This is a genomic window from Microbacterium sp. M1A1_1b, from assembly GCF_053345565.1.
Genome location: NZ_JBKFAJ010000003.1, coordinates 110,999 through 168,669, shown reverse-complemented (window position 1 = coordinate 168,669; position 57,671 = coordinate 110,999). Strand labels below are relative to the sequence as shown.

Sequence of the window (57,671 nt, the reverse complement as noted above, 5' to 3'; positions counted from 1 at the left end):
GAAGTGCGCGACGCCGAAGTCGGTGAGCTTGACGGTGCGGGCGAACCCGGACGAGCCCTCGTCGCTGATCAGGATGTTGGCGGGTTTGACGTCGCGGTGCACGATCCCACGGGAGTGCACGTACGCCAGGGCGTCGGCGAGTTGGGCACCCAGGTCTGCCGCCTCGTAGTTGTGCAGCGGCCCGTCGGCCAGTCGGCGCAGCAGGGTGGCGTCGGCGATGAGCTCCATCACGATGAACCGGTGCGGCCCGTCGGGGAACTCGTGGGTGCCGGCGTCGTAGAGCGGGATGAGCCCCGGGTGCGAGAGCATGCTGAGCAGCCGGATCTCGCGTTCCTGCCGGACCCGGTCGGCCGTGGTCATCATGTGCGGCGTCGCGAAGAGCTTCACCGCGACCAGCCGGTAGGTGTGCTCGTCGCGGGCTTCGTAGACGGATCCCATGCCGCCCGTGCCGATGAGCCGGGACAGCCGGTAGCGCGCCGCGAGCACCGTCTCGGTGCGGGTGTCGTCCACGAGGGTCATCAGGGTCGTCGATCCGTCAGGAGCCAGGACGGCGAACGGCGCTCGCGTGGTGACTCATGCTCAACGGTACGCGTCCCACCAAGCGAAGTCGCGCCGCGTTACGACATCGTGACCGGGGGTACATCCCTGAGTTCATGCGGATGTATGGGGGTCTAGCGTGTGCGCCACACACACGACGGAAGGACGGGTCCATGGCGCTGTCGAAGGGCGACGAGGTCCACTGGAACACCTCGCAGGGCACGACCACCGGAACGCTGGTGGAGCAGAAGACCAAGGACTTCACGTTCGACGGGCAGCACTTCAAGCCCACCGACGACGACCCCTACTGGATCGTGGAGTCCGAGAAGTCGGGCAAGCGGGCCGCGCACAAGGAGTCGGCACTCACCCCGGCCTGATCAGGTGCGGTCCGCCGCGCCTGTCCGCGAAACGCGCTCCGCCCGCGAGCGACGGACCCGCCGGACCACGAACACGGCGACCACCACGACGATCGCGGTGTACATCCCGTAGTCGATCCACTCGGTGTACTGCTCCACGCGCTCGTACTGCGTGCCGAGGGCGGCGCCGCCGAGCACGAGGACGCTGTTCCACAGTCCAGACCCCAGGATCGTGAAGAGCGAGAACGACACCAGGGGCATCCGGTCGGCACCGGCCGGCAGCGAGATCAGACTGCGGACGATCGGCACCAGACGGCCGAACAGCACCGCGCTGCGACCGTGCCGGTGGAACCACGCCGCGGCCTTGCGGAAGTCGTCCTCGTCGACCAGGGGCAGCTTGCCGAGCCACCGGACGGTCCGCTCGAAGCCGATCACCCGGCCGAGCCAGTAGAGCACCAGGGCGCCGACGTAGGACCCGAGCGTCGCCAGCACCAGCACGAGCACCAGGTTCATCCGCCCCGCACCGGCCAGGAAGCCCGCGAGCGGCAGGATCACCTCGGACGGGATCGGCGGGAACACCGTCTCGACGAACAGCAGGAGCGCGACGCCCCACTCGCCCAACCGGTCGATGAGCTGCAGGACCAGGCCCGACAGCCCGCCCATCTCCGAGGTCTCGGGCCCGCCGGAGGCAGCGACGGTGGACACGGTGGCGGCGGCGAGGGCAGTCGTCATGCGCCCATGTTCCCTGAGCGGCCTGACAGCTTGCGCAGAGCACGGCGACGGACGAGCATCATCGGATCGTGGACTTCGACGTGCTCATCCCCCGCCCGCAGCGTTCGACCGCCGGTGTCGGCGCGTTCGCGATCACCCCGTCGACCCGTGTCGCCGCCGACGCCGCCAGCGAGTCCGTCCGCCGGTTCCTGCAGCAGACCCTGCGCGCATCGACCGGCCTGCCGCTCCGCGATGCCGACGGCGACGGCGACGACCAGACCGACCAGACCGACTCGACCGACTCGACCGGCACGACCGGCACGACCGGCACGACCGGCGCGCCCGACACGATCCTCCTGCGCGTCGACACCACCGGCCTGCCCGAGGGCCCCGGCGGCACCGTCGACGAGTCCTTCCGCCTGGTCGTGACACCCGACCGGATCCAGGTCACCGGCGGTGCCGCGGCCGGGGTCTTCCACGGCGTCCAGGCCCTGCTCCAGCTGCTGCCCGCCGCCGTGTACCGGAAGGGCCGGGTCGGCACCGCGCCCTGGACCGTCCCAGCCGGCACGATCGAGGACGCCCCCGCCTTCGCCTGGCGCGGCGTGATGCTCGACGTCGCCCGGCACTTCCGCACCACGGCCGAGGTCCTGCGCGTCATCGACCAGCTCGCTGCCCACCGGCTCAACCGGCTGCACCTCCACCTGACCGACGACCAGGGCTGGCGCGTCGAGATCCGGAAGCACCCGCGCCTGACCGAGGTCGGCTCGTGGCGCCGCGAGTCCCAGGTCGGCGCGCACGTCCCCGGCGAGGACGGCGTGCTGCGGCCGGACGCATTCGACGGCCGACCCCATGGCGGGTACTACACGCAGGACGACCTGCGCGAGATCGTCGCCTACGCCGCCGACCGCTTCGTCACCGTCGTCCCCGAGATCGAGACGCCCGGGCACGTCCGGGCCGCCCTCGCGGCGTACCCCGAGCTCGGCGTCCACCCCGACGTCCCGGTCGAGGTCTGGACCGAGTGGGGCATCGCCGAGGACGTCCTCAACGCCGACGACAGCACGATCGACTTCTTCCGCGACGTCCTCGACGAGGTCATCGACCTGTTCCCGAGCCCGTACATCGGCCTGGGCGGCGACGAGTGCCCGAAGGTGCAGTGGGAGTCCGACCCGCGCACGCAGGAGCGCATCCGGTCCCTCGGGCTGGCCGACGAGGAGCAGCTGCAGGCCTGGATCATCGGGCAGCTCGCGGCGCACATCGAGTCGTCGGGCCGCCGCGCGTTCGGCTGGGACGAGATCCTCGAGGGTGGCACGCTCGCGCAGTCCGCGACGGTGGTGTCGTGGCGTGGGCTGCTCGGCGCGACGACCGCGGCACGGCGTGGGCACGACGTCATCTCGACGCCGGACGACCAGGTCTACCTGGACTACCGCCAGAGCGACCTGCCGAACGAGCCGATCCCGGTGGCGATCGTGCTGGGCGTCGACGAGGTCTTCGGCTTCGACCCGGTGCCCGCCGAGCTGACCGACACCGAGCGCGCCCACGTCATCGGCGGCCAGGGCAACATGTGGACCGAGCACGTCGACGACGTCCGGAAGCTCGACTACCAGCTCTTCCCCCGGGTCGCCGCACTCGCCGAGGCGCTGTGGTCCGCCGACGTCACGGGTCCCCGCGACCTGCCGGACTTCCGACGCCGGCTGACCGTGCACCTGGCCCGCCTCGACGCGATGGGCATCGAGTACCGGCACGAGACCGGACCGCTCCCGTGGCAGGAGCGTCCCGGTGTCCCCGGCCGCCCGTCGTCGCGCGAGGAACGCGCCGCCTACATCGACGCGGTGACGGCGAACATCGCCGACTGACCGCGCCGCCGTCTCGGACACCCCTCGCCCGCCCCTCGTCCGCCCGTCGCCCGCCGTCCCGGTCATCCCTCGTCCGCCCGTCGCCCGCCCCTCGTCCGCCCCGCTGCGCTCCTTCGACCGGTCACGACACCCCGCTCACGTTCGCTGACCGGTCAAGGATCGTCGGTTCGATGCTGGCGGAACGACGATCTGTGACCGGCCCGCGTCTGCCAGGCGGGGTGTCGGGACCGCTCGCCGTCGCGGGCGGCCGACCACCCGACCACCCGACACCGGACCGACGACGGACGGGAGGCCCGGTGCCAGCTGGCACCGGGCCTCCCGTCCGTCAGGTGGTCGCGCGGACGACGCGGGTCGCGCGGACTACGCCGCGACCGGCGTGCGCTGTCCGACCGTCTCGCCGGCCACGGCGGCCTGCTCAGCCGCTGCGGCGTCCGCAGCCGGAGCCCGACGCACCCACTTCTTCAGCGCCACCAGCACGAGTGCCGAGACGACGGTTCCGGCCAGGATCGCGACGATGAACATGCCCACGTCGCCGATCGCGAAGAACACGAAGATCCCACCGTGCGGGGCCCGCGACGTCACGCCGGCACCCATCGAGATCGCACCGGTGACGGCAGCGCCGATCATCGACGCCGGGATGACGCGCAACGGGTCGGCCGCGGCGAACGGGATCGCGCCCTCGGAGATGAACGAGGCACCGAGCAGCCACGCGGCCTTGCCGTTCTCGCGCTCGGGCTTCGTGAAGCCCTTGCGGTACAGCACCGTGGATGCGAGCGCCAGGGCCAGCGGCGGCACCATGCCGGCCGCCATGACCGCGGCCATGATCTCGAACGGCACCACGTTCGTCGCGGTGCCCGCACCCAGGCCGGCAACGGCGAACGCGTAGGCCACCTTGTTGACCGGGCCACCCAGGTCGAACGCCATCATCAGGCCGAGGATGATGCCGAGCAGGATCGCCGAGGCACCGGAGAGCGAGTTGAGGAAGCCGGTCAGCTGGGTCATGACCCAGGCGATCGGTCCGCCGAGCACCAGCAGCAGCAGACCCGAGGCGATGATCGACGCCAGCAGCGGGATGATCACGACCGGCATCAGGCCACGCAGCCAGCGCCAGACCGGGATGCGCCCGATCCAGTACGCGGCGGCACCGGCGATCAGGCCACCGACCAGGCCGCCCAGGAACCCGGCGTTCATGAAGACGGCGATCGACCCGGCGACGAACCCCGGCGCGATGCCCGGACGGTCGGCCATGGCGTAGGCGATGTAGCCGGCGAGCGCTGCGACCAGGAAGCCGAGCGAGACGCCACCGATCTGGAACGCGGCCGCACCGAGGTAGTACGCCAGGCCCTGCGGCGGCAGGTTGATGAGCGTGTAGTTCGTCAGCGTGTAGACGGCGTTGTTCTGGCCCGAGTTGCCGTGGGTCAGCGCGATGCCGTACCCGGCGAGCAGGAAGCCGAGCGCAATGAGCAGCCCGCCGCCCGCCACGAACGGGATCATGTACGACACACCGGTCAGCAGCCAGCGCTTCAGGGACTGCCCGAAGTGCTCGTCCTTGGCGGTGCTCGACCCGGTCTCCCCGACGGTGCCGGAGACGCGCGCGGCGTTCGGGTCGTCGCTGGCGCGCAGGGCCTCGGCGATCATCGCGTCGGGCTCGTCCACGCCGCGCTTGACCGGTCCGGAGACCAGCGGCTTGCCGGCGAAGCGCGAGCGGTCGCGCACGTCGACGTCGACCGCGAACACGACGGCGTCGGCGCGGGCGATGAGCGCGGGGTCGAGGGGCTCGACCTGCGAGGAGCCCTGCGTCTCGACGTGCATCTCGGCGCCGGCTCGCTTGGCAGCGGCGACCAGGGCGTCGGCGGCCATGTAGGTGTGCGCGATGCCGGTCGGGCAGGCGGTGACGCCGACGATGACCTTGCGGCCGGCGGCGGGTGCCTCGGTGGTGGCCGTGGTCGCACCGGAGGCCCGGGGTGCGCCCGTCACACCGGCGTCGGCGACCTCGCCGGTCACCTCACGGTCGACCAGGTCGACGATCTCCTGTGGCGTGGTCGCGGCGCGCAGGGCGGCGGTGAAGTCGTCGCGGATGAGCGCGCGGGCAAGCGTCGACAGGACCGTCAGGTGGTCCTTGTCGGCGCCCTCGGGCACGGCGATCATGAAGACCAGGTCGGCGTCGCCGTCGGGGGCGCCGAAGGGCACCGTCCGGGCCAGACGCGACATGGCCAGCGTGGGCTCGGTGACCGAGGCCGACCGGGCGTGCGGGATGGCGATGCCACCGGGGACGCCGGTGCCGACCGAGGCCTCGCGCTTGATGGCGTCGGCGGCCAGGGACTCGCCCGACGCCGCACGGCCACTCGCGGCGACGCGGTCGGCCAGCACGCGGATGACGTCGGCCGAGGTCGCGCCGAGGTCCTCGTCGAGGCCGACGAGGGGGACGCTGATCAGGCCCGGGCTCGTGTCTCGCGCAGCGGTCATGGTGTGCTCCTTTGCAGTGACGCAGTGGGGGTTCGGGGGGTGGTGTCGGTGGGCGTGGTGTCGGTGCGTGTCGTGTCGGCGGGGCCGAGCCGGGTGACCGTGACGGCGCCCGGGTCGGTGTGGTCGAGGGCCGGGACGTCGCTGCCGGGCAGTGCCGCGGCTGCTGCTCCGGTGGCGACGGCCTGGGCGAGCCGCTCGCCGGGTGGTGCTCCGGCGACCTCGGCCAGCAGGTAGCCGGCGAGCGAGGAGTCCCCCGCGCCGACGGTCGAGCGGGCCGTGATCCTGGGTGCCGCGGCGGCGAACACCCCGTCGGGACCGACCAGCACGGCGCCGGCGCTGCCCAGGGTGAGCAGGACGCTCTCGACCCCGCGGGCACGCAGCCGTTCGGCCGCCGCGGCAGCGAGCCCGAGGTCGCGCTCGTACGCGTCGGGGTCGCCGCCGACGACCTCGGCGAGTTCTTCGGCGTTCGGCTTGACCAGGTCGATCCGCTCGCCGGACGACAGCAGGGCCGTGAACGGGACGCCGGACGAGTCGACCGCGATCTTGACGTCGTCGCCGTGCCGGGCACGGACGGCGCGGACCAGGACGGCGAGGGCGTCGTCGGGGAGCCCCGGCGGCAGCGATCCGGCGAGCACGACCCAGCGGGCGCGGGGCCCGGTCGCGGTGGCCGAAGCGGTGTCGGCGAGCAGGTCGGCCAGGTCCTGCAGGCGTCCGGCGAGCGAGGGCCCGGGTTCGTTGAGCTTCGTCGTGGTGCCGGTCGGCTCGGTGACGGTGACGTTCGAGCGCAGCGGGGCGCCGATCGGCAGCGCGGCGGTCGGGATGCCGCGCACGGCCAGGCCGAGCAGCACCGGGTCGAGCTCGTCGCCGGGCAGCACGGCCACGGTGTCGCCGCCGCTGGCGACGACGACCCGCGAGACGTTGACGCCCTTGCCGCCGGGCTCGGCGGTGCTGCGGGTCGCGCGCTGCACGACGCCGCGCTGCAGTTCGCCGGCCAGTTCGATCGTGCGGTCGAGCGAGGGGTTCGGCGTCACGGTGACGATGCGGCCGCTCATGCGACGACCACCTCGACGTCGGCGTCGGCCAGGGCGACGGCCAGATCGGCCGGGGGCTGCTCGTCGGTCACGAGCGTGTCGATCTCGTCCAGGCGGGCGAAGCGCATCAGCGCCTCGACGCCGTGCTTGGCCGCGTCGGCGAGCACGACGCTGCGACGGGCGGCGAGCACGTACGCACCCTTGACCCCGGCCTCGTACTCGTCCGGGGTGCTCAGCCCGAAGCCGGCCGACAGGCCGTTCGTGCCGACGAAGGCGATGTCCGGGCGCAGGGCCCCGATCTGCTCGACGGTGGCGGTGCCGACGGCGGCGCTCGTGACCCCGCGGACCCGTCCGCCCAGCAGGTGCAGCTCGACGTGCGCGCTGTGCTGCAGCGTCGCGGCGATCGGGACGGAGTTCGTCACGACGGTGATCGTCGCCCCGGCCTCGGCGGGCTCCCACCGTGCGAGTTCCGACGCGACAGCGGCGCAGGTCGTCCCGGCGTCCAGGGCGATCGACCCGGTGAAGGTCGGCGGCAGCAGGCGCATCGCGGCCCGGGCGATCGCGGACTTGGCCGAGCCGTGCTGTCCCTCGCGCTCGGCGACGGTGAGCTCGACCACGCTGGAGCGCCCGACGGGCACCGCTCCCCCGTGCACGCGGCGCAGGACCCCGGCGGTCTCGAGCAGGTCCAGGTCGCGGCGGACGGTCTCGGTGGTGACGTCGAAGTGCTCGGCGAGGTCGGCGACGGAGACCCGGCCGGCGCTGTGCAGCTGCGCGGCGATCGCATCATGGCGCTCCGTTGCGTACATGCTCGAACTCCTTCGTTCCCGTTGGTTTCGAGCACCCTACGCCGCAAACCCACACGATCGCAACCATCGATCCCACATCGTCTGGCACCTGATATTGTTATTTCATGTCCCAGTCTCCCGAACCTGCGCGCCGACGCGACGTCCAGGGTCTCCGCGCGGTCGCCGTGCTCGGTGTGCTCGCCTTCCACGCGGGGGTTCCCGGCGTCACCGGGGGCTTCGTCGGTGTCGACGTGTTCTTCGTGATCTCCGGCTTCCTGATCACCGGGAACCTGCTGCGCGACCGGGCCACCCACGGGCGCGTCCGCCTGGGACACTTCTTCCGCAACCGTGTGGCGCGCCTGGCGCCGGCAGCGACCGCGACCGTGGCGGCGACCGTCCTCGTGGCGTTCCTGGTCGCGCCGCCCCTGGACCGCATCGGCATCCGGGTGCAGGCGATCGCGGCGCTGGTCGGGGCCGAGAACCTGCAGCTCGCACGGACCGGCACCGACTACCTCGCCGACCACGTCGCCGGTCCGTTCCAGCAGTTCTGGTCCCTCGGGGTCGAAGAGCAGTTCTACCTCGGATGGGCGCTCGCACTGGCGGGGATCCTGGCGGTGCCGGCCCTCCGCCGACGACTGCTCGTCCTGACCGCCGCCCTGTGCACCGTGAGCGTCGTCGCGATGGTCGCACAGACGTCGGCGAGCGGCCCGTGGGCGTTCTTCGCTCCCCACAGCCGCGCCTGGGAGCTCGGGGGCGGGGCCGTTGCCGCGGTCGTCCTCGCACGGGCCCGCCGTCGCGCAGCAGTCCCCGCGCACGTGCTGTGGCGGTGGTCCGGACTGCTCGGCATCGGGCTGGTCGCCGTGTCGTTCGTCGTGTTCGACGGGTCCACCCCGTTCCCCGGACCGCTCACGCTCGTGCCGGTGGTCGGCGCGCTCCTGCTCGTCGTCCCCGGCCCGGCTGACGACCCGGTGCGGCAGCTGCTGTCGACCCGGCCGATGCGGTGGATCGGGGACCGGTCGTACTCGCTGTACCTGTGGCACTGGCCCGCGCTCGTGCTCGCGGCCACCGCCGTGGGGCGACCACTCACGCCCCTCGAGACCGCCGCGGCGCTCGCAGCCGCCGTCGTGCTCGCCTGGGCCGGGCACGCGGTGTTCGAGGTGCGGGTCTCGGCCTGGGCACGTCGGACACGCACCAGGCCCGTCGTCCTGGTGGCCGTCGTCGCCGCGGTGGCCGTCGCCGTCGTACCCGCGACCGCGCTGCCGGTCCTGCACACCACGACGGTCGCACCCACTGCCAGTGCTGCCCGCGTCCTCGGCGGGCCGTGGGCTCCACCGGCGGTGCCACGGAACCTGACGCCGTCACTGGCATCCGCGACGGACGACGTGCCCAGCCTGTACGCGTCCGGATGTCACGCGGACTTCGACGCGGTCACGACCCGGGCATGCCGGACCGGCGCGGGCGCGCGGACGATGGTGCTGTTCGGCGACTCGCACGCGGCGCAGTGGGCGTCCCCCCTGACGACCGTGGCCGACCGGCAGCACGCAGCCCTGGTGACGATGACGAAGTCGTCGTGCCCGAGTGTCGACCTGACCGTGTCGTCCGTCGAACTCGGCCGGACCTACCGCGAGTGCGACCTGTGGCGACGGGACGCACTCCGCCGCATCACCGCGATGCGACCCGACGTCGTGGGGTGGGGACACGCACTCGAACACACGATCCACGACCTCCGGGCGTCCGGGGCCGCAGTGGTGCTCGTCGGCGACACCCCGTTCTGGGACGAGACGCCCGACCGGTGTCTGTCCGCCGCGCTGCACGACGTCGGGCGGTGCGCCGCGCCCCGCGACACGCTCGTCGACACGGCGCGGACGACGGCGCAGGCCGAGGTCGCCGCGCGCACCGGCGTGACCTGGATCGACCCCCTGCCCTGGATCTGCCGCGACGTCTGCGCTCCGGTGCTCTGGAACGTCCTGGTCTACCGCGACGCGAACCACCTGACGGACACCACGGCCCGTGCGCTCGAACCGCGGCTCGCCGACGCGCTGGCACCCGTGCTCGGACCCGCCCGTCCGGCCGGTCCCTGAGTCCCGCGCCCTGCGCCCTGCGCCCACGGACGGTCCGTCGACCCGCGACGGGTCGTCAGTGGATCCCGTCGAACGGCACCTCGCCGGCCGCGCTGACACCGGCACGCTGCCGGTAGGCCAGGTGTCCGCCCAGGTACCCGCCGACACCGACGACGGCCAGCCCGGCGAACCCGAGCACCTTGCCGGCGCCGTGGTTCCCGGCCCGCCGCTGCGCCCAGGACAGTCCGTACAACGAGATGCCGACCCAGTTGACCGCCTGGTGCACCCACCCGGTGCGCAGCTGTTTCGTCCCGAGCTCGGCCCAGTCGACGTAGCCGGCCACCGACGCGCTGCCCGCCGACGCCAGGCCGACGCCGACCAGGGTCGTCGCGGCCTTCGCGTTGCCCTTCCCGCCCAGCAGGTCGAGCACCGCGGCCGAGATCCACGTGCCCAGGGGCACCTGCACCATCAGCGGGTGGATCGGGTGCCCGAAGGGCACTCCGTGCAGCAGCTGCCGCAGGGCTCGCGGCCTGGCGGTCGCACGGACGACGGCCCGGTCGAAGGCCACGGCCTTGTCCAGGACGCTGGCGTCCTCGATGGCATCGGTCATGCGCCTCAGCGCTCGGATCTCCGGCATGCACCGGACGCTAGGCCCCCGGGCCCGGTGCGGTCCCAGGGACCGGCACCGGGCCTCCCGGCTGACCGCGTCGTGTCCTCAGACCGCGGCCAGCGCGCTCGTCGGGGGGATGCGCGCGGCGCGGGCCGCCGGCCAGAGCCCGGCGACCCCGCCGATCACGACGGTCGCGCCGAGGCCGCCGCCGACCGCCCACAGCGGGACCGCGACCGGCCACCCCTGTCCGACCGCGAAGGCGACCGTCACCCCGAGCCCGATCACCACGCCCGCGATGCCACCCACGAACGACAGCAGCAGCGACTCGACCAGGAACTGGTCACGGATGTTCCGGCGCCGCGCCCCCAGCGCCCGCCGCACCCCGATCTCGGCGCGACGTTCGAGCACGGTGATGACCATCGTGTTCGCCACCCCGATGCCACCCACCAGCAGCGCGACACCGCCGATCCCGACCAACAGCCCCGTGAAGGACTCGTCCGTGGCGTTCTTCGCGGCGAGCGCGTCCGACGGCCGGGTGACCCCGACGTCCTGTGCGTGTCCGGGGCTGATCGCATCGGCCAGGACCCCGCGTGCGTCGGCGACGCGGTCCGGGTCCACCCGCGTGTAGACCGCCGTCGGGTGACCGTCGAACCCGAGTGTGGCGGCCAGCCCGCGCGGGACGAACACCTGGTTGTCCAGGTCCGCGGCGAGCGCGATCGGATCGAGGACGCCCACGACCTGCACCCACCGTCCGTCGATCCAGACCCGCGCGTCGGCGTCCACGTGGTCGATCCCCAGGTTCTCGGCGGCGCTCGCCCCGAGGACGACCTGCGGCAGCGCGGTCGGGGCCGTGTCGAGCCACCGACCCGAGGCGACCGTGCCGCCGAGGACCGCGGGGACGTCGCCCCACGCCCCCGTCACGCCGATGCCCTTCGTCTCGGCGGTCGGGACGTGGTCGTTGCGGTACGCCGAGCCGCCCGGCACGGTGCCGACCCCGGCGGCTCCGAGGACGTCGTCCTGCCGGAGCGCCGAGGCCACGGCGGTGTCCGGCAACGGCGGTCGTTCCCCGAACCCCTGTGCCGGGGTGACGGTGAGCACGTTCGTGCCCAGCTGGTCCAGCACGCGGTCGAGTGCGGCCTTGCTCGACGACGAGATCCCGACGACCGCGATCATCGCCGCGATGCCGATCGCGATGCCGAGGGCGGACAGGACGACGCGGGTCGGCCGGGTGCGCAACCCGAACACGCCGAGCCGGAACAGGTCGCCGGCGTTCACCGTGCGCTCCCGAGCGGCTGCCGGGCGTCGTCGTGCTCCACCAGTCCGTCGCGCATGCGCACCCGGCGGGGCAGGGACGCCGCCAGCCCCAGGTCGTGGGTGATGACGAGCACGGTGGTGCCGCCGTCGTTGAGTTCGCGGAGCAGCGCCAGGACCGCGGCCCCCGACACCGAGTCGAGCGCACCGGTCGGCTCGTCGGCGAGCAGGATGCTCGGGTCGCCGACGATCGCCCGGGCGATGGCGACGCGTTGCTTCTCGCCACCCGAGAGCTGGTCCGGTCGGTGGTCGACGCGGTGCCCCAGGCCGACGCGCTCGAGCGCAGCGACCGCCCGGTGACGGCGCTGGCGACGCGGGACCCCCGCGTAGAGCAGCCCGTCGGCGACGTTCTCGGCCGCGGTGGCCCCGGCCTGCAGGTGGAAGTGCTGGAACACGAAGCCGACGTGGTCGGCACGCAACTGCGAGAGCGCGTCGTCCGTCATCGTGTCGACGTCGTTGCCGGCGATCGTCACGGTGCCCGCGGTCGGACGGTCGAGGGTGCCGACGATGTTGAGCATCGTCGACTTCCCCGAGCCGGACGGCCCGACGACGGCGACGAGCTCGCCGTGGTCGATCTCGAGCGAGACCCCGCGCAGGGCACCGACGTCGCCGTAGGTCTTCGTGACGTCGCGCACCGACAGCACGCTCACGACGGCACCACGACCCGGTCGCCCGCGTGCAGCGCCCCCGTGACGGCGACCTTGCCACTGGCGACGAAGCCCGCCTGCACCGGGACACGCTTCGTGGTCCCGTCGTGGCGCACCACCTCGACCGCGTACCCGCCGCCGGACCCGGCACCGGCGACGAGCGCCGCCACGGGGACGGTGAGCACGTCGGTCTCCCGCTGCCCCTGGGCCTCGACCTGAGCCGAGGCCGCGGCCGGCAGCGTGCGGTCCCCGGGGTCGAAGCCGACCGTGACGTCGACGGACGCGGTGCCGTCCTTGCCGGTCGTCGGGACCGCGTCGACGACGGTGCCGTCCATCGCCGCGCCCGTGCCGTTCACCCGGACCCGGACGGCCGTGCCCACCGCCAGGCGCTCGGCCTCGCGCTGGGCCACCGTCGCCCGGACGACGCGTGCCGTGCTCGTGACGCGCAGGACGTCGCCACCGGCCGGCTGCCCGAGCACTCCGGTCACGGCGTCGACCCGGACGTCGCCCGGGACGAAGGCGATGTCGTCCGCCGTCACCACCCCGGTCACCGGCATCCGGCGGTCGTGCTGCCAGCGCTTGACGGCCGCCGTGGTCCGGCGTCCGAAGACGTCGTCGACGGCGACGTCGTACCCCAGCGCAGCGAGGTCCTGGTTGAGCTGCTGCACGTCGGCCCCGCGGGCACCGGGTGCCAAGGTCCGCCACATCGGGGTGGTCCCGTGCATCGCGCGGACCGGGTGCTCGTCGACCGCGTACAGGGGTTCGTCCTGGTGGATCACCTGGCCCGGCGCCGGCAGCCACGTGAGCGTGCCCGTCGCGGCGCCCGGCACCGAGGACGGGGCTCCGTAGCCGAGCGACCCGGCGAAGGTCTTCGTGTCGACCAGGTCGCCCCGCTCCACCGCTGCGGTGGGGTGGTGGCGCGGGGCGCTCGTCGTGTCGGCGCGGGACGCCGCCGGGTCGAGCACGGCCCAGGTGCCGACACCGGCCCCGAGCACCACGACCAGACAGCCGCCTGCGATGGCGGTCCGGCGTGCGGCCATCCGCCTCACGACCCCGCTCCGGACGTGGTCGCCGGTGCGAAGTCGCGCCCGCAGGCCGTGCCGGCTTCGTCGAACGCGTCGGGGTCGCCGGGGACCTGGTAGGTGGCCTGCGCGTCGAGGGAGTCCGGGAAGTCCTCGTACCCGTGCTCACGCAGGCAGGCAGCGACCTTCTTCGCCCGGCGGACCAGGTCCTGGTCGGGGAACTCGGAGTCGTCGCCCGCCGCGGTGCCCGGTGCAGCGTGTCCGCCGGTCCCGGCGCACGCGGCGAAGTCGGCGTCCCACTGGGCCGGGTCGACGCCGTCCGGCCGGCCGACCGAGAACTTCCCCGCGGACGGGTCCGCCATGTCGTAGCCCTTGGCGCGCATGCACGCCGCCGTCTTCGATGCGGCACGGTCCGCGGATCCAGCGCCGGCGCTCGGCGCGCCGCTGGCGGAGCCGTCGGGTGACGAACTGCATCCGGCCAGGACGGCGGGCAGCAGCAGGGCAGCGGCGGTGAGCGCCACGATCTGGGCGCGGAGGGTCTTCGTTCGTGAACTGGTGTGCATGCATCCAGCACAGCGGAACCGCTGTTTCGTCCCGGGTACCCGTCAGGTCACATCGGCGAAACACCGACGCGCACGACGAGTCCGCCGCCGGGTCGCGGCGTGATCGCCAGCGTCCACCCGTGGGCGCGGACCACGGCCTGCACGATCGACAGGCCGAGCCCGCTGTGCCGACGCGTGCCGTCCACACCGTTCCGCCGGAAGGGCTCCGTCAGGGCGCCGACCGCGTCGTCCGACACGGTCGGTCCGGTGTTCTCGACGACGAGCCCGCTGCGCTCGACCGTCACCCGGACGATGCCGTCGGGCACGTTGTACTCGAGCGCGTTGTCGACCAGGTTGGTCACGACCTGGCGCACGAGCGTCGGTTCGCCGGTCAGACCGACGGGAGGCTCGCCCCGCGTCACGCAGACAACGCGCGCGCCACCGGCACGCTCGGCCTGCACCGCCGTGGTCACCTGGTCGACGATCGCGGGCAGGTCGAGCGCTTCGCGGGGCACCGAGATCCCGCGTTCGGCCTGTGCCAGCACCAGCAGGCTCTCCACCAGGTGCTCGGTGCGACGGTTGTGGTCGAGCAGCTGTCCACGTGCGACGGCGATCTCGTCGGGGGTCGCGTCGTCGGGCAGGCCGATCTGCAGTGCCGCGCGCTGGACGGCCAGCGGCGTCCGGAGTTCGTGCGATGCCTGGGCGACGAACCGTCGCTGGCTCTCGAACGCCGTCTCCAGCCGCGCGAGCAGGGCGTCGACGGTGCCCGAGAGCCGTCGGAGTTCGTCGTCGGGTCCGTCGAGGGCGATGCGCTCGTGCAGGTTCGACGCCGAGATGCGGGTCGCCGCCCGGGTGATCCGGTCGATCGGCCGCAGGACCCGCCGTGTGACGAGCCAGCCGACACCACCGGCGAGCGCCCCTGCGGCGACGACGCCGATCGCGGACCACTGCCACTGCAGGGTGGAGACCGTCGACACGATCGTCTCCTCGGCGGGCTGCGGGGCGGGTCCGCTCGTCATGGGCAGCGCGGTCGCCGCGGCCCACCCCGGAGCAGCGGGAGCAGCCGGCGGAGCAGGGTCCACCGATGCGGGAGCCGACGCCGTCCCCTCGCGTTGGAACACCCGCGTGAAGGACTGCTGCGACGCGACGTTGACGAACACCAGCACCGCCGTGGTCAGCGCCATCGAGGCCACGGCGAACAACAGCGCCGTCCGGACCCGGATGCTCCAGGAGCGCCTCACACCGCGTAGCCGGCGCCCGGCACGGTCCGGATCGGGTCGGGGTCGCCGAGCTTCCGGCGCAGCTTGGACATCGTCACCCGCACGGCGGCGGTGAACGGGTCGATGTTCATGTCCCAGACCTTCTCGAGCAGTTCCTCGCTCGACACGATCCGGCCGTCGGCGCGCAGCAGGGTCTCGAGCACGCCGAGCTCCTTCGCCGTCAGGTCGAGCGGTCGGCCGTCGCGCGTCACCATGCGGCGGTTGGTGTCGAGCACGATGCCGCCGCGTTCGAGCACGGGCGCGACGGGTGCGGTGCTGCGGCGCCCGAGGGCCCGCACGCGCGCGACGAGCTCCGGGTACTCGAAGGGCTTCGCCAGGTAGTCGTCGGCGCCGAGTTCCAGCCCGTGCACCCGGTCGGTCAGTGTCGCCGCGGCCGTGAGCATCAGGATGCGCGTCAGGCTGCCGTGTGCCGCCAGACGCCGCGCGATCTCGTCACCGTGCACACCGGGGACGTCACGGTCGAGCACCACGACGTCGTAGTCGTTGACCGCGAGCATCTCGTCGGCGGTGTCGCCGCGGTAGGCGACGTCGACCGCCATGTCCTGCCGTGACAGCCCCCGCGCGATGAGGTCGGCCAGGGTCGTCTCGTCGTCCACCACCAGAACTCGCATATCGGTAGTACACGACATGTCACTGTGCTGGGGCTGAGTCGAGGGTCACCGACCCCGATCGCTCGTCGACGCGGACGACGAACGCGGTGACGGCCCCGGTCGGGGCGGAGACGGTGGCCAGGGGAACGGTGTCGATCGTCAGGTGGTCCATGCGACGAGCCTTCCGGGTCCGGCGTTTCGTCGACGTTTCGCGCTCTGGGCGATGCACAGCAGGCCCGGTGCCGGTCCGTCGGACCAGCACCGGGCCTGCTGTGCGTGCTGCGCTACTCCTCGACGATCTCGGCCAGTTCGAACGGCTCGACCGTCAGGCCGTCACCGCCCTCGGCGACGTCCACCCGCACCGTGTCGCCGTCACGCACGTCTCCGGCCAGGATCGCCCGCGCCAGATGGTCGTCGATCTGCCGCTGCATGAGGCGACGCAAGGGGCGGGCGCCGTAGACCGGGTCGTAGCCGCGTTCCGCCAGCCACTGGCGTGCCTGCGGCGTGACCGCGAGCTCGAGCCGACGGTCGGACAGCCGGCGGGCCAGCCGGTCGACGTACAGCGAGACGATCTGGCCGAGGTCCTCGGCCGTCAGCGCCTGGAACACCACGATGTCGTCGAGCCGGTTGACGAACTCGGGACGGAAGACCTGCTGCACGAGGTCCCGCACCGCTTCCTCGCGCTGGTCGGCCGTGAGCGACATGTCGGTCATGAACTGCGACCCGAGGTTCGAGGTCAGCACCATGATCGTGTTCCGGAAGTCGACCGTGCGCCCCTGGCCGTCGGTCAGCCGCCCGTCGTCCAGCACCTGCAGCAGCACGTCGAAGACCTCGGGGTGTGCCTTCTCGACCTCGTCCAGCAGGATCACCGAGTACGGACGACGTCGGACCGCTTCGGTGAGCTGCCCGCCAGCCTCGTACCCGATGTACCCGGGCGGAGCACCGATCAGGCGTGCGACGGAGTGCTTCTCGCCGTACTCGCTCATGTCGATGCGGACCAGGGCCTTCTCGTCGTCGAACAGGAACTCGGCGAGCGCCTTGGCGAGCTCGGTCTTGCCGACACCGGTCGGGCCGAGGAACAGGAACGACCCGGTCGGTCGATCCGGGTCCGAGATGCCCGCGCGGGTGCGGCGGACGGCTTCGGAGACGGTGCTGACGGCGGTGCGCTGCCCGATGATCCGGCGGCCGAGCTCGGTCTCCAGGTGCAGGAGCTTCTCGGTCTCGCCCTGCAGCAGTCGCCCGAGCGGGATGCCCGTCCACTGCGCGATGACGGCGGCGATGTCCTCGTCGGTGACGCTGTCGTTCACCATCCGGTCGGCGCCCTCGGCCTGTTCGGCGGCGGCGAGCTCGGCCTCGATCCGGGGCTTCTCGCCGTACTCCAGCCGCGACACCGTGGCGTAGTCGGCCTCGCGCTGGGCCCGCTGCGAGCGCATGTTCAGGTCGTCGAGCTGTTGCTTGAGCTCACCGATCCGGTTGAGCGAGGCCCGTTCGGCCTGCCACCGTTCCTCGAGCACGCCCAGGCGTTCCTCGCGCGAGCGGAGTTCCCCGCGCAGGGTCTCGAGCCGGGCCTTGGACGCGTCGTCCTTCTCCTGCTTGAGCGCGAACTCCTCGACCCGCAGTCGGTCGACGTTCCGCTTGAGCTCGTCGATCTCGACCGGGCTGGAGTCGATCTCCATCCGCAGGCGCGACGCGGCCTCGTCGATCAGGTCGATCGCCTTGTCGGGCAACTGGCGGCCGGAGATGTACCGGTTCGACAGGCTCGCCGCGGCCACGAGCGCGGAGTCGTTGATGGTGACCTTGTGGTGCGCTTCGTACCGTTCCTTGAGCCCGCGCAGGATCGCGATGGCGTCCTCGACGCTGGGTTCGCCCACGTACACCTGCTGGAAGCGCCGCTCGAGCGCCGCGTCCTTCTCGATGTACTGGCGGTACTCGTCGAGCGTGGTCGCACCGATCAGGCGGAGTTCACCGCGCGCCAGCATCGGCTTGAGCATGTTCGACGCGGCGACGGATCCCTCGCCCCCGCCGGCGCCCATCAGCGTGTGCAGCTCGTCGATGAACGTGATCACCTGGCCGTCGGACTCGTTGATCTCCTTGAGGACGTCCTTCAGCCGCTCCTCGAACTCGCCGCGGTACTTCGCACCCGCGATGAGCGCCGAGATGTCGAGCGACACCAGCCGCTTGTCCTTGAGCGAGTCGGCGACGTCGCCGGCGACGATGCGCTGCGCGAGTCCCTCGACGACCGCGGTCTTGCCCACGCCGGGCTCGCCGATGAGCACGGGGTTGTTCTTGGTGCGGCGCGTCAGCACCTGCGACACGCGCCGGATCTCGGCGTCACGGCCGATCACGGGGTCGAGCTTGCCACTCCGTGCGATCGCCGTCAGGTCGACGCCGTACTGCTCGAGGGCGGTCTTCTGCCGCTCGGCAGAGTCAGGAGCGCCCTGGAGGTTCGCCATGCGTTCTGTCCTTTCCTTGCGTCGGATCTGAACTTGAGTCTACTGCACTCAACTCAGGATCGCGTGGTCGGATTCCGGATCCCGAGCGCGCTGACCACGGCGCCGGCCGCCAGCAGCACGGCCATCACGAGCATCGCCCGGTGCAGGCCGTCCACACTGACACCGCCGCCCAGGACGACCCCGGCCAGGGCCACCGTCACCAGTCCGGCGATGCGCGCGACGGCGTTGTTGACGGCCGATCCCGCGCCGGCCTCGGACTGCGGCACCGATCCCAGCACGGCACTCGTGAGCGGGGTCACCATCGTCGCGATCCCCGCCCCGATCAGCACCAGCCCCGGCAGCACCGACCACCAGTAGGCAGCGGGGTCGTCTCCCGCCAGCAGCAGCACGAGCGCGCCGACCGCCGCGATCGCCGGACCCGCCGCCATGAACCACCGCGGACCGTACCGCCCGGCGAGCGACCCGACCGTGGTCGAGAGCAGCAGCAGCATGACCGTCGGCGGCAGGGTCGCCAGGCCCGCCAGCCAGGCCGGGAAGCGCCAGATCTCCTGCAGGAACAGCGTCACCACGAAGAACACCATCCCGAGCGCGCCGTAGATCGACAGCGTGGCCAGGTTGCCGACCGCGAAGTTGCGCGCCCGGAACAGCCCGAGCGGGACGAGCGGCGCACCGGAGCCCCGCATCACACGCAGCTCCCACGGCACGAACGCGACGAGCGCCGCACCACCGACGGCCAGCGCCGCGACCACCGCCGGGGATCCCCACCCGAGCCGCTCCTGTTCGATGAGCCCGAGCACGACACCACCCACGCCGAGCACCGCGAGCACCGCGCCGACGACGTCGACCGGGGGACGGTGCTCCGCCACCACGTCGCCGGAGATCCGGCGCACCAGCACGATCGTCACCGCGATCGGGACCGCCGTCAGCACGAAGATCCACCGCCACCCGATCCCGTCCACGATCAGCCCGCCGACCACGGGGCCGACGATCACCGCAGCGCTCGACCACGCCGTCCACGACCCGATCGCCTTCGCCTGCGCCGCGCCCCGGTAGGCCGCGACGATCAGCGCCAACGCGCTCGGGGTGACGAGTGCGCCGCCGACGCCCTGCAGCGCGCGGGCGACGATGAGCACCACGCCCGTGGGTGCGATCGCGCACAGCACCGAGGCGACCCCGAACACCACGAGCCCCCACGTGACGATACGGACGCGACCGAACAGGTCCGACAGCGAGCCGGCGACCAGGATCAGCGAACCGAGGGTGACCAGGTAGGCGTCCACCGTCCACTGCTGCACGACGAGTCCGCCGCCGAGCTCGGTCTTGATCGCCGGGAGCGCCACGTTCACCACGCTCGAGTCCAACCCCACGACGAAGGACGCCAGGATCGCGACGACGAGCACGATCCGTCGGTCGTCGCGCAGTGGCGCGGGGTGGGTGGTCACCTGCTCATCATGCGCCTGCGCGGCGGGGCGGGCCGGGGTGTCGCGCCGCTCGTCGTCGCGCCCGCGCCGGACACGACGAAGCCCCCGTGTGGGACCACGGGGGCTTCAGCAACGGGGCGGGACCGGATCAGCTCCGGTGGTCGGTGGTGTTCGGCTGGACCGAGGGTCCGGGGTTGACGACCGGGACCTGCTGCGCAGCAGGGGTGGTCGGCTCGGCCGTGGTGTTCTGGACGGTGCCGTCCGTGCCCTTGGCCTTCTTGTCGTCGGTGTCCATCTCCTTCTTGAAGATGTTGATCGACTGGCCGAGGCCCTTGGCCAGGGCCGGCAGCTTGGTGGCGCCGAAGAGCAGGATGACGATCCCGAGGATGATCAGCAGGTGCAGACCGGTGAGGTTTCCGAGCATCATGACTCCTTGATTCTGGAACTGGTCGCCGTCAGCGGATCGTCATCGATGCGCCCAGCGGAAGTCCGCGTTCGTCCGATGGTACCGCGCGTGCGTCCGGAAGCACAGGCGGGGCCGGGAACGGACACCGCTCATTCAGGATCGACGTGGTCGTCGAGGACGCGATCGAGGGTCCACATCACCGCGGCGCCGGTGAGCGAGGGGATGTCGGCCTCGGTCACGCCGCGCAGGCGGAAGGCCACCTGCTCCCCCGGCAGCAGGGTCATGAAGCCGCGGTCGACCGTGCCACCCGGCTGCACCCGGTCCGGCTGCAGCAGCAGGTCGCGCACGAGCGACTCCGCCTCCACCACCAGGTCGAGCCCGTCGCCGTCCGCAGCCGGCGAGAACGCCGCCCGGTAGTGCGCGGGCTCCCAGCGCATGTCCTGGTCCGGTCCGGGTGTCCACACGGCACGTCGCCAGTCCATGTCCGCGATGACGAGCTCGGCCGTCGGGTCGGCCACGACGCCGACCGCCGCCGGCAGCGGCACGACGGCGACGCCGGCCTTGTCCAGCCGGACCGGCAGCTCGGCCTCGGCCAGCACCCGTCCGGACAGGTCGACCCGACGGACGCGCACCACGCTGTCCAGACCGCGGCGCGTCGATCGCACCGCGATCTCGATCGGCGACGAGGTGCCCTCGTCCGGGCGGTCGAGCACGGCGGTGTCACCCGGCGCCGAACCGGAGCCGGCGGACCCGACCACGGCAGCGGACCCGACTGCGGCACCGGAGCCGTCCGCGGCACCGGACCCGACCGTCTCGGGGACCGGCAGCGACGCGGTGGTCTGGTCCGAGCCTCCTGGCCGTCCGGCGCTGTCCGCAGGCGCCCGACCGGTCGCGACCGACACCCGCGACGACGGTCGGATCGTCAGCAGCACGTCGTCGTACAGGCGGCGCAGCTCGTGCGCCAGCGGCTTCAGCCGCCCCGCCGAGTCGATCGCCGACCACGACGACACCGGCCACAGGTCGTTCAGCTGCCACACGATCACGCCGGTGTTCCGCGGCCAGTGGGTCCGCCAGTGCTCGACCCCCGTGGCGATCGCGCGGGCCTGCTGCAGCTGCGTCAGGTAGTGCCACCGGTCCAGGTCGGTGTCCCAGCCGGTGCCGAACCGGGGCTCGAGCCCGCGGGCGAGCTTCGCCATGCCGTCGGCGGCCTTCTGGTGGTGCACGACTCCGGGCGACGTCGGCGTCATCGGGTCGTCGGACACGGCGTCGCGCAGGGTGCGCCAGGCGGGGGGCGCCTGCCAGCCGAACTCCGACACGAACCGCGGCACCGAGTCGCGGTAGTGGTCGTCGGACAGCCGGTTCCAGACGTCCCACGAGTGGTGTGTCTCGTTGTCGACGTCGTTCGCGAACAGCGACTCCGACCCGGACCACGGCGATGCCACCGTGTAGAAGCGCGACGGGTCGACCGCGTCGACGATCGTCGGCAGCAGGTCGAGGTAGTAGTCGAGCCCCCAGCCGCGGTCGCCCAGGTCCTTCGCCCAGCCGTCGGCGTCGTGCAGCCAGATGTTCTCGTTGTTGCCGTTCCACAGCACCAGCGACGGGTGCCGCGACAGCCGGGCGACGTTGTCCCGCGCCTCGGCGACGACCTCGCTGCGGAGGGGTTCGATCTCCGGGTAGGCCGAGCACGCGAACGGGAAGTCCTGCCACACCAGCAGTCCGAGTTCGTCGCAGACCTCGTAGAAGTCGTGCGACTCGTACACGCCGCCACCCCACACGCGGACCAGGTTCGTGTTGAGCGACGCCGCCGCGGCGAGCCGGTCCTGGTAGCGGGCGCGGTCGACCCGCGAGACGATGACGTCGTCCGGGATCCAGTTCACCCCGCGCACGTCGATCAGCGTGCCGTTGACGTGGATGTCGAAGGGCCGCCCGGTGTCGTCCTTGGTGGTGTCGATCCGCGTGGACCGGAACCCGGTGCGGAAGGTCTGCCGGTCGAGCACCTCGCCCTCGACCGTCTGCAGCTCGACGAACACGTCGTACAGGGGCTGCTCGCCGTACCCGCGGGGCCACCAGAGCCGCGCGTCGGGGATGCGCACCGTGACGACGGTCTCGTCCTCCTTCGGCGTGACCTGCGCGCGTGAGCGCTGCCGGGTCGTCGTGCCCTCGGCGGTCTCCCCCGCCACGGTCACCACGAGCACCAGGTCGTCGTCCTCGCCGTCCTGGTCCAGGTCGTTCGCGCCCGAGCGCTCGAACGCGATGTGGGCGTCGAGGACCCCCTCGCCCGCCTCGACGTCGACCAGCGGCCGGACGTCGCGCAGTCGGGCGGTGGACCAGCGCTCGATCGCGACGTCGCGCCACGGCCCGCTCGTGACGGCGGTCAGGCCCCAGTCCCAGCCGAAGTTCGACGCCATCTTGCGGACGTAGGGGAACGGCTCGTCGTACGGTCCGGGCATCGCGCCCGCGCGGGCAGCGACGCGGCCTGCTTCGCGGTACGGCGACTCGAACAGGATCTCCAGCGTCCGGTCGTCGTCGCCGCTCCCGCCGATGCGGTTCAGCAGGTCGAAGCGGTAGCGGCGGTGCATGTTGCGCGTGGTCCCGACGACCACGCCGTCCAGGCTCAGCTCGGCGACGGTGTCGAGTCCGTCGCAGACCAGGTCGACGCGTTCGTGTCCGCGCGGGTCGACGTCGAGCTGTCGACGGTAGGTCCAGTCCGCGCGACCGACCCACGCGGCCGACGGCTCGTTCCGGTCGAAGGCGGGGTCGGGCAGCAGCCCCTCGCGCTGCAGGTCGGTGTGCACCTGCCCCGGCACCGTCGCGCTGATGCCCGGTCCGCGCAGGGCGGCCACCACCGCCGCCGGTGCACCGGCGGGCACGGAGTCGTCGCCGATCGACACGGTCCAGTCGCCCTGGAGTTCCTCGCGGTCGAGGGTCATAGCGGTCCTTCTCTTCGGCGGAGCGCCCCGGGGTCCGCCGCGGTCGGGGCCCGGCCGTCGGTGGTGCCGTGGCCGGTCTGCGGCCTGGAGGCACGGCACCGGTGGTCCGGGCAGCGTCGCGTCGCGCGCGCGGAACGTACCAGGACGATCCGCGCGCGTGGGTGCTCCGTGATGCTAGTACGGGTTGCCATCGGGAACACGTGCGGGCGGCGTTGGTGGCAGGTTGGTGGGGTGATCACCGTCGAACTCGCCAAGACCCTCCGTGATGCCGGACTCCGTTGGAACCCCGCAACGGGCGACCGCTTCGTCATCGACAAGCCCGGGGTCGACGACGACGTCTACACGGTGTCGGAGATGACCGTCGAACGGCACGACCACCCGTCGGGCACGATCCTGGGCTTCAACGGCACCACCGAGTGGGCACTCGACTCGGTCACCGCCGCCGAGTCGCTCTGGCTGCCGCGCGAGGACCAGCTGCGTGACCTGCTCGGCCCGTCGTTCATCGGGCTGACCCGTGTGTCGAACGGGGACCGCGTCGTGTACACCGTGACGGCGACGATCTCGGGCGCCGACCGGACCTTCGCGTCCGCCGACCCGGCCATGGCGTACGGCGAGGCCCTGGCGGCGTACATCCGCGCGTCGCTCGCGTGAACCCCGTTCGCTGAGTGTTGCCGGAACGCCGCTCGGACGTCCGCTGGTTGTCTGGGGTCATGACCGTTCCGAACATCACACTCAACGACGGCAAGACCATCCCGCAGCTCGGCTTCGGTGTGTTCCAGATCGACCCCTCGGAGACCAAGGCGGCGACGCTCGCGGCCCTCGAGGTCGGCTACCGCCACATCGACACCGCCGAGATGTACGGCAACGAGAAAGAGGTCGGCGAGGCGATCGCCGAGTCCGGCATCGACCGCTCCGAGATCTTCGTGACCTCGAAGCTCAACAACGGCTTCCACGACCCCGAGGCAGCGCTCGAGAACGGCAAGAAGTCGGCCGAGCTGCTCGGCGGGTACACGGACCTCTTCCTCATCCACTGGCCGCTGCCCACCGTGACGGACTTCGTCCCCACGTGGAAGGCGATGGAAGAGCTGTACCGCGGTGGCACCGCCCGCTCGATCGGCGTCTCGAACTTCCAGGCGCACCACCTCAACCGCCTCAAGGCCGAGACGACCATCACGCCGTCGGTCAACCAGATCGAGGTGCACCCGTACCTGACCCAGGACGAGCTCCGCGCCCACAACCGCGAGCTCGGCATCGCGACCGAGGCCTGGTCCCCGATCGCCCAGGGCCTGGTGCTCGACGACGAGACCATCACGCGCATCGCCGGCAACGTCGGCAAGACCCCGGCGCAGGTCGTGCTCCGTTGGCACATCCAGCGCGGCGACATCGTGTTCCCGAAGTCGGTGACCCGCTCGCGCGTCGAGGAGAACTTCGCGATCTTCGACTTCGAGCTCTCCGACGAGGACATGACCGACATCACCACGCTCGACAAGGGCCACCGCACCGGCCCGGACCCGGACACGTTCGACTACGTCCCGGCGTAGTCCGAGCGACCGCATGACGAAGGCCCCCTGCCGATCACGGCAGGGGGCCTTCGTCATCACGTCAGCGGGGCGGCCGCCAGAGCACGATCTGCGTGTTGCGCTCCGGACGCGAGCCCGCACGCAGCGACACCGCGGCACCGCTCGCCGTGGCCGCGAACACCCGGGCCCCGGGACGGTTGATCAGCTGGTCCGCCAACGCCGTCTCGAGTTCGCGGACCCGGTCACGCAGCAGCTTGTTCTCGTTCTCGAGCTCGAGCACGCGGCGGATCCCCTCGAGCGACACGCCCTCGGAGCCCAGCCGCGCGATCTCGCGCAGCTGTACGACGTCGCGCATCGAGTACCGACGCGAGCCGCCACGGGTGCGCCCCGGCACGACCAGGCCGAGCCGGTCGTACTGCCGGAGCGTCTGCGGGTGCATCTCCGCCAGCTCCGCGGCGACCGCGATCGCGAAGACGGGCGAGTTCTCGTCCATGTCGGTCATGGCGTGGGTCCCTTCCGTCGTCCGCGTGGTCTGCGACCAGCCTGGAGGCCCGGTGCGGCTTCCTGACGGAGCCGCGCCGGGCCTCCTGGCCGGGTCTGGTGCATGTGGTGCGCGACGCTAGCCGCGCGCCTTGGCGAGCAGGTCCTCGCGCGGGTCCTCGTCGGGCAGGGCCGCGGCGAGCGCCTCGACCGCTTCCTTCGCCTTGTCGGACAGGTGCGACGGCACCGCGACCTGGACCGTCGCCAGCAGGTCACCCGTGCCGGTCTTGGTCGTGACGCCGCGGCCCTTGACGCGCAGGACGCGACCAGAGGGCGTGCCCGGAGCGACCCGCAGCTTGACGGGCTCGCCGCCGAGCGTCGGGACCTGGATGGTGGCGCCGAGCGCTGCCTCGACGAACGTCACGGGGACGTCCACGCGCAGGTGCTGCCCGTCGCGCTCGAAGACCGGGTGCTTGCGGACGTGCACCGCGACCACCAGGTCACCCGCATCGCCGCCGTCCGGGCTCGGTTCGCCGCGGCCCCGCAGCCGGATCTTCTGACCGTCCGCGACCCCCGCGGGGATCCGGACGTTCACCGGCCGGCCGTTGCCCTGCGCGAGCTTGACCGTGTCGCCGGCGATCGCCGTGGCGAAGTCGAGCGTCGTCGTCGCGGTGACGTCACGCCCCTTCGTCGGACCACCGAAGCCGCGGTACCCGCCGGAGGACTGGCCGAAGCCGGCACCGCCGCCGAACATCCCGCCCAGGATGTCCTCGAAGCCGCCGGCACCGCCCTGGCCGAAGCGGACACGCTGTCCGCCAGCGCCCTGCTGGCCGAACATCCCGCCGAAGACGTCCTCGAATCCGCCGCCCTGGCCCGGACCGCCCGCCGTGAAGCGAGCGCCCGACCCCATGGCACGGACCTGGTCGTACTCGGCGCGCTGGTCCTTGTCGGACAGCACCGAGTACGCCTCGCTGATCTCCTTGAACCTGGCCTCGGCGGCAGCGTCACCCGGGTTGGAGTCCGGGTGGTACTGCCGCGCGAGCTTCCGGTAGGTCTTCTTCAGGTCGGCCTCGGACGCCTTCTTGTCGACACCGAGGACCGCGTAGAAGTCCTTGTCGAACCAGTCCTGACTGGCCACTGGTACCTACCTTCCGTCCCGGCTCAGGCCGGGACCGCCACCGCGACCTTGGCCGCACGCAGGACACGCTCACCGAGCTTGTAGCCCGGCTCGACGACGTCCGCCACGGTCTGGCCGGTGGCGCCCGGGGTCGGGAGCTGCACGATCGCCTCGTGCACGGTCGGGTCGAAGGGCTCGCCCTTCTCGCCGATCTGCACGAGCTTGAACTTGTCGAAGCCGCCGCGGATCTTCTGCCCGATGACCTGCATGGGGCCCTCGTTCAGATCGCCGTGGGCCTCGGCCCGGGTCAGGTCGTCGAGCGCCGGCAGGAGTGCCCGGACGACCTCGGCGATCGCGACCTCGCGGTTGGCTTCGCGGTCACGCTCGACGCGCTTGCGGAAGTTCACCAGCTCGGCCTGCGCGCGGAGCATGTCCGCACGCATCTCGGCGACCAGGTCGCGGTCGGCAGCGCTGAGCTTGTCCTCCGCCATGCCGCGTGCGGCGTCGGCCAGCAGTGCCTCGTCCTCGGGGGACAGGTCCTGCTCGCCGCCCGCCGGGGCGTCCGTCGGGACCTCGACGTCCGGCCCCTCGGCCTCGATCAGGTCCTCGGGCTCGGCCGCGTTCGTGGCGTCCCCCTCGACCTGGGGCTCCTCGTTGTTCTCGACGTTGTCGTCGTTCGTGGAGTCCGTCATCGTTACTTCTTGTCCTTGTCGTCCTCGTCGTCCACGACCTCGGCGTCGACGATGTCCTCGTCGTCAGCCGGCTGCTCGGCGTTCGGCTGCTCGCCACCGGCCGCGGCGCCCGCGTCCTGCTGCGAGTAGATGGCCTGGCCGAGCTTGCCCTGCGACTCGTTGAGCTTGTCGAAGGCGGTCTTGACCGCGTCATCGTCCTCGCCCGCCAGGGCGGACTTCAGCGCGTCGACATCGCCCTGCACCTCGGACTTGACGTCCGCGGGGAGCTTGTCGTCGTTCTCCTTGATGAGCTTCTCGATCGAGTAGACGAGCTGCTCGGCCTGGTTGCGACGCTCGTTCGCTTCACGACGGGCCTTGTCCTCGGCCGCGTGCTCCTCGGCTTCGCGGACCATGCGCTCGATGTCCTCCTTCGGCAGCGACGAGCCGCCGGAGATGACCATCGACTGCTCCTTGCCGGTGCCCTTGTCCTTGGCGGACACGTGCACGATGCCGTTGGCGTCGATGTCGAAGGTGACCTCGACCTGCGGCACGCCACGGGGGGCCGGCGCGATGCCGGTGAGCTCGAACGTGCCGAGCGGCTTGTTGTCGCGGGTGAACTCGCGCTCGCCCTGGAAGACCTGGATCGCGACCGACGGCTGGTTGTCGTCAGCGGTCGTGAAGGTCTCGCTGCGCTTGGTCGGGATCGCGGTGTTGCGGTCGATGAGCTTCGTCATCAGGCCGCCCTTGGTCTCGATGCCGAGCGACAGCGGCGTGACGTCGATGAGCAGGACGTCCTTGCGCTCGCCCTTCAGGACACCGGCCTGCAGCGCTGCACCGACGGCGACGACCTCGTCCGGGTTGACGCCCTGGTTCGGGGACTTGCCACCGGTCAGCTGCTTGACGACCTCGGCCACGGCGGGCATGCGGGTCGAGCCACCGACCAGGACCACGTGCGCGATGTCGTTGACGGACACGCCCGCTTCCTTGATGACGTCGTTGAAGGGCTTCTTCGTGCGGTCGAGCAGGTCGGAGGTCATCTGCTCGAACTGGGCGCGCGAGATGGTCTCGTCCAGGTTGAGGGGGCCGTCGGCGGTCAGCGTGAGGTACGGCAGCTGGATGCTGGCGCTCATCTGGCTCGACAGTTCCTTCTTCGCCTGCTCGGCGGCTTCCTTCAGGCGCTGCTTGGCGATCTTGTCCGTGGACAGGTCGACGCCGTGCTCGTCCTTGAACTTCTTGATCAGGTGGTCGACGATGCGCTGGTCCCAGTCGTCACCACCGAGGCGGTTGTCACCCGAGGTCGCACGGACCTGGATCGTCGAGAAGTCGTCGTCCTTGCCCACCTCGAGCAGCGAGACGTCGAACGTGCCGCCACCCAGGTCGAAGACCAGGATGAGCTCGTCTTCCTTGCCCTTGTCGAGGCCGTAGGCCAGCGCGGCCGCGGTCGGCTCGTTGATGATGCGCAGGACGTTGAGGCCGGCGATCTCACCGGCGTCCTTGGTGGCCTGACGCTCGGCGTCGTTGAAGTACGCCGGCACGGTGATGACCGCGTCGGTGACGTCTTCGCCCAGGTACTGCTCGGCGTCGCGCTTGAGCTTGCCGAGGGTACGGGCCGAGATCTCCTGCGGCGTGTACTTCTTGCCGTCGATGTCGGTCGTCCAGTCGGTGCCGATGTGGCGCTTGACACTGGCGATCGTGCGGTCGACGTTCGTGACGGCCTGGCGCTTGGCGGTCTCGCCGACCAGCACCTCGCCGTCCTTCGTGAAGGCGACGATCGACGGCGTGGTGCGCAGGCCCTCGGCGTTCGCGATGACGGTGGGCTCGCCACCCTCGAGCACGCTGACGACCGAGTTGGTGGTTCCGAGGTCGATGCCTACTGCACGTCCCATGTGGTGTTGCTCCTTCTGTTGGATGCGTGGTGCTGAAGTCTGCCGGACTTGCGTCCGATGGGCTCAACTCTACTCCGGACGGGAGGCGCGTCAACTCTGGGAGCTGAAAGTTGCGTCCGAATGACTCAAGCTTGGATCTGCAGCAAAGTCTTGCAGTTGATATTTCGTATGTCATACTGGTACGTGCCGCTCCTGCGGCGATCCCCCCGTCGGGATGCCGGGCTCGTCACCGCGACGGCCGCGCCGCCTCCCGCCCCACCTCCGGACACCGAGCCGGAGTCACAGAGAGAGTGACGTCACCATGTCAAAGAAACGACCCATGCAGGTCGTCGGCGCGAGCCTGCTTGCCGCCGCCACCATCGCCTCGGGCCTGGGGTTCGGCGCGACCGCTGCGTCCGCCGCTCCCACGTCGGCGCCGAGGGCTGTCGGCGACGTCTCGGCGCCGTTCCAGTTCCTGACACATCCCGCCGCGAACGCCTACCTCTACATGGCGAGCGATGGATCCGTCAAGACGGCCGCGACCGAGGTGGAAGCCAAGACAAAAGCCACTTGGTTTGTCGGCAAGAGCTGGGGCTCGGACGGATTCGTGATCCAGAACAAGGACATGCCCACGCAGTGCCTGACGTTCTCCCAGAATTACTGGCCAGATCGTCAAGGACTCGCGCAGTCAAACATTCGTACGGGCGCTGCGTGCACTGACACTCCGAACAAGGGAACGCTCTGGCACCAGGACGCCAATGGAAACCTTTTCCTGAACGCAACAGCACGGATCTCGACCGTCAACGCCAGCCCGATCTGGCTCAGCAGCCTCATCTCGGTCGACAGTGCAGCCCAGTACGGCCGGTTCTTCTTCAGCAATGGGGCTCCCAAGAGTTCGGCGTGGGTCGGACTCCCCTCGGACCTGGATGACTCGAACGCTGCTCCGATCGCGAACGGCGGGTTCAACGCCCAGGGCGTCGCCTCGTCGGCGACGATCAAGGCCGGCGAGCAGCAGGACGTCGCGTTCGGGATGCACGCCGATGCCGCGGTGACGAAGCTGACGAACACCACCGTCGAGGCGAAGGCCCCGGCCGGCACCACCTTCACCGCCGGGCAGACCACGCTGATGGGCAAGTACCGCGCATCCGCCAGTGACGCGTGGTCCGACGACAAGACCTTCACCGTGTCGGGCTCGGTCATGGCGAACGGCTCCTTGTTCCGCGGCACGATCACCGACGTCGACGGCGCGAAGATCGCCGCCGGCAGCGAGCTGCAGTGGAAGGTGAACGTTGCCGCGCCCGCCGATGCGAAGGACGACCAGCAGGACCTCGACTTCACGGCGTCGGGCAAGACGAACGCAGGCGACTTCACGGTCACCGGCAAGTCGCCGGTCACCATCACCGCAGACAACTCGGGAGTGAACAACCCGTTCTCCGTCGACGCACCGATCGACGGCTCCGAGCACAAGGGCGAGAACACGCGCTTCTCGGGCAAGGGTTCGGCCGGCCAGAAGATCACCCTGCACGTCGACAACTTCGCGACCGCGGACGTCACCACCACGGTGAAGCAGGACGGCACCTGGGACGTGAACAAGTACACCGGCACCGGCGAGTACAAGTTCACCATCACCCAGACCGACAACGGCACGGCCAACGGCAGCAAGTCGCTGACCATCAACCCCGCAGCTGCGCCGATCAACAACCCGTTCTCGGTCGACGCACCGATGGACGGCTCCGACCACAAGGGCGAGGACACCGTCTTCTCCGGCAAGGGCTCGGCTGGCCAGCAGGTCACGGTCCACGTCGACAACTTCCCGAGCGTCGACGTCACCACCACCGTCAAGAACGACGGCACCTGGTCCGTCGTCAAGCACACCGGTGTCGGCGAGTACAAGCTCACCGTCACCCAGAAGGACGGCGCAACGGCCAACGGCAGCAAGTCGCTGACAGTCAACCCGTCCGCCGCGCCGATCAACAACCCGTTCTCGGTCGACGCACCGATCGACGGGTCGGACCACAAGGGCGAGGACACCACCTTCTCGGGTAAGGGCTCGGCCGGCCAGCAGGTCACCATCCACGTCGACAACTTCCAGAGCGTCGACGTCACCACCACCGTCAAGAACAACGGCACCTGGTCCGTCAACAAGCACACCGGCACCGGCGAGTACAAGATCACCGTCACCCAGAAGGACGGCGCGACGGCCAACGGCAGCAAGTCGCTGACCATCAACCCGGCCAACGCGCCGGTCGTCCTGCCCTTCGACGTCACCTCGCCGAAGACGAACACCACGGGCTACAAGGGCGAATGGGTCGAGTTCACCGGCACCGGCACCCCGGGCCGCACGGTGACGCTCAAGGTGACCAACTTCACCAGCGTCTCGCCCTCGGTCGTCGTGCAGAACGACGGGCACTGGTCCCTCAAGAGACGATCGGTTCCGGTCACTACGACATCACGATCGACCAGGCCGACGGCGACGGCATGACCGACACGAAGTCGCTCAGCCTGAACTGACGCCACCTGAGCCGGGCGGTCGCGCCTGTGACCGCCCGGCTCGACACCGCACTGCGCCGTCCTGGACCCGTCCCGGACGGCGCCTGCTGCACGACCACCACCGACCAGAACGACCCGCAACCCGGAGATCACCATGAAGAAGCGCATCCTGATCGCAGCCACCGCGACGGCCCTCGCCGCCCTCGCCCTGACGGGCTGCACCACCAACAACACGACCACGAAGTCCGGCACGCCGTCACCGTCCGCGTCGTCGACGCCGAGCGCGAAGGCCGATCCGGCTATGGGCAACTCCGCGTGTGCCGACGGGGTGCAGTCGATCGGCGCGAGCGACAAGACCACCAAGGCCTCGGGCTGCGACTTCGTCGACGTCCTCGGGTCGGGCAACACCCTGACGCTGGGCGACTCCCGCGAGCTGACCGTCGAGGGCTCCAAGAACACGGTCACGGTCTCCGCGGCCACCACGATCACCACGGTCGGCTCGGACAACACCGTCTACTACGACGGCGACGAGCCCAAGCACAACGAGATGGGCTCGGGGAACAAGGTCCTGCCCGTCGACCAGAAGCACTGACGACCGCGAACACGCGGTCCTGAGCGCGCGTCTCCACCGCGCGGAACGTCGATCGCCCCCGGCTCAGGCCGGGGGCGATCGGCGTTTTCGTCGTGTGCGCTGCGTCTGACGACACGGTGCGGAGCGGCGGGCGTCGCCGGTGACGCGCGCCACCGGTCGCACACTGCAGGGTCGTGAGCGCAGCGGAACGCGACCGGTCCGAGGCCTTGCAGTACCCGAGTCCACGTTGGCGCACTCCGCTCGGGGCGAACCGGTCGTTCGCGACGACGGGGTCAGGCCGGGCGAATCGAACGTGCCCCGGGCCTCCTGGCCGGCGACGCTGCCGGGCGATCCGGTCCACCGGCGAGTGGCGCGCACGCTGTCACGAACCCCGTCGCAGCATCGCGCCCCGTCACCCGGGACTGGCCGCGGTTCTGGCGGGCGCGTGCTCGGGACGGGCACCAGCGGCCGTGACCATGGCGCCTCGCCTGGCGCATGCGCTCCTGCTCGCCATACCGGTCCGGGGAGCTCCTCCACCGGACGTGCGGCAGCCCCACCACACGCAGCGATGCCCCGAGCCCCACGTCCGGAGACGTGGGGCTCGGGGCATCGTTCGTTGCAGACCCGCTCGGGTCAGCGGGTGACCGCCGACGCGGCTGGGTCCGAATGCCGCCCGGCGAGCGTCTCGGACGCGGCATCGGCCGCGGTACCCGCACGCTGCTCGTAGGTGTAGAGCTGGCGATCGGCGCGCACGGTGCGGACCATGGTCAGGATGGACCCGATCGGCTCGACGCCGGAGTCGCGGAGGGACGCAGCGGCTCGCGCGAGGTGCTTCCGCGAGGTCCCGGCCATGGAGGCCACCAACAGTGTCCCTCCGACGACGCGACCCAGGATGGCCGCGTCGGTCACGGGCAGCATCGGCGGTGCATCGATGATGACGATGTCGAACGCCTCTTCCAGCTCGCGCAGGACGGCCTTCATGCCGAGGGTGCCGAGCAGCTCCGCCGGGTTCGGCGGGATCTGGCCCGACGGCAGCACGACGAGGTCGTCGCGACCCCACGGCTGCAGGGCGTCTTCGAGCTCGACCCGTCCGATCAGGACGTCGGACAGTCCGGCCTGTCCCTCGAGGCCCATGAGCGACGCGATGCGCGGACGGCGGAGGTCCGCGTCCACCAGGGCGACTCGGGCACCGTTCTGGGCGAGCGAGATCGCCAGGTTGGCGGCCGTCGTGCTCTTGCCCTCGCTGGCCACCGACGACGTGACGAGGAAGCTCTTGGTCGCACGACCGGCCTCGAGGAACTGCAGGTTGGTCCGGAGGCGGCGGAACTCCTCGGCGCGCGGGTCCGCGCCGTGGGCGTGCACGACGAGGGGTTGCTCGCGGACACCACGATCGAACGCGATCGACCCGATGACCGGTGCACTGGCGATGCGTTCGACTTCGTCACGGTCACGGAGGCGGACGTCGAGCGTCAGTCGGAGGGCTGCGATCGCGAGTCCGGCGAGGAGCCCGACGGCGCCGCCGCCGACGAGGTTCACGAGCAGCCGCGGTGATGCCGGCGTGCTCGGTGCGATCGCCGGCTGGATCGTCTCGATGGCGAACGGGCTCTGGCCCTGAGGGTCGGGCTTCTCCAAGCGGTCCGTGACCACGTGGCGGAGCTGGGCGGCCACGGCGTTCGCGATGGCCGCAGATCGTTCGGCGGAGGTGTCCGTCACGGCGATCGTGACGAGCACGCTGTCGATCGGCGACTGTGCCTCCACCTGCCGCGCGAGGTCCACCACGCCGGTGTGCAGACCGAGCTCGTCGATCACCGGCTGCAGGACGAGCGCGCTCCGGGCCACGCTGGCGAACGTCTGCACCTTCTGTTCGGCAGCGCTGCCGCCCTGCACCAGGTCGGTCGAGGTGTTGCCGCCCTTCACCGACACGTACAGCGACGTGGACGCTCGGTACTGCGGCGTGGTGGTGGCGACCAGCGCGGCACCAGCGCCGATCCCGGCGAGCGTTGCGACGAGGATGATCAGCCAGCCGCGGCGCAGCAGGGTCATGAGCAGGTGGAAGTCCATCGGGTCCTTCTCGAGGTCAGTGGGGATGAGGGGAGGTGAGGAGTTGCAGCGCGATCAGTGCGATCAGCGCGTGAGGATGCGTCGGTACATGTCGACGTGTTGGGCGACCGCCCTGTCGATGGACAGGCGCCCGCGAACGGTCGGGGCGTTGGCCGCCCACGCCGCAGCGACGCGCTCGTAGTCGGCCATGCGGCGGAGCGCCAGGTCCGACCACTGCGTCGTGTCGTGGATCGGTGGGAGTTCCCACCCGGGTGGGACCTGTTCGTCCGCACCGCTCACGTCGAACAGCAGGACCGGCAGCCCCGACACGGCGGCCTCACTGGTCACGGTGGAGAGCGCTTCGCGATGCGAGGGCAACACGAGGAAGTGCGACGACGCCATCTCGGTGCCGATCTCGTCCCGGGTGCGTGTGCCGAGGTAGTGGACGTCCTCGTGGACCCCGAGACGCCGAGCTGCGGTCTCGAGCTCGGGACGGAGCGTCTCGCGGTGCGAGATGATCCGCAGCCGAGCCGGTTGTCCGGAGTCGCGGAGCCGACGAAGGAGTTCGAGCGCCAGGTGCACGCGCTTGAACTCGACCAGCTGACCGACGTAGAGCAGGTCCCAGACCTGCCCTGGCCGCGGTCGGGCCCGTGTCGTCGTGGTGAACCGCTCGACCGCGAGGGCACTGCGGATGACCTCGATCTTCCGGTCCGGGACACGCCGGCCCAGGCGACGCCGCTCGTCGTCCGTGAAGACGACGACACGGTCAGCCCGCCGTTCGGTCGCGTTCCGGACCATCCGGTGGTGCCACGGCTTCCACCCGCTCGTGTGGTGGGTGAACACGACGCGCGTCCGCGGCTCGACGATCGACCGCAGACAAGCGTTGGTGAGGTGGTTCAGGTGCACGACGTCGAAGGACGCCCAGTCACCGCGGAAGGTCGGAGCCGCCGTGGTGATGTCGACCCCGGCGTCGGCGAGCGCGTCAGCGAGGAGGCTGTCGGGGGTCTCCGCCATGTGGGAGGCACGGTACGCATCGGACTGGGCAAAGATGCCGGAGAGCATGAGGATCTTCATGCGAACTGCCTTTCAGATCGGCGTCCTGGCCAGAGCGCGGCTCCGGCGGACAGCACGAATGGGGGGACGATGAAGTAGATGAGGTTCTGCTCGATGACGTTGAAGGAGGTCACGCTGGCCTGCGCGATCCACAGGACGAACAGCGCTGCAGCGTAGGAACCGAGCACGGTCGAGGTCCGCCGACGCCACAGGTCGCTGACGGCCAAGAGCAGTCCGACCACCACCCCGGACCCGATCACGCCGATCACGCCGAAGCACAGGAAGCCCTCGAACCACGTCGGGAGGAGCTGGTCCTTGCCGACGAAGCTGTGGTAGACGATGTTGTTGTACAGGGCAGTGCTCGAGGCGGTCCGGGCCGCATCGGGGGCGCCCGGGATCGGCGAGAGCACCGACAGGACGAAGCTCGTCATCCCGAAGGGGTCCGAGACCCGGACCGGGGGGATCGCGGCGGCGAGTTGCATCGGGGTGCCGAAGTACGGGATCACGGACTGCAGGACCGGGACGAGCTGCAGGGTGGGCGCGTCGAGCCCGGTGCGGGTCACCCACAGGCTGGAGCGCAGCGTGCCGACGAGCACGAAGAACGCGGTCAGCAGGCCCAGCAGGCCGGCGAGGTGTCGTCCCCGGAGCGCTCCGGCCGCGCGCTCGGCGAAGACGAAGACCATCCCGATGATCGCGTAGGCGACCGTTGCACGGTTGAGCCCGTACGACGCCAGCCCGAAGACGACCGCAACGACGAGGAACGGGACGACGGGGAGGACCGAACGCCCGGCTCGCCGACGGTCGCGCGCGAGCAGGACCAGGCCGACGAACAGCATCGGCCGGAGCACCATGCCGATCAACGGGATCCCGGAGCTCGCGCCCTCGCCGGTGCCCTGGAGCTGTTCGATCGCGCCGGACAGGAACCCGGCAACGGCCCCGGGCGACGGGAACCGGATGACGAGCCCGACTGCCCCCAGGCCGATGAGCACCCAGCTCGAGATGCGGGAGGCGCCGAGTCCGGAGACGCGGAGCGCGACCTGATCGGAGCCCCGCGCGGCCGAACCGACGATCGACGCCGACAGGCGCGTGGCGATCACGACGACGAAGAACAGGACCGCCAGCCAGAGCACGAGCTCCGTGTCGGCGTAGGTCCCCAAGCGGTAGTAGAACGCGTGCCCGTTGCCGAGGTACTGGATGATCACGGGTGTGACGCAGCCGCGCATCGTCTCCCAGGCGGTGAAGAGGGTCAGTGCGTCGACACGCAGTTCCTCGCGAGACGCACGAGCGACCTCGAGCGCCACGACGACCAGGACGGCTTCGACCAGGACCGGCAGGGTCAGGACGCCCGCGTCTCCCCCGGTCGTCGCGGCGATGACCAGCGACGCCAGCACGGCGCTCAGCGCAACGGCACGGATGGCCCAGTGGATCACCCGCCGACTCGCCACGACGGGAGCGGGGATCGGCGCGCGCGTCATGCGAGGGTCCCAGCGGCTCGCCGAGCGGGGCGTGCGAGGCCCACCAGCCTGACGGCCACGCCGACCGCGGATCCCGCAGCGGCGACCACGACGATCTGGACGACGTCTCCCCCGGTGGCAGCGCACACCACGAGGCCGCCGAGCACCGTGAGCATCGCGGCGACGTCCGCGCTCACCCAGGTTCCCCAACGGCGCCGTGCGACACACACGTTGCCGACGCTGATGAGCACGGCCCGCAGACATGCGGCGACCAGGACCGCCACGGTGACGGCGACGAGGCCGTCGTAGGAGCGGACGAGTCCGGGGAACACGAACACGAGCAGCGCCAGTGCAGCCGCGGACGAGACGACCGACAGGACCGTCACGACGGTGACGTAGGACCGCGCGGTCCAGTGGTTCTGGCCGGGCCGGGGGGCGGCCAGCTCGCCGACGACAGCCCGCCCCAGGACGACCGGTGCGACGGTCGTGACCGACGCGAAGCGGCTCGCAACACCGTAGACACCGAGTCCGACCGCGCCACCGACGGCGCTGATCCCCCACAGGACCGCCCAGTTCGCGATCTGCCCGAGGACGTTCGCGCTGATCCCGGCCACGACGCCACCGGAGCGGAGGTCGTGGTCGTGCTCGCGGTCGACGACGAGCACATCGGATCCGGTCGGCCGGGGCATCACCCGCAGGGCGACGAGCACGCCGAGCACACCGACGACGTCCAGCACGAGCATCCCGGCGACGCCGCCGATCGGCCCGAGGACGACGGCGCCGACGAAGGCACCCGCGCTCGATCCGACAGCGCGGCCCGCGTCCACCACCGATCCGACGAGGGGCTTGCCGCGCCCGACGACGACCGCGGTGATCCCCTCGGCCACCGGCAGCACGCCGCTGAGGGCACCGAGCACGATCAGGGCGACGATCTCATCGCTGCGCAGCCCCAGGCCGAGGGCTGCGACGCCGATCGGGAGGACCACCGCAGCGCAGCAGGCATTGACGAGGAAGGTCCGCCACCGAGCGAGCACGAGGACGCGGACGAGTGGGAGCAGGTCGGTCGAGCGTCGCTGGGTCGTCCTGGCAGCCGCCGCGTTGGTCATCGCGCTCGTCGTCGACCCGAGGACGCTGGCGACTCCGAGCAGCAGGGTCTGCATCGCCACGAACCTGCCGTAGCCCGCCGGCGACAGGACCAGCGCGAGGGTTGCGAGTGCGACGAACTGCCCCGCTCGCCCGCTCAGCGCCGGTGCCACGACCAGGAGGAGGCGGACGACGCGGATCGTGATTCGTCTGGCTCCGGCCATGATCGTCTCCGTTCTCGTGTTCCAACATCCTAGCAGTTGATATACAATACTGTACATGACGAAATCCGACGACCTCAGCGCTCCGCCTCCGCGGCACGGCACGGGCCCGGCAGTGTCCGTGGTCGTACCCGCCGTCCGACTCGACCTCCATCTCCGCACCGCGCTGCAGTCGCTCCTGACGCAGACGCTGCAGGACATCGAGGTCGTCCTGGTCCTCGACGGCGTCGGCGACGACGGTTGGGACCACCCGGACGATCGCGTCCGGGTCCTCCGCCTGCCGACGCGCCAGGGGACCCCCGCCGCGCTCAACGCCGGGCTCGTAGCCAGCGCGGCGCCGTACATCGCGCGTCTCGACGCCGACGACGTGGCAGAGCCCGAGCGCCTGGAACGGCAACTCGGCGCCCTCACCGCACGCCCGGACCTGGTCGGTGTCGGGAGCGCGGCGCTGCTCATCGACGGCGACGACGCCGTGATCGGCGAACTCGAGGTACCCACGGGCCCCGGCATGGCTGCACACCTGCTACGGCGGAACGTCTTCGTCCACTCCGCGATGCTGCTCGACGCGGCAGCGCTCCGTGCAGTGGGCGGGTACGACGAACGATGCCTCCGCATGCAGGACTACGACCTCTGGCTCCGCCTCAGTCGGGTCGGCGCGCTGGAGAACACGTCGGAACGGCTGGTGCGGTACCGCGTCCACGACGGGATGCACAGCAGGCAGACGAACCCGTTCGGCAGGTCGGCCCAGGTCGTCGCACGATCGCGCCGTGCACTCGCGCAGTCCCTCGGCCGATCCAGGTCGACGCAGGCGGCCCGTGACCTGGTCTGGACCGCCGGCCAGACCGCCCGCCACCTGGGCCTGCGCCGTCCGGGCTACGCATCCTCGATCACGGCCGGGTCGGACCGATGAGCCGCCGCTCGGGGACGCTGATCGTCAAGACGTCCGACTTCAGCCTGGACGTCGTCCTCCGTGACCAGCTCCGTGCCCTGTCGACGACCGATCTCGCTCCCGTCCACATCGCGTCCGGCGATCACGGCCGCCTGGCTGAGGTCAGTCGCCGCGAGGGAGTGCAGGCCCACGCCCTCCCGCTCTCACGCGACCCGTCGCCCGCCGCGGACGTCCGAGCGCTGCTCGAGCTCATCCGGCTCATGCGGCGCCTGCGTCCTGAACTCGTCGTCTACGGAACACCCAAGGCGACCTTGCTCGCGGGCATCGCCGCCGTCTGCACACGGGTACCCGCGCGCGTCCAGGTGCTCCACGGCCTGCGACTCGAGACGACGACCGGAGTCGCGCGGCAGCTGCTGTTGGCCACCGAGCGACTGGCGCTCCTGCTGTCGACCAGCACGATCGCGGTCAGCCACGGCGTCCGCCGCCGATGCGCGGAACTCGGGCTCCCCGTCGCCGACATGACGGTCCTCGGATCGGGCTCCGTCGTCGGCATCGACACCGCCCGCGCGCGCCGACTCAGTGCCGACCCCGCCGTGCGGCGGCGGATGCGGACCGCACTCGACGCCGGGCCGGAGGAACTCGTCGTCGGGTACGTCGGCAGGATCACCCGCGACAAGGGCGTCGAGGTCCTCGTCCGTGCCGTGGCGCGCGCTCGCGACCACGGCCTCCCGATCCGGCTGGCGATGATCGGTCCCGACGAGGGCATCGACGCGCTCGACGACGACGTCCGCCGGCTGCTGGCCGAACCGTGGGTCACGTGCACGGGCAACGTGCCGGACCCCGCTGAGTACTACACCGCGTTCGACGCGTTCTGCATCCCGTCCTTCCGTGAGGGGCTGTCCACCGTGCTGCTCGAGGCCTGGGCTGCCGGTGTGCCGACGATCGTCAGCGACTGCACCGGACTGGGCGACGTCGTCGACGACCGATCCACCGGCATGGTCGTGCCCGTCCGGGACGTCGTGCGGACAGCGGCGGCACTCGAGGAAGTGCTCGGTGACGCCGCGCTGCGAGCTGCACTGCGCGAGCGCGCGCTCCGCCGCGTCGAGGACGACTTCTCGCGAGAGGTCGTGTGGGCCCGGTGCGCAGCGTTCTACCGGACTGCACGGGACAACGGTCGGCGGCGCCTCGGTCGCAGACCCCCGCGCTGAGCGCGACGAGAACGGCCCGTGGTGCGCGCACCACGGGCCGTTCTCGTCGTCACCCCCGACGTGGGGCTGGCATCCACGCCCGGTCCGGTTCAGATGACGACCGGGCGCCGACGGTGCTCTGCTTCGGGAACCGCGACGGACGCGGTCGACGCAGCACGCCGGCTCGCCGCCGCAGGAGCAGCCGTGCAGGCCGAGCTGCCCCGACGTGACAGCACCGCGGGCAGGGTCCGCACGAGGATCGCGGCATCGAGGCGCATCGAACAGGCGTCGACGTACTCGACGTCGAACTCGAAGCGCGACCGGAAGTCGAGGTCGTTGCGGCCGTTGACCTGCGCGAGCCCGGAGATACCGGGGCGGACCTCGTGTCGACGCAGGTGCCGGTCGTCGGAGTGGTTCCGGATGAGGCCCTCGAGCTGCGGGCGTGGCCCGATGATGCTCATGTCCCCGCGGAGCACGTTCACCAGGTTCGGCAGTTCGTCGAGACTCGTTGCCCGGAGGAACTGGCCGACCTTCGTGACCCGCATGTGGTCGCTGGCGATCCCGGTGCCGTCGACGTCGTGCCGCATGGACCGGAACTTCAGCATCGTGAAGTGCGCACCACCCAGGCCGATCCGTCGCTGCCGGAAGAACACCGGCCGGCCCTGTGTGACCAGCACGACCCCGGCGATGAGCGCGAACAGCGGCGCGACGATCGCCAGCAGGAGCGCAGCGCCGACCAGGTCGGCCGCACGCTTTCCCCGCAGTGATCGGAGCCGGGAGCCGGGGAGCGACGGACTGGCCGTCGTCGACGCCCGGCGGTGCGACAGTGGCAGGTGGAGGCCGGTCATGCCGCGAGCACCGCATCGAGTCGACGGACGCGGGCGGACCACGCGGAACGCGCGATGTCGGCGAGGTCGTGCTCGGCGTGCCAGCCGAGCAGCAGTGACGCGCGTGTCGGGTCGGCGACGACGGCCGCGGGATCCCCGGCGCGTCGTCCGGCGTCCTTCGCCGTGACCGAGCGACCGCTCGCCTGCCCCACCGCGGCGACGACGTCGAGCACCGATGCCCCGACGCCCGTTCCGAGGTTGAACGCCGTGGCCCCCGGCCGACGACACGCCAACCAGTCGAGCGCCGCGATGTGCGCGGTCGCGAGGTCGAGCACGTGGATGTAGTCGCGGACGCAGGTGCCGTCGGGCGTTGCCCAGTCCGTGCCGAACACCGGCACCGCGGCACCCGCGTCGACGGCGTCCACCACGATCGGCACGAGGTTCGACCGACCGTCGTCAGCCAGGTCGTCCCAGCCGGTCCCCGCGACGTTGAAGTACCGCAGGTTCGCGACGCGGAAGCCGTCCGCCATGGCGGCGTTCTGCGTCATCCACTCGCCGACGAGTTTGGACTGCCCGTAGGGGTTGGTCGGGTGGAGCGGCGCGTCTTCGCAGACCGCGGTGCCGGCGACGCCGCCGTAGACGGCCGCCGAGGACGAGAACACCAGCTGGGTGCAGTCGACCAGGCGCATCGCAGCGAGGAGGTTCGTGAGACCGCCGACGTTCCGGTCGAAGTACGCGGTCGGCTGCTGCATCGACTCCCCCACCTGCTTCATCGCGGCGAAGTGCATGACGTGGGTGATGCCGTGCTCGAGCATGACCTCGACCAGACGTTCGCGCGCGCCGGGTCCGGACACGTCGAGCAGGACGAACGGGACCCCGGCAACGCGGTCGATCCGTCCGGTGGAGAGGTCGTCGACGATGACGACGTGGTCACCCCGCTGCCGGAGGAGCCGGACCACGTGGGAGCCGATGTACCCGGCACCGCCCGTGATCAGGACGCGGACTCCCGACTCATTCATATTCCACATGACATGGAATATACTACATCTGGCGGTCCAGTGCATCGTCGAGTTGTGGTCGCAGGAGCCTGGCGACGGTGTCCGTCAGGTGCGAGGCATCGCGGTAGACCACGACGTTCCACAGGACGGGGCTGCACGACGTCCCGCAGACCCACGGGACGGGATCGACGACATCGACGCGCGGATGGCCGTCACGGAGCCGAGCAACACCCCGCCGGGACGCCGCGTCGAGCACGGCGTCCCGCGGCGCAGCACACCGCTGGGCCGTGGCGACGTTCTCGGACAGGCAGGCGTTCGGCGGAGCCGACCACGACGGGGTGTCCTGCAGCACGGTCACCCGGGTGGTCCCCATCCGGTCGAGCGTCCGGCGCGCGCCCGCAGACCATGCAGCAGCGAACGAGGTGTGCGCGACCTGCTGTCCGACGTACCGGGAGGTCGCCTCGCCGATCACGACCTGCCGTGGGCGGATCTGCCCGATGCGGTCGAGGGCCCGTCGGCGCCATCCTTCGCACGCGGCGTACCGCCGGCGCAGCTGGGCGTTCACCACGGCGAAGTCCATGGGCGGACAGGCCGCACGGACCAGGACCACCAGCCGCAGGCCACGGTCGTGCGCGATCCGTCGGAGCGGTGACGCCCACTGCGCGGCATGCGAGTCCCCGAAGAGCACCACCGTGCCCGCGGATCCCCGCCGGCTGCCGAACGAGCACGCGCGCACGTCGTCGGCACCGGCCGTCAGCGGCGTCACGCACCCGTCTGCGTAGACGGACGGCAGGTCTGCCGACGCCTGCGCCAGACCGGGCCGGGCGTTCGCCGGGACGACCGCGGAACCGTGTGGCCCCACGAGGACGTCCCGCGCGGTCGGCGCAGGGATCCGGCGTGGGTCCGAGAGTCGCCCGGGGAGCGCCACCGTCGCCGACGCCACCACGACGCCGACCAGGCCGACGCACACGCCGGCCACCAGGCCCGGGGATCGTCGGGTCAGCCACCGACGGAACCGGGTCTCGACCACCACGAACGTGGCCCACGACACCACGAGCACGGCGGTCAGGGCGGCGGCGAGCTCGAGTCCGGCGAGGGGCACCGACCGTGCGACCTCGGGGAAGGCGAGCACGGGCCAGTGCCAGAGGTACACCGAGTAGGACATGTCGCCGAGCAGCCGCACCACGCCGCTGCGCGGGACCGAGCCGGCACGCCGGGTCGTGCGGAGCGGTCGCAGCGGGACCACGAGGAGCGCAGCGCCGAGGACGGGGACGACCGCCCAGGGGACGGGGAAGGGCGCGGACTCGTCCACGAGCACCGCCGCGCCGAGGACCGCGGCGAGACCGACCACGCGCAGCCCGGCACCGACCGGACGGGGCACGCGCACCGTCCTGCCCGCAGCGATCACAGCGATCAGCACGCCGACACCGAACTCCCACGCACGCGTGGTCGGTGACAGGTACGCGACGTCCGGGGCCGTGACCGTCCCGACGACGAACGAGGCGACCACGAGCAGCGACAGCACGACGATCGACCCGGCCCGGGTCCGCACCGCGAGCAGCACGACCGGCAGCGCGACGAAGAACTGGGTCTCGACGCCGAGCGACCAGAACTGCTCGAACAGCCCGATCTGCTCGCCCGCCAGGTAGTCGGTTCCACGTCCGGTGAGCACGAGGTTCTCGACCCCCAGGAGCGAGGCGACACCGTCCCGCAGGGTCGCGGGGAAGTCGAGGAGCGGCAACCGCGCCCGGGCGACCAGGAGCGTGGCGGCAACGACGACGACCGCTGCGGGCATCAGCCGCTCGACGCGACGGCGGGCGAAGGCCAGGACGTCGATGCCGCCCGTCGCGGCGCGCTCGCGCACGAGCGTCACCGCGACGACGTAGCCGGAGATGACGAAGAACACGTCGACGCCGACGAACCCCCCACGCAGGAACCCCGCATGTGCGTGGTACCCGACCACCAGGGCCGCTGCGAGCGCACGGAGGACCTGGATGTCGGTGCGGATCGGCGCGGGTGCCGGGTCGGGGGCAGCGGGAGAACGACTCACGTCGCCATTCTGACCAGCATGTCACGTCGGACATGCATGATCGGTATTTCTCTGGAGACGATCGGTGATCCACAGGGCTACGCTCGGACCGTGCGATGGAGTCGAGTGAACTGGCCCGCAGTGGGCTACGTGTCCCTCGAGGACTTCGACGGCGCCGCTGACCACCTCCGGCTGCTGCTCGAGGACGCCGCACCCCCGGTTGCGGCTCTGGCGACCGTCCGGTGGACCGACGCCCGCATCGCGGCGTGGACCGTCGAGGCCAGCCACCGGCACGCCCCCGCCGACGACCACGAGCACACCGCGCTCCCCGACCACGGCGAACCCGCCCCGGTCGTCCTGCACGCCACGGTGCTGGTCCGGAACGACGAGGTGCTCGACACCCCGGACGGCCTGTGGCGACGGTGGAACCACGCTCGGGTGGCCCTGCGGTTCGCAGACGCCGTCATCGACCCGCCGCTGCTCGACCCGGAGACCCTGCTCGCCGGGGACGCGCACGTGGCCCGCGGCGAGATCGACCACGCGGGCCTGGACACCTGGGAGCTCCGGCTCCTGGTCTCCCCCATCGGTGAGGTCGCCATCCGCTTCACCGACGTCACGGTCCAGGTCCAGAGCGTCGCCGAGGCCGACTTCACCGCGCTCGACGGCCGGCCGGCGCGTGGCTGGCACGGACCGGTGCCGGACGGCTGGGTCGAGTGGGCGACCGAGGGGGTCCGGGCCGCGGCGTGGGGCGACCTGGGCGGGCTGCACCTGGCCGACGACGCCAGCGACGTCGACGACGTCGACCCGCGGTGGGGCTTCGCACCACTGCACGCCGCCGCCTGGTTCGACCGGCCCGAGATGATCGCCGAACTCGTGCGGCGCGGTGCGGGCGTCCAGCTCACCGACACCGAGGGACGGACGCCGCTCACCCTGGCGATCGACCGTGACGCACGCGGCGCCGTCGCCGCCCTGGTCGCCGCGGGTGCGGACCTCGGCGCACGAGACGGCGACGGCAACCCGCCGGTCATCCGCGCCGCGTGGGGTGGTCACGCCGAGGTCGTCCGGATCCTGGCCGACGCCGGGGCGGACACGCGGGCGAGCGGCTCACGGGGCGCCACGCTGCTCATCGCCGCGGTGGACTCCGGCGACGTCGCCACCGTGCGCGAGGTCCTGACCCGCGACGTCGACCGCTACGCCACGGACGACGAGGGGTCGAGCGCGGCGGACCGCGCCGAACTGCTCCGCGACCCCGGCCCGGGCGAGCTGCTCGGCATCCACCGCTGACGACGCTCAGGCCGCCGTCGCGTCGCGCGACGCCGTCGAGGGAGCAGCAAACGTCGGGTGGCGGCGGCGCGGCCGACGTCTTCTGCTCCCTCGACGGAGGACGCGGGCCGACCTGTCGGGGACGCGCGCGGACAGGACGACGCGTGACGAGCCTCCAGTCCGAGGGGTGACGCCTCAGACGGTCAGCGCGTTGGCGCGCGCGACGCCGCCGTACCAGTGCGCGGACGGCTTCGGCGTGCGCTCGAACGTGACCGGGTCCCATGCCACCAGCCCGAAGGTCGGCCGGAACCCCGAGGCCCACTCGTAGTTGTCGAGCAGCGACCAGTGCTGGTAACCGAGCACGGTGATGCCGTCCTCGATGCAGCGGTGGATGCCTTCGAGGGCGCCCTGCGTGTAGGCCTGGCGGCGGGTGTCGTCCGCGGTCGCGATGCCGTTCTCGGTGATCATGAGCGGCACGTGCCCGGACAGCTCCCACGCACTGCGCAGTCCGTCGGCCGACGCTTCGGGGTAGAACTCCCACCCGGTCAGGGTCGTCTCGACGTCGTCGGCGACGGGCAGCGGCCCGTCCGGTCCGATGAACGTGCGCGTGTACGCCTGCACGCCCAGGAAGTCGTCGCCGGCCGCGGCTTCCAGGTACCAGTCGTCGCGCGGGTACCCGTACTCGCGCAGCGCCTGGTCGGCGCCCGGCTCACCGTTGGAGCGGAAGGCCTGCGTCGCGACGGTCCACCCGGACTGGAGGCCCGACACCTGTCCCAGCACATCGCGCGACCGCTGGTGGCTGGCCAGCAGGGCGTCGGCCACGCCGAGATCCGGGTTCGGCAGGCCGTACGCCACCAGGTTGGCTGCGTCCTCGCCACCGGCGAGCATCGCGGCGATGTTGGGCTCGTTGATCGTGCACACGTACCGGACGCCGTCCTGCACGACGGGCAGCGCGGCCTCGGTGTACCGGGCGAACCGGTCGGCGGCGTCGGGGGCACGCCAGAAACCGTCGCGCTCGAACCAACGCGGCACCGTGAAGTGCATCAGGGTGACGATCGGCTCGAGGCCGAACTCGTGGCAGGTGTCGACCATCCGGCGGTAGTGGTCGACCTCGGCACGGCTGACGAACCCGCGCTCGGGCTCGATGCGCGCCCACTCGATGCTGAAGCGGTAGGAGTTCAGCCCGAGCTCGGCTGCGATCCGGATGTCGTCGCGGTACCGGTGGTAGCTGTCGGCCGCGTCGCCCGAGGGCTCGACGATCGTGGTGTCCGGTTCGTGCTCGTGCACCCACCAGTTGCTGTTGACGTTGTTGCCCTCGATCTGGTGGGCGGCCGTGGCGGCACCCCAGAGGAAGCCGTCGGGGAACTGCAGCGAAGTGATGATGGTGCCTTTCGTGTGCGGGGGTCAGTGCAGGCCGAGGTCAGTGCTGACCCAGGTCAGTGCTTGCGCAAGAACGTGTCGAAGACCTCGACGGTCCCCTGCGGGTTCTCGGTCTGGGGGCCGTGCCAGCTCTCCGGGATCACGACGTACTCGGCGCCGGTGTCCTCGGCCATCTGCCGCTGCCACGGGATCGGCCACGCCGTGTCCCACTCGCCGTGGGTGACGAGCACGGGGAGCCCGGTCGCGCGGAGCTCGTCGGAGCTGTCGGTGTGGTCCTCGAGGACGTGTCCGCCGGCGACGACGCTCAGGGAGCTCGTGGCGTCGAAGCGGTCGCGCACCATCCGGACGTCGTCGGGCAGCTCTTCGTCGGGGCGGTACGCCCAGAGCGGGTTCGTGGCGTCGAACAGCGAGCGGTTGTTGCCGCCGGTGTCGTGCATGATCGTCAGCTCGGCGACCTTGCGGTACGGCCACCCGTACGGGCCCGAGCAGAACTGCACGACGTCACGGAAGGCACCCGGGTCCTGGATCGCGGCCGCGCGGACGATGACCCCGCCCAGCGAGTGGCCGATCAGGTGCACGGGCGCGCCGTCGTCGAGCAGGCGCGCGACCCGGACGACGTCCGCGGCTTCTTCGTCCACCGTGAAGTCCGACGGCGAGGTCGGTGCGGCCGAGTCGGCCTGGCCACGGCGGCTGATCGCGACCGCGGTCCAGCCGGCGTCGCGGATCAGCGGCATGAACGTGCGCCAGTCCTCCTTCGAACCGGTGTACCCGGGGACGATCAGGACCGTGCCCTTGGACTCCCCCGACGGGACGACGCGGTAGGCGGTGAGCCGACCGACGGGCAGGTCGATGCCGACGACGTCGACGCCCTCGGGGGTGGGCAGGTGGCCGAACGGCGGGACGGTGGGGAACGCGTGCAGGTTCGTCATGCGGTCAGTCTTCTCCGCGCAGTCTGCGACGGGGGTTGGGGACCGCATCGAGGAGCGCCACGGTGTAGTCGTCCTGCGGGTGCTGCAGCACGTCCGCCGTGCGTCCGCGTTCGACCACGGCGCCGTCGTGCAGCACCATGATGTCGTCGGTGATGAGCCGGGCGCTCAGCAGGTCGTGCGTGATGTACAGCATCGAGACGCCCCACTGCTCGCGGAGGTCCTCGAGCAGTGCGAGCACCCCGGCGCGCAGCGTCACGTCGAGCATCGAGACCGGCTCGTCGGCGATGATCACCTGCGGGTCGCTGGCCAGCGCGCGGGCGATGACCACGCGCTGCCGCTGCCCACCCGACAGCTGGTGCGGGAGCTTCTGCGCGAACTGCTCCACCGGCGTCAGTCCCACGGTCTCGAGCAGTTCGAGGACGCGGTGCCGGGCCTCGCGGCCGCGCAGCCCGGTGTAGTTCACGACCGGTCGGGTCAGCGTGTACTCGACCGTGTGCAGCGGGTTGAGCGCCGAGTACGGGTCCTGGAACACCATCTGCACCTCGGAGCGCAGGTCGCGCATGCCCCGCCGCCCGAGCTTCGCGACGTCGAGGTCACCGAAGCGGACCGTGCCGCTGGTCGGCTTCTCGACGCCGGTGAGCATCTTGGCGATCGTGGACTTGCCCGAGCCCGACTGCCCGACGAGCGCCAGGGACTGCCCCGGCTCGAGGGTGAAGGACACGTCGCGGACCGCACGGACCGGGTCCTCGCCACGACGGGGGGCGGGGTAGGTCTTCACCAGGTGCTCGACCGTGATCGGGTTGCGTGCCGCCGAGCGTTCGCGCGACCCGACCGTGCTGAACGACGAGGTGGTCTCCTGGCGGGTGGCACCGTCCGACGAGCGCAGGGAGCGGTCTGGGAACCCGGGCAGCGACACCACCTCGGCACGCGGGTCGGCGTAGTGCGACAGCAGCATCTGCGTGTACGCGTCCTGCGGGTCACGCAGGATCGCCCGCGAACCGCCGTCCTCGACGATGCGCCCCTCGTGCATGACGAGCACGCGCTCGGTCGCCTCGAGCACGATGCCGAGGTCGTGGCTGATGAGCACCGCGGTGAAGCCCTCGGACCGCTGCAGCTCGATGATCGTGTCCATCACGGCGTGCTGCACCAGGACGTCGAGCGCCGTGGTCGGTTCGTCGAACACCATCAGCTGCGGTTCGAGGGACAGCGCCAGCGCGATCGACACGCGCTGCCGCATGCCGCCCGACAGCTCACCGGGGAAGCGCGCCAGCATCGAGTCCGGCAGCTTCACCTTGCCGACGAGCTCCCGCATCCGTGCGTCCCACCGCTCGCGCGGCACGTGCCCGTGGGCCTTGAAGACGTCGATGAAGTGGTTCCGGATGGTCCGCACCGGGTTGAGCGCGTTCATGCCGGACTGCAGCACCATCGCGAAGCCGCCCTGCCGCTGCTGGCGGAGCGCTTCGTCGTCGAGGTCGCGGATGTCCTGCCCGGCGAAGACGATGCTGCCGCCGTTCGTGCGCGCCGGGGGCTTCTGCAACCGCGTCAGCGCGTAGCCGAGCGTCGACTTGCCCGACCCGGACTCGCCGACCAGGCCGACGAACTCGCCCTTCCGCAGCTGGAAGGACACGTGGTCGACCGCCTGCACGGCGGACTGGCCGGCCGACTCGTAGACGACCGACAGGTCGCGGACGTCGAGCAGGACGTCGGTTCCGGTGGACGCGTCGGACGGGAGGGTCGTGGCGGCGCCGCCACGGGCCTCCAGTCCGTCATGGGGTGAGCCGCTCATGCTGCTGCTCCCTTCTTGGGGCGCGCGCCGTCGCGCAGCCGCGGGTTGGAGACGGCGTCGACGCCGAAGTTGATCAGGGTCAGGCTCATCGCCAGGAGGGCGATGCACAGGCCGGGGGCGAACAGCAGGATCCACTGGCCGGTCAGCAGCGCGTTGGAGTTCTGCGCCCAGTACAGGATCGTGCCCCAGCTGACGATCGACGAGTCGCCGAGGCCCAGGAACTCGAGCCCCGCCTCGGCGAGGATCGCGCTGGTCGCGGCACCGAAGAAGCTGCCGACGATCAGGCTCGTCATGTTCGGCAGGATCTCGCGGAAGACGATGCGGAACGCACCCTCGCCGGAGAACTGCGCCGCGGTCACGAAGTCACGGCCACGCAGCGACTGCGTCTGGGAGCGGAGCACGCGAGCACCCCACGCCCAACCCGTCACCACGATCACGGCGATGATGACCGCGATGCCGCCGTTCTGCAGGTACGCCGCGATGACGATCATCAGCGGCAGGCCCGGGATCACCAGGAACAGGTTCACGACGAACCCGATGACCTCGGCGATCCAGCCGCGGACGTAGCCCCAGCTCAGGCCGATCGCGACGGCGACGAGCGTGGACAGGATGCCCGCGACCGCACCGACCATGACCGAGATCCGGGCGCCGTAGATCAGCTGGGACAGGACGTCCTCGCCAGCGGCGGTCGTGCCCATCCAGTGCGCGACGGTGGCGTCCTGGTTGCGGGCGAAGCCGTTCTGGCTGGCACCGTAGGGGGCCAGCAGCGGCGCCAGGATCGCGACCAGGACGAAGACGGCCAGGATGATGATCCCGATCCGGGCCTTCGTGTTGCTCCACACGATGCCGAACTGGCGGGCGGCGGAGCGCAGCTTGCTGGGGGCCTGCTGCTCGGGGGCGTCTTGCGTGCGGACTGCGACGGTTGCGTCGGGTGTGCTCGTGTTGGTCATCGGCGCGTCCTCGGGTCCAGGACGCCGTACAGCACGTCCACGATGAAGTTGGCGATGAGCACCGACACGGTGATCATCAGGAACAGTGCCTGCATCAGCGGGTAGTCCTGCCCGATGACGGCGTTGAACAGCAGGTAGCCGATGCCCGGGTAGCCGAACACCTGCTCGACCAGGACCGAGCCGCCGACCACGCCACCCAGTGCCAGGCCGAAGCCGGTCAGGTTCGGCAGGATCGCGTTGCGGGCCGCGTAGCGGATGGCCACGGTGCGGCCGCGCAGCCCGTTCGCCTCGGCGAAGGTGACGTAGTCGTCGCCGAGGGTGTTGATCATGGCGTTGCGCATGCCGATGATCCAGCCGCCCAGGCTCGTCACCAGGATGGTCACGGCCGGCAGGACCGCGTGCTGCAGGGCGTCGCCGACGAAGGCGCCGCTCAGGCCGGGCGTCGTCGTCGCCGAGTAGGCACCCGTGGTCGGGAACCAGTGCAGGACGTAGCCCAGGAAGAACAGCAGCAGCAGGGCGGTCCAGAAGTACGGGAACGTCGACATGAAGCTGCCCGACAGGGTCGGGAGCGAGTCGAGCCAGGTGCCGCGCTTCCACGCTGCGGCGATCCCGATCAGGGTGCCGAGCACGAAGGCCAGGATCGTGACCACGCCGACCAGGATCAGCGTGTACGGCAGCGCCTTCGCCACCAGGTCGCCGACGTTCTGCGGGTAGAACGTGTAGCTCACGCCGAAGTCGAGCGTCACGACCTGGTGCAGGTAGCTGACGTACTGGTCCCACAGGTTGCCGGTCGGCACGCCGAGCTGGGCCTCGATGGCCTTCTTGGTGGCGTCGGTGACGGGGCCGTTCTGGCTGAGCTTCGCCAGGGCGGCGTCGCTCGGGCTGCCCGGCATCAGGCGCGGCAACACGAAGTTCAGCGTGACCGCGGCCCACAGGGTCAGGACGAACAGGACGAGTTTCTGCAGGACGTACTTCACTTGCTCTGCTCGCTTTCGGCCTTGAGGATCGCCTGGCCCGCCGCGCTGTCACGGAGCCGGAGCTTCGTGAAGATCAGCAGCGGCGCGGAGTCGTAGTTCTGCGGCGCCATGTAGGGGTCCTGGGCACTCGGCCACCCGACGAACTTGCCGGTGTTGAACAGGCCCCAGAGCCCGCCGTAGTACATCCCGATGACGGGCAGGTCGTTGTAGACGACCTCCTGCAGCTGGTCCAGGATCTCCTGCTGCTTGGCGGTGTCCGTCGTCGCCTTGTACGCGTCGAGCAGTTCCTGGGTGTCGGCGTTCTTGTAGCGCTCGTAGTTGTTCACCGTCGACTTGCCGACCGGCTGGTAGAAGTCGCTCGACAGCAACGAGTTGAAGGCCTGGTAGACGTCGCCGTTGCCCATGCCGCCCATCGCCATGTCGAACGTGCCGTTGTTGATGTTCGACTGGTAGCCCGCGGGCTGCGGCGCGGTGATCTGGACCTGCACGCCGATGGCCGTCAGGTTGCGGCGGACCTCCTGCGCGGCGCGGAGCCAGTCGGAGTAGCCGTTGGCGGTCATGATCGTGATGGACAGCTGCTTGCCGTCCTTCATGATCTTGCCGTCCTGCTCGACCCATCCGGACTTCGCGAACGCGGCCTTGGCGGCGTCGACGTCCTGCGTGATGACGCCCTTGTCCGGGATCCGGTCGTTCACGTACTGCTCCTGGTTCGGCAGGATCAGCCCGGTCTGCGCGGCGGCCTTCAGGTTGCCCTCGGTCGCGGTCTCGGCGATGTCGTCTCGGTTCAGCGCGAGGGAGATGCCCCGGCGGACGTTGACGTCGTCGTACGGCGCCTTCGTCAGGTTGGGGATCAGGCCGATCACGCCCCCCGGCGGGAACCACCACGTGTTGGTCCGTGATGCGGCACCCCACGTGCCCTTGACGTCGGAGATGAACGAGTACGACCAGTCGTAGCCGCGCGTGACGGTGTCGAGCTGCGTGTTGGTCGCGGGGAGGATCAGGTGCTTGATGACGATCTTCTGCGCCTGCCAGTACCGCGGGTTCTTGTCCATCGAGTACTGCTGGTCGGTGTAGTTCCCGAGCACGAACGGGCCGGTTCCGACGGGGTTCGGGTCACGGAAGGTCGTCGGGTCCGTGACGTCCTTCCAGTGCTGCTCGCCGAGGACGTACGTCTGCCCGATGATTGTCAGGCTGGGGACGTCCGCGGACTTCAGGTGGAAGACCAGGTGCTGCCCGCGCTGCTCGATGGTGTCGATGTGCTGCCAGGCGCCCTTGAGGTCCATCGCGGGGAACTTCTTCAGCAGGTCGAACGTAAAGAGCACGTCCTTCGCGCTGAACGGGGTGCCGTCGGACCACTCGACGCCGCTGCGGATCGTCATGTCGATCGTCTTCGGGTCCGGCTGCGTCCACGCGCTCGCGAGCCACGGGGTGCGCTTGCCGTCGAGGGGGTTGACCTCGATGAGCGGCTCGTACATCCACTTGCTCGCGGTGCGGGCGTTGGCGATGTACGGGTTGAAGTTGCGGTCGAACAGCGGGTTGCCGTGGTCGGCGTTGATGAGCATCGTGTCCTTGCCGATGCTCGGGTCCGGTTCGGATCGGACCTGGATGCTGCAGCCGGTGGCGGTGAGTGCCACGACGGCCAGGCCGGCGAGTGCGGCCAGCAGACGGCCGCGACGGCCGGTGCGCGGCGGTCGCGACGGCGTGCGGCCGCTTGCGCGCTGTGGGGGAAGCGTCATTGCTCGGTCGACCTCCGTGTCGAGTGGGTACCGGGACAATGTATGCGCTTACATCGCGCGGCGCAAGCGCGGCGCGGCGCTGTGGGGGCGGGCGGGCGGCGCGGCGGGCGGGCGGCGCGCGGCGCGCGCCGGCCGTGCGAGGTTGGCGGCGTGGTGCGAGGTTGTTTGCTCGCACGGAGCGCGCAGGCCCGCACGGGGACGGAAGCTCGCACGGTGCGAGGTGCGTGCGCAGGCTCGCACGGTGCGAGGTCCGTGCGCGGGCTCGCACGGTGCGAGGTGCACGGTGCGCGGTGCACGCGTCGGGCCGGCGCGTCACAGCTCCGGCGGGCAGCTCTCGCGCAGCAGGACCTCGACGGGGAGCCGCGTCGCGCGGGGCGGCCCCTCGAGGCGCTCCAGGCGATCGACGATCGCCTCGACCGCAGCCCGTCCGAGCGCCCCCATCGGCTGGTGCACGGTGGTCAGCGGCGGCACCGAGAACCGCCCCGCGTCGATCCCGTCGAAGCCCGTCACGACGACGTCCTCGGGCACCCGCAGCCCTGCCGCGAGCACGGCGTCCAGCACCCCGAGCGCCGACTGGTCGTTCGAGCAGACGATCGCCCGCGGCACCCCCTCGGCCACCAGCTGGACGGCGAGCTCCCGCGCCCGGGCCCGTCCGAAGTCACCGTGCACGGTCCGCACCGAGGCCGGATCGACGCCGTGGTCGGCCAGCGCCGCCGCGAACCCGGTGGACCGCTCGTTGTCGTCGGGCGAGTCGACCGGACCGGCCACGTAGGCGACCGACCGGATCCCGAGCCGTCCGATCACGTGCGACGCCAGTGTCCGCATGCCCGCGGCGTTGTCGACACTGACCGAGTCGAACCCGTGCGAGCGACGGTCGTCCGCCAGCACGACCACGGGGATGCGACGAGCGACGTGTTCGAGCAGCTCGTCCGGCACGGTCTGCGCCAGGACCGCCAGGCCGTCGACCCGGCCCGCGACGTCGTTCACGATGACGTCCCGCGAGGGACCCCGCCCGGCAGCGACCATCAGCGCCAGACCGCGCTGCCAGGCCTCGGTCTCGGCTCCGCGCAGGACCTCGTCGAAGTACAGGTTCGACGCGAACGGCTGCGTCACGTGCTGGCGGTCGTCCACCACGCGGACCCCGCCGTCGGTCACGAGCCCGGGCCGTTCGTCGGTGACGACGTCGAACCCCGGCAGCAGCAGCCCGATCACGCCCGTGCGCTTGCCCGCCAGGGCGCGGGCGTTGCCCGAGGGCACGTACCCGAGGCTGCGGATCGCCGCCTGCACGCGGTCACGGGTGCCCTCGCGGACGGCGTCGGGCGTGCGCAGCACACGGGAGACGGTGGCGATGGAGACACCGGACGCCGAGGCGACGTCGTAGACCGTGGGAGGTGCCGTGCGTTGCTCGGCCAACCAGGGCCTCCCGTCCGTCGAGCGATGCGCGCCGGCGGCGAGCCACCCCGACAGCGGACCATCCTAGGCACGCCCCCGCCGGGGACTTCTCCACAGGTGGGCGCGGACCCTTGCGGGATCCGGACAGACCGGACCACACTGGGGCGACCTCAGTACGTCCCGTGAGGAAGCAGAACCAGCGGGCGGTGCCCGCCTCAACGCGCGGGCCGAGCCCGCCTTCGGGAAGGACGACCAGAGATGTCACAGTCGACCCATTCAGGACGCCGCGACGCGATCCGCGTGAGCCGCGACGAAGCCGAGGTCCGCGACGCGCTCCTCGAGCACACCGGCGCGATCACGCTGGACGACACCGACGACGGGTCACGGCTCGAGTAGCCGCTGACCGGACAGGAGGCCCGGCCCGGCTGGGTCGGGCCGCCTCCGGTCCGGCGCTCCAGCGGTCGGTCACCCCGCCTCAGCGGTCGGGCGACCCGCTTCAGCGGTCGGGCGACCCGACGATCGCCATGCCCGCTCCGCGCAGGCGCCGACGCTCCTGCGCGATGAACGCGAGCAGGCGGTCGTTGGTGCCGGCCACGTGCGCGGCGAGCAGCTCGGCCGCGCGGTCGGCGTCGCCGGCCTGCACCGCGTCGAGGATGGCGCTGTGCTCGTCCCAGGCGGCATCGCGCGCTCCTGGCGTCCGGACCTCGATCCAGCGGGTGCGCTCGAGCCGGGTGAGCGCGTCGGCGATCGCGTCGGTGACGAACCGGTTGCCGCCGAGTGCTGCCAGGTCGAGGTGGAAGGTCGAGCCCATCCGGATGCCGGACTGCCGATCGGGTGTCGGGCGCAGGGCATCCAGGTGCGCGCGGACCTCGGCGAGCGCGTCGCTTCCGGCACGTGCGACAGCCAGGCGCGCGGCTGCGGGTTCGAGGACGCCGCGGAGCTCGGCGAGCGAGGCGATCTCGTCGAGGTCGATCGGGGTGACCGTCCACGAGCGTCCCTCGTGCAGGATGAGTCCCTCGCGTTCGAGCCGCGACAGCGCTGCCCGCACGGGGGTCCGCGACGCGTGGAACCGCGCTTCGAGACCGCGCTCGGAGATGCGCTCGCCGGGCGCGATGTCGAGCGTCAGGATCGCAGCACGCAGGTTGTCGTAGAGCTGCGCCGTCTGCGACACCGGCGTCTCGTCGGTCGGATCGGTCACGGCAGATCAGCCTAGTGGCGGGTCGCCGCTGATGGTATACCGTTTTGGTATACCAATCAGTTCCGCGACGAAACGACTGCCCCAGTGACCACGACCGCCCCCACCACGCCCGCGACCCGGATCCCAGCCCGCGCCTGGACGATGCTCGCGCTCGGTGTCGCGGCACAGGCGGCCGGCACGCTCGTGGTGTCCGCTCCGGCGCTGCTCATCCCTCACCTGCACGCGCAGGGGACGCCGTTGGCGGTGGCGGGGGTGCTCGCCGCGGCACCGACGTTCGGCATGGTGCTGACGCTCATCGCCTGGGGAGCACTGACGGACCGGGTCGGCGAGCGGGTCGTCATCGCCGGCGGGCTCGTGCTCACCACGCTGGCGGTCGTCGGCGCCTGGGCAGCCGCGGGCAACCCGGTCCTGCTCGGCCTGGCGTTCCTGGCGGCGGGGATGACGAGTGCCTCGACGAACGCCGCCAGCGGACGCGTCGTCGTCGGGTGGTTCCCGAAGCAGCGCCGGGGCCTCGCGATGGGGATCCGGCAGATGTCGCAGCCGCTCGGCGTGACCCTGGCCGCGGTGACCGTCCCGCAGCTCGCCGAAGCGTCGGGCATCCGCGCCGCCCTGGTCCTGCCGATCGTGCTGTGCGGGGTGCTCGCGGTGCTGTGCGCGATCGGCATCGCGAACCCGCCCCGACCGGCCCGGTCCGAGGCCGCCACCACGGTCACCGCGAACCCCTACCGGGCGAACGGCTTCCTGTGGCGGATCCACGCCGTGTCGGTGCTGCTCGTCGTGCCGCAGTTCACGCTGTCGACCTACGGCCTGGTGTGGCTGGTCGGCCTGGGGTGGTCGACGCCCGCGGCCGGGCTGCTGGTCGGCGCGTCACAGTTCGTCGGCGCGATCGGGCGGATCCTGGTCGGCGTGTGGAGCGACCGTGCGGGTTCACGGGTCGGACCGCTGCGGGTCGTGGCTGTCAGCGCTGCCGTGGTGATGGCCGTGCTGGCGGTGGTCGACGGCACGCACCTGGCCGGGGCCGCGGTGTTCCTGGTCCTCGCGACGAGTGTCACGGTCGCCGACAACGGGCTGGCGTACACCTCGGTGGCCGAGGCGGCGGGACCGTTCTGGTCGGGGCGGGCACTGGGCGCGCAGAACACCGGGCAGTTCATCGCCGCGAGCGCGGTCGGTCCGGGCGTCGGAGCCCTGGTCGGGGCGCTCGGGTTCGCGGCGTCGTTCGGCATCGTGGCGGTGCTGCCCCTGCTGGCGCTGCCCCTGGTCCCGCGCACCGACCGCTCCCACGACTGAACCTGTCCTCGAGGGAGCAGGAATCGTCGGGTAGCGGCGGCGCACTCGACGATCGCTGCTCCCTCGACGAAGCGGAGTGGGTGGGAGGGGGCAGGGCGCAGCGCGCGGGTCAGGCGGGGACGGTCGGGCCGACGGGCCAGCGCAGCAGGGCGGCGGCGGCCGCACCACCGGGCAACGACGCCGCATTGACCAGCACGAGCTCGGCGTCCGTCAGCACCGCGGCCCGCACGAGCGCACACACGGCGGGCACGGGGCCGATCACCGGCACGCCAGCAGCCTGTTCGGGTGCGGTCGCGATCCACGGCGCAGCCCCGAGTGCGAGCAGCGTCCGGTCGCCGATCGCCGCGGCGTCCAGGGCGATCGTCGCGCCCTGGGCCTGCTGCAGTGCCTCGACGACGGGTCCGAGTCCGGTGACCGCCTGGTTGTCCCCGCGCCCGACGTGGGTGCGCAGCAGGTCCTCGAGGTCGTGGCGGTGCGTGGCGATCACCCGGGCCAGGGCGACGCGGGTGTGGTCACCGAGGACGGTCTCGTCGAAGCCGCCGCCGGGCACCTCGCTGACGAGCTTGCGCGCGTCCGAGGACAGCTTCTCGATGAGCATCGGCCGGGCCTGTGAGTCGCCGGCGACGACGATGAGCGCGGGGTTCAACCGGGTGACGGCCTTGTCGATCGCGCTGGCGACCTCGGCGGTGTTCTGCCGCCAGACCTCTTCCGTCCGGCTCTGCCAGCGCGGCTGCTTCCAGTCGCCGAAGCCACCCTTGACCTTGTGCTGGTCGAAGGTCTCGCCGCTGATGCGCTCCTGGTCGTCGGACGTGGCGGGGTGCCCGAGCTTGAACGCGCGGTAGCCGCCGCCGTCCTTGCCGACCTGCACGACCAGGAAGGGCAGCTCGATCGGCCGGTGGGCGACGAGCGGCACCAGGTCGGGGACGGCACCCACGCCGATCGACTCCGACGCCTGCATCGGTCCTGGCAGCACCTCGCTCACCACGAGCTCGCCGTCGTGGACGAGCACGTACCGGGCAACGGGCGACGGCACGCCCGGGGTGTCCTCGAGCTCCCCGGCGATCACGTCGACCGCGGTGGTGTCCGACCCCGATGCGCGGAGCGACTCCTCGACCCCGCGGAGCTTCAGCGCGGCCTGACGACGCGGGTCCTCGACGTTGCCGGACGCGTCCACGTAGGCCCACGCCCAGGTGCCCCCACGCTCCAACCGCTGCCCCAGGATGCGGTGCAGTTCGTTCGTGGCGTTCGTCGACGTCATGGCAGCTCC

The 57,671-nt window shown here is 71.3% G+C and carries 48 protein-coding genes (1 of these 48 cut by a window edge); 11 read left to right on the top strand and 37 right to left on the bottom strand.

From position 1 onward, the window contains the following. A protein-coding gene (locus tag ACLBWP_RS09385; protein ID WP_243562304.1) for a serine/threonine-protein kinase crosses the window boundary here: on the bottom strand, positions 1–519 show its start. It extends 534 nt beyond the left edge of the window; the window shows 519 of its 1,053 coding nt (coding positions 1–519); its start codon is at positions 517–519; its stop codon lies off the left edge, out of view. A 191-nt stretch (positions 520–710) separates the two neighbouring features. Between ACLBWP_RS09385 and ACLBWP_RS09380 the strand changes: the two genes are divergently transcribed. Beyond that, a complete protein-coding gene (locus ACLBWP_RS09380; protein WP_243562303.1) occupies positions 711–914 on the top strand; it encodes a hypervirulence associated TUDOR domain-containing protein in 204 nt (67 codons plus the stop codon). Here ACLBWP_RS09380 and ACLBWP_RS09375 read toward each other — a convergent pair whose 3' ends face one another. Beyond that, positions 915–1,625 (bottom strand): DedA family protein, encoded by a 711-nt coding sequence (locus ACLBWP_RS09375; RefSeq protein ID WP_447654956.1) that lies wholly within the window; start codon positions 1,623–1,625, stop codon positions 915–917. It abuts the gene before it with no gap. Positions 1,626–1,693: 68 nt separating this feature from the next. Here ACLBWP_RS09375 and ACLBWP_RS09370 point away from each other — a divergent pair, with 68 nt between their 5' ends. Continuing rightward, positions 1,694–3,457: a beta-N-acetylhexosaminidase gene (locus ACLBWP_RS09370; protein ID WP_447654955.1), complete on the top strand. Its 1,764-nt coding sequence runs from the start codon at positions 1,694–1,696 to the stop codon at positions 3,455–3,457. 360 nt (positions 3,458–3,817) lie between these two features. On the opposite strand, the gene ACLBWP_RS09365 is transcribed toward ACLBWP_RS09370, so the two are convergent. The 3 genes from ACLBWP_RS09365 to ACLBWP_RS09355 are packed head-to-tail and all read right to left on the bottom strand — an operon-like array spanning position 3,818 to position 7,760. After that, positions 3,818–5,923, bottom strand: coding sequence for a PTS fructose transporter subunit IIABC (locus tag ACLBWP_RS09365; RefSeq protein WP_447654954.1), 2,106 nt, complete (start codon positions 5,921–5,923; stop codon positions 3,818–3,820). Beyond that, on the bottom strand, positions 5,920–6,975 hold the full coding sequence (locus ACLBWP_RS09360; protein WP_447654953.1) for a 1-phosphofructokinase family hexose kinase: 1,056 nt from the start codon (positions 6,973–6,975) through the stop codon (positions 5,920–5,922). Before ACLBWP_RS09360 ends, ACLBWP_RS09365 begins: the two co-directional genes overlap by 4 nt. Further along, a complete protein-coding gene (locus ACLBWP_RS09355; protein ID WP_447654952.1) occupies positions 6,972–7,760 on the bottom strand; it encodes a DeoR/GlpR family DNA-binding transcription regulator in 789 nt (262 codons plus the stop codon). Before ACLBWP_RS09355 ends, ACLBWP_RS09360 begins: the two co-directional genes overlap by 4 nt. A gap of 104 nt (positions 7,761–7,864) precedes the next feature. Here ACLBWP_RS09355 and ACLBWP_RS09350 point away from each other — a divergent pair, with 104 nt between their 5' ends. Further along, positions 7,865–9,820, top strand: coding sequence for an acyltransferase family protein (locus ACLBWP_RS09350; protein WP_447654951.1), 1,956 nt, complete (start codon positions 7,865–7,867; stop codon positions 9,818–9,820). A 55-nt stretch (positions 9,821–9,875) separates the two neighbouring features. Here the strand turns inward: ACLBWP_RS09350 and ACLBWP_RS09345 are convergent, their stop codons facing one another. The 12 genes from ACLBWP_RS09345 to ACLBWP_RS09290 form a co-directional block, all read right to left on the bottom strand. Beyond that, positions 9,876–10,436, bottom strand: coding sequence for a DUF2231 domain-containing protein (locus ACLBWP_RS09345; protein ID WP_243562290.1), 561 nt, complete (start codon positions 10,434–10,436; stop codon positions 9,876–9,878). A 78-nt stretch (positions 10,437–10,514) separates the two neighbouring features. Next, a complete protein-coding gene (locus tag ACLBWP_RS09340) occupies positions 10,515–11,684 on the bottom strand; it encodes an ABC transporter permease (RefSeq protein ID WP_447654950.1) in 1,170 nt (389 codons plus the stop codon). Continuing rightward, positions 11,681–12,355, bottom strand: coding sequence for an ABC transporter ATP-binding protein (locus ACLBWP_RS09335; RefSeq protein ID WP_447654949.1), 675 nt, complete (start codon positions 12,353–12,355; stop codon positions 11,681–11,683). Before ACLBWP_RS09335 ends, ACLBWP_RS09340 begins: the two co-directional genes overlap by 4 nt. 11 nt (positions 12,356–12,366) lie before the next feature. Continuing rightward, a complete protein-coding gene (locus ACLBWP_RS09330; RefSeq protein ID WP_447654948.1) occupies positions 12,367–13,407 on the bottom strand; it encodes a peptidoglycan-binding protein in 1,041 nt (346 codons plus the stop codon). A gap of 5 nt (positions 13,408–13,412) precedes the next feature. Continuing rightward, positions 13,413–13,952, bottom strand: a complete 540-nt coding sequence (locus ACLBWP_RS09325; RefSeq protein WP_447654947.1) for a hypothetical protein — start codon at positions 13,950–13,952, stop codon at positions 13,413–13,415. Positions 13,953–13,999: 47 nt separating this feature from the next. Continuing rightward, the gene (locus ACLBWP_RS09320; protein ID WP_447654946.1) at positions 14,000–15,172 is read right to left on the bottom strand and encodes a sensor histidine kinase; all 1,173 of its coding nucleotides are present in this window, start codon (positions 15,170–15,172) and stop codon (positions 14,000–14,002) included. Continuing rightward, on the bottom strand, positions 15,169–15,822 hold the full coding sequence (locus ACLBWP_RS09315; RefSeq protein ID WP_243562280.1) for a response regulator transcription factor: 654 nt from the start codon (positions 15,820–15,822) through the stop codon (positions 15,169–15,171). Before ACLBWP_RS09315 ends, ACLBWP_RS09320 begins: the two co-directional genes overlap by 4 nt. A 19-nt stretch (positions 15,823–15,841) precedes the next feature. Beyond that, a complete protein-coding gene (locus ACLBWP_RS09310; RefSeq protein WP_279396828.1) occupies positions 15,842–15,973 on the bottom strand; it encodes a hypothetical protein in 132 nt (43 codons plus the stop codon). Positions 15,974–16,085: 112 nt separating this feature from the next. Further along, positions 16,086–18,254, bottom strand: a complete 2,169-nt coding sequence (locus tag ACLBWP_RS09305) for an ATP-dependent Clp protease ATP-binding subunit (protein WP_447654945.1) — start codon at positions 18,252–18,254, stop codon at positions 16,086–16,088. Positions 18,255–18,307: 53 nt separating this feature from the next. After that, positions 18,308–19,696, bottom strand: coding sequence for an MFS transporter (locus ACLBWP_RS09300; RefSeq protein WP_447654944.1), 1,389 nt, complete (start codon positions 19,694–19,696; stop codon positions 18,308–18,310). 127 nt (positions 19,697–19,823) lie between these two features. After that, positions 19,824–20,102 (bottom strand): twin-arginine translocase TatA/TatE family subunit, encoded by a 279-nt coding sequence (gene tatA, locus ACLBWP_RS09295; RefSeq protein WP_374202516.1) that lies wholly within the window; start codon positions 20,100–20,102, stop codon positions 19,824–19,826. Positions 20,103–20,230: 128 nt separating this feature from the next. Next, entirely contained in the window at positions 20,231–23,011 is a 2,781-nt protein-coding gene (locus ACLBWP_RS09290) for a glycoside hydrolase family 2 protein (RefSeq protein WP_447654943.1), read from the bottom strand. 231 nt (positions 23,012–23,242) lie between these two features. On the opposite strand from ACLBWP_RS09290, the gene ACLBWP_RS09285 reads away from it, so the two are divergent. Together ACLBWP_RS09285 and ACLBWP_RS09280 are read left to right on the top strand one after the other, a co-directional pair. Beyond that, positions 23,243–23,662: a pilus assembly protein CpaE gene (locus ACLBWP_RS09285; RefSeq protein WP_243562273.1), complete on the top strand. Its 420-nt coding sequence runs from the start codon at positions 23,243–23,245 to the stop codon at positions 23,660–23,662. A gap of 59 nt (positions 23,663–23,721) precedes the next feature. Next, complete coding sequence (locus ACLBWP_RS09280) at positions 23,722–24,552, top strand: aldo/keto reductase (RefSeq protein WP_243562272.1); 831 nt, start codon at positions 23,722–23,724, stop codon at positions 24,550–24,552. Between the two features lie 61 nt (positions 24,553–24,613). Here ACLBWP_RS09280 and ACLBWP_RS09275 read toward each other — a convergent pair whose 3' ends face one another. The 4 genes from ACLBWP_RS09275 to dnaK all read right to left on the bottom strand — a co-directional run bounded on the left by ACLBWP_RS09275 (position 24,614) and on the right by dnaK (position 28,685). Continuing rightward, positions 24,614–25,024: a heat shock protein transcriptional repressor HspR gene (locus tag ACLBWP_RS09275; protein ID WP_447655133.1), complete on the bottom strand. Its 411-nt coding sequence runs from the start codon at positions 25,022–25,024 to the stop codon at positions 24,614–24,616. 126 nt (positions 25,025–25,150) lie between these two features. Further along, on the bottom strand, positions 25,151–26,149 hold the full coding sequence (locus ACLBWP_RS09270) for a DnaJ C-terminal domain-containing protein (RefSeq protein ID WP_447654942.1): 999 nt from the start codon (positions 26,147–26,149) through the stop codon (positions 25,151–25,153). A gap of 23 nt (positions 26,150–26,172) precedes the next feature. Next, entirely contained in the window at positions 26,173–26,820 is a 648-nt protein-coding gene (locus tag ACLBWP_RS09265) for a nucleotide exchange factor GrpE (protein WP_243562269.1), read from the bottom strand. 2 nt (positions 26,821–26,822) lie between these two features. Continuing rightward, complete coding sequence (gene dnaK, locus ACLBWP_RS09260; protein ID WP_243562267.1) at positions 26,823–28,685, bottom strand: molecular chaperone DnaK; 1,863 nt, start codon at positions 28,683–28,685, stop codon at positions 26,823–26,825. Between the two features lie 301 nt (positions 28,686–28,986). Here dnaK and ACLBWP_RS09255 point away from each other — a divergent pair, with 301 nt between their 5' ends. Both ACLBWP_RS09255 and ACLBWP_RS09250 read left to right on the top strand, forming a co-directional pair. Next, positions 28,987–31,146: a hypothetical protein gene (locus tag ACLBWP_RS09255; protein WP_447654941.1), complete on the top strand. Its 2,160-nt coding sequence runs from the start codon at positions 28,987–28,989 to the stop codon at positions 31,144–31,146. 162 nt (positions 31,147–31,308) lie between these two features. Next, the gene (locus ACLBWP_RS09250) at positions 31,309–31,746 is read left to right on the top strand and encodes a DUF3060 domain-containing protein (protein WP_447654940.1); all 438 of its coding nucleotides are present in this window, start codon (positions 31,309–31,311) and stop codon (positions 31,744–31,746) included. A 612-nt stretch (positions 31,747–32,358) separates the two neighbouring features. On the opposite strand, the gene ACLBWP_RS09245 is transcribed toward ACLBWP_RS09250, so the two are convergent. The 4 genes from ACLBWP_RS09245 to ACLBWP_RS09230 all read right to left on the bottom strand — a co-directional run bounded on the left by ACLBWP_RS09245 (position 32,359) and on the right by ACLBWP_RS09230 (position 37,579). After that, on the bottom strand, positions 32,359–33,786 hold the full coding sequence (locus tag ACLBWP_RS09245; protein WP_447654939.1) for a polysaccharide biosynthesis tyrosine autokinase: 1,428 nt from the start codon (positions 33,784–33,786) through the stop codon (positions 32,359–32,361). A gap of 63 nt (positions 33,787–33,849) precedes the next feature. Next, positions 33,850–34,839 carry a glycosyltransferase family 4 protein gene (locus ACLBWP_RS09240; protein WP_447654938.1) on the bottom strand — a complete coding sequence of 330 codons (990 nt, stop codon included), beginning with the start codon at positions 34,837–34,839 and terminating at the stop codon, positions 33,850–33,852. Then, positions 34,836–36,293: a hypothetical protein gene (locus ACLBWP_RS09235; protein ID WP_447654937.1), complete on the bottom strand. Its 1,458-nt coding sequence runs from the start codon at positions 36,291–36,293 to the stop codon at positions 34,836–34,838. Before ACLBWP_RS09235 ends, ACLBWP_RS09240 begins: the two co-directional genes overlap by 4 nt. Next, entirely contained in the window at positions 36,290–37,579 is a 1,290-nt protein-coding gene (locus tag ACLBWP_RS09230) for a hypothetical protein (RefSeq protein ID WP_447654936.1), read from the bottom strand. Before ACLBWP_RS09230 ends, ACLBWP_RS09235 begins: the two co-directional genes overlap by 4 nt. 55 nt (positions 37,580–37,634) lie before the next feature. On the opposite strand from ACLBWP_RS09230, the gene ACLBWP_RS09225 reads away from it, so the two are divergent. Both ACLBWP_RS09225 and ACLBWP_RS09220 read left to right on the top strand, forming a co-directional pair. Beyond that, positions 37,635–38,486, top strand: a complete 852-nt coding sequence (locus ACLBWP_RS09225; protein ID WP_447654935.1) for a glycosyltransferase — start codon at positions 37,635–37,637, stop codon at positions 38,484–38,486. After that, positions 38,483–39,673 (top strand): glycosyltransferase, encoded by a 1,191-nt coding sequence (locus ACLBWP_RS09220; RefSeq protein WP_447654934.1) that lies wholly within the window; start codon positions 38,483–38,485, stop codon positions 39,671–39,673. Before ACLBWP_RS09225 ends, ACLBWP_RS09220 begins: the two co-directional genes overlap by 4 nt. Positions 39,674–39,762: 89 nt before the next feature. On the opposite strand, the gene ACLBWP_RS09215 is transcribed toward ACLBWP_RS09220, so the two are convergent. Genes ACLBWP_RS09215 through ACLBWP_RS09205 form a run of 3 tightly spaced genes read right to left on the bottom strand, consistent with a single transcriptional unit; the run spans position 39,763 to position 43,527 of the window. After that, positions 39,763–40,500, bottom strand: a complete 738-nt coding sequence (locus ACLBWP_RS09215; protein WP_447654933.1) for a sugar transferase — start codon at positions 40,498–40,500, stop codon at positions 39,763–39,765. Then, on the bottom strand, positions 40,497–41,498 hold the full coding sequence (gene galE / locus ACLBWP_RS09210; RefSeq protein WP_447654932.1) for a UDP-glucose 4-epimerase GalE: 1,002 nt from the start codon (positions 41,496–41,498) through the stop codon (positions 40,497–40,499). Before galE ends, ACLBWP_RS09215 begins: the two co-directional genes overlap by 4 nt. A gap of 22 nt (positions 41,499–41,520) precedes the next feature. Continuing rightward, the gene (locus ACLBWP_RS09205) at positions 41,521–43,527 is read right to left on the bottom strand and encodes an acyltransferase family protein (RefSeq protein ID WP_447654931.1); all 2,007 of its coding nucleotides are present in this window, start codon (positions 43,525–43,527) and stop codon (positions 41,521–41,523) included. A gap of 90 nt (positions 43,528–43,617) precedes the next feature. Here ACLBWP_RS09205 and ACLBWP_RS09200 point away from each other — a divergent pair, with 90 nt between their 5' ends. Next, complete coding sequence (locus tag ACLBWP_RS09200) at positions 43,618–44,790, top strand: ankyrin repeat domain-containing protein (protein ID WP_447654930.1); 1,173 nt, start codon at positions 43,618–43,620, stop codon at positions 44,788–44,790. A gap of 174 nt (positions 44,791–44,964) precedes the next feature. Here ACLBWP_RS09200 and ACLBWP_RS09195 read toward each other — a convergent pair whose 3' ends face one another. The 8 genes from ACLBWP_RS09195 to ACLBWP_RS09160 form a co-directional block, all read right to left on the bottom strand. Beyond that, complete coding sequence (locus ACLBWP_RS09195) at positions 44,965–46,152, bottom strand: glycoside hydrolase family 1 protein (protein WP_447655132.1); 1,188 nt, start codon at positions 46,150–46,152, stop codon at positions 44,965–44,967. A gap of 53 nt (positions 46,153–46,205) precedes the next feature. Further along, positions 46,206–47,078 carry an alpha/beta fold hydrolase gene (locus ACLBWP_RS09190; RefSeq protein ID WP_447654929.1) on the bottom strand — a complete coding sequence of 291 codons (873 nt, stop codon included), beginning with the start codon at positions 47,076–47,078 and terminating at the stop codon, positions 46,206–46,208. Positions 47,079–47,082: 4 nt separating this feature from the next. Next, positions 47,083–48,864 carry an ABC transporter ATP-binding protein gene (locus ACLBWP_RS09185; protein ID WP_447654928.1) on the bottom strand — a complete coding sequence of 594 codons (1,782 nt, stop codon included), beginning with the start codon at positions 48,862–48,864 and terminating at the stop codon, positions 47,083–47,085. Further along, positions 48,861–49,814, bottom strand: coding sequence for an ABC transporter permease (locus ACLBWP_RS09180; protein WP_243562248.1), 954 nt, complete (start codon positions 49,812–49,814; stop codon positions 48,861–48,863). The genes ACLBWP_RS09185 and ACLBWP_RS09180 overlap by 4 nt, the downstream gene beginning before the upstream one ends. Next, positions 49,811–50,791: an ABC transporter permease gene (locus tag ACLBWP_RS09175; protein WP_243562247.1), complete on the bottom strand. Its 981-nt coding sequence runs from the start codon at positions 50,789–50,791 to the stop codon at positions 49,811–49,813. Before ACLBWP_RS09175 ends, ACLBWP_RS09180 begins: the two co-directional genes overlap by 4 nt. Continuing rightward, entirely contained in the window at positions 50,788–52,527 is a 1,740-nt protein-coding gene (locus ACLBWP_RS09170) for an ABC transporter substrate-binding protein (RefSeq protein ID WP_447654927.1), read from the bottom strand. Before ACLBWP_RS09170 ends, ACLBWP_RS09175 begins: the two co-directional genes overlap by 4 nt. A 312-nt stretch (positions 52,528–52,839) precedes the next feature. Then, positions 52,840–53,940, bottom strand: a complete 1,101-nt coding sequence (locus ACLBWP_RS09165; RefSeq protein WP_447654926.1) for a LacI family DNA-binding transcriptional regulator — start codon at positions 53,938–53,940, stop codon at positions 52,840–52,842. 475 nt (positions 53,941–54,415) lie between these two features. After that, the gene (locus ACLBWP_RS09160; protein ID WP_447654925.1) at positions 54,416–55,117 is read right to left on the bottom strand and encodes a GntR family transcriptional regulator; all 702 of its coding nucleotides are present in this window, start codon (positions 55,115–55,117) and stop codon (positions 54,416–54,418) included. A gap of 141 nt (positions 55,118–55,258) precedes the next feature. Here ACLBWP_RS09160 and ACLBWP_RS09155 point away from each other — a divergent pair, with 141 nt between their 5' ends. Continuing rightward, complete coding sequence (locus ACLBWP_RS09155; RefSeq protein ID WP_447655131.1) at positions 55,259–56,404, top strand: MFS transporter; 1,146 nt, start codon at positions 55,259–55,261, stop codon at positions 56,402–56,404. 109 nt (positions 56,405–56,513) lie between these two features. Here ACLBWP_RS09155 and ACLBWP_RS09150 read toward each other — a convergent pair whose 3' ends face one another. Further along, positions 56,514–57,662: a baeRF2 domain-containing protein gene (locus tag ACLBWP_RS09150; protein ID WP_447654924.1), complete on the bottom strand. Its 1,149-nt coding sequence runs from the start codon at positions 57,660–57,662 to the stop codon at positions 56,514–56,516. Positions 57,663–57,671: the final 9 nt, after the last annotated feature.

Bases quoted from the DNA above. Each gene is read 5' to 3' on its own strand.
- ACLBWP_RS09290 (WP_447654943.1), bottom strand. From the start codon at position 23,011: ATGACCCTCGACCGCGAGGAACTCCAGGGCGACTGGACCGTGTCGATC.
- ACLBWP_RS09150 (WP_447654924.1), bottom strand. From the start codon at position 57,662: ATGACGTCGACGAACGCCACGAACGAACTGCACCGCATCCTGGGGCAG.
- ACLBWP_RS09155 (WP_447655131.1), top strand. From the start codon at position 55,259: ATGCTCGCGCTCGGTGTCGCGGCACAGGCGGCCGGCACGCTCGTGGTG.
- ACLBWP_RS09355 (WP_447654952.1), bottom strand. From the start codon at position 7,760: ATGTACGCAACGGAGCGCCATGATGCGATCGCCGCGCAGCTGCACAGC.
- ACLBWP_RS09305 (WP_447654945.1), bottom strand. From the start codon at position 18,254: ATGGCGAACCTCCAGGGCGCTCCTGACTCTGCCGAGCGGCAGAAGACC.
- ACLBWP_RS09360 (WP_447654953.1), bottom strand. From the start codon at position 6,975: ATGAGCGGCCGCATCGTCACCGTGACGCCGAACCCCTCGCTCGACCGC.
- ACLBWP_RS09230 (WP_447654936.1), bottom strand. From the start codon at position 37,579: ATGGCCGGAGCCAGACGAATCACGATCCGCGTCGTCCGCCTCCTCCTG.
- ACLBWP_RS09185 (WP_447654928.1), bottom strand. From the start codon at position 48,864: ATGAGCGGCTCACCCCATGACGGACTGGAGGCCCGTGGCGGCGCCGCC.
- ACLBWP_RS09315 (WP_243562280.1), bottom strand. From the start codon at position 15,822: ATGCGAGTTCTGGTGGTGGACGACGAGACGACCCTGGCCGACCTCATC.
- ACLBWP_RS09170 (WP_447654927.1), bottom strand. From the start codon at position 52,527: ATGACGCTTCCCCCACAGCGCGCAAGCGGCCGCACGCCGTCGCGACCG.
- ACLBWP_RS09190 (WP_447654929.1), bottom strand. From the start codon at position 47,078: ATGACGAACCTGCACGCGTTCCCCACCGTCCCGCCGTTCGGCCACCTG.
- ACLBWP_RS09345 (WP_243562290.1), bottom strand. From the start codon at position 10,436: ATGCCGGAGATCCGAGCGCTGAGGCGCATGACCGATGCCATCGAGGAC.
- ACLBWP_RS09310 (WP_279396828.1), bottom strand. From the start codon at position 15,973: ATGGACCACCTGACGATCGACACCGTTCCCCTGGCCACCGTCTCCGCC.
- ACLBWP_RS09380 (WP_243562303.1), top strand. From the start codon at position 711: ATGGCGCTGTCGAAGGGCGACGAGGTCCACTGGAACACCTCGCAGGGC.
- ACLBWP_RS09330 (WP_447654948.1), bottom strand. From the start codon at position 13,407: ATGGCCGCACGCCGGACCGCCATCGCAGGCGGCTGTCTGGTCGTGGTG.
- ACLBWP_RS09325 (WP_447654947.1), bottom strand. From the start codon at position 13,952: ATGCACACCAGTTCACGAACGAAGACCCTCCGCGCCCAGATCGTGGCG.
- ACLBWP_RS09280 (WP_243562272.1), top strand. From the start codon at position 23,722: ATGACCGTTCCGAACATCACACTCAACGACGGCAAGACCATCCCGCAG.
- ACLBWP_RS09375 (WP_447654956.1), bottom strand. From the start codon at position 1,625: ATGACGACTGCCCTCGCCGCCGCCACCGTGTCCACCGTCGCTGCCTCC.
- tatA (WP_374202516.1), bottom strand. From the start codon at position 20,102: ATGATGCTCGGAAACCTCACCGGTCTGCACCTGCTGATCATCCTCGGG.
- galE (WP_447654932.1), bottom strand. From the start codon at position 41,498: ATGAATGAGTCGGGAGTCCGCGTCCTGATCACGGGCGGTGCCGGGTAC.
- ACLBWP_RS09180 (WP_243562248.1), bottom strand. From the start codon at position 49,814: ATGACCAACACGAGCACACCCGACGCAACCGTCGCAGTCCGCACGCAA.
- ACLBWP_RS09235 (WP_447654937.1), bottom strand. From the start codon at position 36,293: ATGACGCGCGCGCCGATCCCCGCTCCCGTCGTGGCGAGTCGGCGGGTG.
- ACLBWP_RS09220 (WP_447654934.1), top strand. From the start codon at position 38,483: ATGAGCCGCCGCTCGGGGACGCTGATCGTCAAGACGTCCGACTTCAGC.
- ACLBWP_RS09275 (WP_447655133.1), bottom strand. From the start codon at position 25,024: ATGGACGAGAACTCGCCCGTCTTCGCGATCGCGGTCGCCGCGGAGCTG.
- ACLBWP_RS09215 (WP_447654933.1), bottom strand. From the start codon at position 40,500: ATGACCGGCCTCCACCTGCCACTGTCGCACCGCCGGGCGTCGACGACG.
- ACLBWP_RS09250 (WP_447654940.1), top strand. From the start codon at position 31,309: ATGAAGAAGCGCATCCTGATCGCAGCCACCGCGACGGCCCTCGCCGCC.
- ACLBWP_RS09265 (WP_243562269.1), bottom strand. From the start codon at position 26,820: ATGACGGACTCCACGAACGACGACAACGTCGAGAACAACGAGGAGCCC.
- ACLBWP_RS09365 (WP_447654954.1), bottom strand. From the start codon at position 5,923: ATGACCGCTGCGCGAGACACGAGCCCGGGCCTGATCAGCGTCCCCCTC.
- ACLBWP_RS09225 (WP_447654935.1), top strand. From the start codon at position 37,635: ATGACGAAATCCGACGACCTCAGCGCTCCGCCTCCGCGGCACGGCACG.
- dnaK (WP_243562267.1), bottom strand. From the start codon at position 28,685: ATGGGACGTGCAGTAGGCATCGACCTCGGAACCACCAACTCGGTCGTC.
- ACLBWP_RS09350 (WP_447654951.1), top strand. From the start codon at position 7,865: ATGTCCCAGTCTCCCGAACCTGCGCGCCGACGCGACGTCCAGGGTCTC.
- ACLBWP_RS09245 (WP_447654939.1), bottom strand. From the start codon at position 33,786: ATGGACTTCCACCTGCTCATGACCCTGCTGCGCCGCGGCTGGCTGATC.
- ACLBWP_RS09255 (WP_447654941.1), top strand. From the start codon at position 28,987: ATGTCAAAGAAACGACCCATGCAGGTCGTCGGCGCGAGCCTGCTTGCC.
- ACLBWP_RS09240 (WP_447654938.1), bottom strand. From the start codon at position 34,839: ATGAAGATCCTCATGCTCTCCGGCATCTTTGCCCAGTCCGATGCGTAC.